Raw genomic sequence first — 51,260 nt, 5'->3', positions numbered from 1 at the left:
CTAAATAATTGGAGGCTGAGGTCGGAATCGAACCGGCGTTAACGGAGTTGCAGTCCGCTGCATGACCACTCTGCCACCCAGCCAATCAAGGATGCCTATATTAGCAAAAATAATTTAAATTACAAGTTCTTTTTTAGCTAAAAGACGCTTATTTACTAAGTTGCCATAATTTGACCATATATTAACGGTTATTTAGACTATTTATAAGCCAGATTGAATCATTGTTGAGATTTTTCAATAATGAGAAGTGTAGATAAACAGTTTAGTTGATCGAATGTCAGGGTGAAAGAGTATGTAAAGGAGAGTATAAAGTTTTATAAGTCTGTATGATCTGAATAATAAGTCACTCTATTATCGCGTAAAAATCCTGCTAACCCTAAACCGTAACGCTGAGCGACACGTACCGCTGTACTGGTCGGTGCGGACATACCAACTAGCCACGATATGTGGCTACGAATAGATTTCTGTACCAGTTCGATAGATAACCGTGAAGTCATCACCACACATACGACATCTGCATTATGACGCAGTTGCCATCCGATAAGCTTATCGAGCGCATTATGGCGTCCCACGTCTTCAAATAGATGCAAATGCTGCCCCTGCATAGTGGCAGCCGCATGGACGGCGCCTGTTAACTGATGGGTATGCTGTGCTGCATTGATTTTTGTGCGTATTGCAAGCAAGCTATCGAGACTAGGTTTCGTTTCTATAATGTGCTGTCTATGCCGTTGCTCATTTTTTATATAGCTACTTAAATCGGGCAGTGCTTGCGTCAGTCCTGTGATACCGCACATACCGCAGCCTGTACGGCCTGCAAGCTGACGTCTCTGTGCCTGAATACGCTGATGACAGCGCTGGTTCAATACCAATTCTACTACATAAACATCATAGTCTTGAAGCAGCTCAAACGTCATCGAGACGTTAGCATCATTAATCCGATCGTCAATTGAATCCTTAGTAAAATTTTGAAAACTGGTAATATCTGTAAGCTGGGTAACTTCCCAATCTAATAATTCATGGCTATGTTCAATCAAACCTTCACTGAATAAGAACCCAATGGCTAAGTAATCAAGCTGACTAGGGCTAGCCATCAGTACCGCATAGTGTATGCCATTGATAACAATCGCAATCGCAGCCTCAACAGCTAAGCTTGCTGGCTGAAGATCAGTATGAACTTTATTAGTAAACCCAATACTATCGCTACTAACATTATTGCCACTATGCTCATCTAAAGGATAATAGTGTTTTTGCGCCAAATGGTTACGTGCAAGTGGTGTCGCAGCTAAATCTACGTCTTCAAACAGATTGTCTGCTAAGATTTGAGTATTGTGTTGATCACTGTATTGAACAATGTCTTCAGCTATCATGACCGCTCATCATATGGTGTTATTGACATGGTTATGGCTGCTATCCTTTTAGGTGTTATATTCATTGCTTACTAGCTAGGCAGCGTTTATGCCAACGTCTGCTGTCACTCGTTCTAAAATAACGGTTAACGATTTATATGCCGGTATTTTGGAATCTGGGGCGTGGGTGTCTAAGTCGATTAAATCATTACATTCAGGATAATAGGTTGCAACCGCATTAGCCGCAATATCCATCTCAGTGAGTATCAATGGTCCTAATGTGCGTTGCTTATCATCACTGTCTTGGCGTGAAACCATCACTTTATCACCCTTTTGCCAACCCAATCTGCTCATCTCATCAGGATGCATAAACAACACATCACGGCGATCCGTCTGCCGGTAGCGATCTTGGAAGCCAAATATCATGGTATTAAATTGATCATGACTACGGACGCTGGTTAATTGCCAGACTGCTTGTTCACTAGCCTGAGTATTGTTTTGTGAGTCAGATTCAGAATTGCTTTGAGCATTTTTAACAGCACTATTAATATTAATTTTCTGTTTTGAGTCTGCCTCAAATTTTGCGTTTCTCTCAGCCATTTGGCTTGCAACATAGGTAATGGGATATTTTGGTACTTCAAACTGGGCTTTGCCACTTTCAGTATCCCATTCACGATGACGCGCAGGATGATACAAGTGAAAGCCACGATCAGCAGCACGAATACGCTGGTTGAAGTCCTCAAACCCTTCAATAGCCTGAGCAATATAGTCGCGAGTCACATCGAAATCCTCAGCCATGGCTTGCCAAGGTATCGACGACTCAGATCCGAACAACTCGGTGGCGATATCGGCCACAATCTGCGCCTCAGATTTTAAGGTGTCAATAATAGGACTAAGGTGACCTTGAGTGGCCACAATCTGACACATAGAGTCTTCAATCGTTGCAAATTGCTCACCTTTAGCTGTAATTAGGCGCTCGGTACGACCTACACACGGTAAAATCAGATTGTCTACACCTGGATATAACATTGTCTCGTTAAGCTTGGTGGCGACAAAAATATTCAGCTGATTCTTGGTTAAAGCTTTTTGGATAGCGCTGCTATCCGGCGCAGCAACTGAGTAGTTACCGCCCATACTTACAAAAGCTTTGATGTTACCAGCTATCATTGCTTTTGCGCCTGCGACCACATCAAGGCCGTCCTTTTGTGGCATTGGACGCTTAAATACCCGCTCAAGGCTGTCAAGCAAGCTTTGCTTGGGACGCTCATGGATACCCATGGTGCGGTCGCCTTGCACGTTGGAGTGCCCACGAACGGGTGACGCACCTGCACCATCGATACCAATCATGCCCATTAGTAGCAGCAAATTAGTAATCATAGCGACATTATCATCGCCTTGAACGTGCTGGGTGATGCCCATACCCCAAGTGCAAATGGTCGCTGGGCTATCAGCAACCAGTTTTGCAAGATTAATAATTTCTGCTTTACTAATGCCGCAGCCGCGTTCAACATCCGTCCAAGACTGCTGACGTAGCCAATTATCTAGTTCTGCAAACCCTGAGGTATGCTGTTCAATAAAATCTGTGTTGATTTTATTGTTTTTGGTGAGCCATTTTGCCATACCAGTCAATAGCGCAGCATCGCCACCGATTTGGATTTGAATCACGTCATCAACGATGTTATCACTTTGTCCTGCTACCATATGGGATGGTTTTTGTGGATTCCTAAACTTGCTTAGACCTTGCTCGCGCATTGGATTGATAGAAATAATGCGGCAGCCTTGCTTATGGGCATGAGCGAGCATCTCGAGCATACGAGGATGATTGGTCGCTGGGTTTTGTCCAAACATCAATATCAGCTTAGCTTGCTCAAAGTCCTCTAATATGACGGTTGCTTTACCGATACCTAACTGTTTACCGAGCATCACTGAGGTGGGCTCGTGACACATATTAGAGCAATCTGGCAAATTATTGGTACCAAAGCAACGCACGAACAACTGAAACATAAAGGCTGGCTCGTTGGTAACGCGCCCTGAGGTATAAAATAATGCTTCATCGGGTGAGTCAAGACTTTGTAATTGTTTAGCGATATGTGCGTAAGCAGCCTGCCAAGAGATAGGTACATAATGATCTTGCGCCGCATCATAATAGAGCGGCTCTGATAAGCGCCCGATGTGCTCAAGCTCATAACCCGACCATCCTTGCAGCTCTTTTACCGTATGCTTAGCAAAAAACTTTGCATCGGCACGGGTAGACATGGCTTCACTGGCGATGACCTTAATACCAGTCTCGCAGACATCAAGGGTTTTGTGGCTCTTATGATCTGGCCAAGCACAGCCCGGACAATCAAAACCGCCTTTGGGTTGATTGCTATGCAGTACACTCAAACTACCTCGCAAAAAAGCCTTGTAATCCATTAGCTTGCGAGTAGAAGCAATCAGCGCAGGCCAACCGGCTGCAGGGTGAGCATAAACAGGAATTTTGCGCATGACAGATCCTAGAGATAGATGAGTAGGTAACTAGATAAATAATTATAAGTAAATGGTACTAAATAATATTAAATGATATCTACAGAATAACCAGTAGAAAATTGCAACTTTATCGTATTTTTACTTCAGCGCAAAAAACCGATATATGGCAAAAAACCTCAAAGCGAGTTAAATCCACCTGAGGTTTTTTGATAGAGGACGTTACTAGAATGCTTTACTGAGCTATAAAACTGAGCTATAAGTAAAACGCTAATAGCGCGCATCTTTTGGTTTTGGTACGGTTGGCCAATCACCGTCTTTTTTAGCAAAGTCAGGGCGTGGTTGATGAGTAAAGAACTCTGCCACATCGATAGCGTCTTGATCGCTCAAGACGTTACCATGACCCCATAAGCCTTTGGTTTGGATACCCATTGGCATGTTGTATTTTACAAAAGCAGCGGCTTTGTAAGTACGAGCCATACCAGCACCGATATTAAAGGATTCATCACCCCACAGTGGTGGGAAGACGATGTCACCGCGGCTGTCTTTGATACCTTCGCCATTATCACCGTGACAAGTCGCACACTGAGCGTCGTAGATCTTCTCACCGTGTACTGGGTCACCAATTAATGATTCATCCACCTTACCGGCATTAATAATATCAACTTTTTGGGCTTTCGGTGTTTTTTGTGATAACCATTCCATGTAGGCTAACATCGCTAGCATCTCTTCTGATTCAGGCTTTAACGGCTTACCATTCATAGAGCGCTGGAAGCAACCGTTAATCCGTTTGGTCAAATCAATCTCTTTACCTGCACGTGGCATCACGCGTGGGTAAAAATTATGACTATTAATGTACGGGTCGCCAAGTGGGATTTTACCCTGCGCGATATGACAGCTATTACAGTTCATGCTCGCGCCGACATTATCAGGTAATAGACGCTTGGTTTCGTTCAATAAGCGTTTACCATAGATGATTTGTTCAGCATTGGGCTCATCGGCAATTGAAGTATCTTGAGGTAGTACATAAGAGCCGATATCTTCGTTGGCATCGTCAGCGGTGACCAGTTTATATTCGATTGGGTTGCGCTCAGTAGGTTCAGGTTGTGTACAGCCACTGATACCGACAGCGAATACAGCAGCAGTAAGCACTGCTATAGAGAATCTGCGAGGGGCAACGCCATTAAAATTTGAAAGGTTTATTGGTAGCTTATTCATTATTTTGCTCCTTTTGCGGCAGCATCTAGACTATTTACATTATCGAGACTCAGGTCTGGGGCAATGTCAGTACCGGTTTTTGGCTTTTTGGCAAGGAATGCACGCATTTTCACCACATCATTGACGGTAATTTCAGGCGCTTGGTTGGTCCAGCTATTACGCACATAGTTGACCACTTCTGCGATATCCGCATCCGCTAGATTGGTAAACTCAGGCATAGTAAAGGCCATACGGTCATGCGGTGTATCAGGCATACGGCCACCACCTAAGGTGATTTGTAGCACAGAGTCCGCATTTTTGGCATAGACAGCACTGTTGCCATCGAGTGCTGGGAAGATACGCGCGACACCTTTACCATCAGCACGGTGACAGACGGTACAGTACTCCACATATAACAGCGCACCACGCGAATCATAATTACCATCTAATAATTTCTGTGTGGTGACGTCTTTTTTCACGGGTAGGGTCACTTCTTTATTAGGCGCAGGAGTGAGCGTTTTTAGATACGACGACATGGCATTCAAGTCAGCGTCAGTCATATACTGCGTACTGTGCTCAACGACTTCAGCCATTGCGCCAAAGGCAGCAGTGGTATCAGTACGACCGGTTTTAAAGAAATCATTAAGCTCAGAGACAGACCATGTCCCTAAGCCACGATGCTCACCGCGGATACTTTTTGCGCGCCAGCCATCAATAACTGCGCCACTTAAGTATTCTTCGGAATCTGCGTTGGTTAAAGCGATTTCTTGGAAGCCAATGCCGCGTTCAGTATGACAAGAGCCGCAATGACCAGGGCCTTCGACGAGATACTGACCACGAGCGATAACCGCATCATCTGTTTCAGGAACAAAGTCGCGTTTACGGTCAAATAAAACTTGCCAATAAGCCAACGGCCAGCGCCAGTTCGCAATCGGTGGTAGCTCGCTTTTTAGATTGGGCTTATTGACGGCTTTGACATCCGACATAAAGAAGGCATACATCGCTGCCATATCATCGTCAGGCATGATTTGATAAGACGGGTATGGCATAGCAGGGTATAAAGCGCTATTGTCACTACGGACGCCGTGCTTGACGGCATTTTTAAATTCATTAAAAGTGTAATTACCGATACCTGATGTTTTGTCAGGGGTAATATTGGTAGAGTAAATCGCACCAAGAGGGGTCAGCATCGGCAAACCACCAGCATAATCTTCACCACCGAGCACAGTATGACAAGCGACACAGTCAGCAGTACGCGCAACGTAGGCACCTTGCTTGATTAAAGCAGGGTCAGTAATATTAACCTCAAGGTCACTGTTAGTAGTGCGCATATTAGGCAACAGCTGCCCAATAACAAAGGCCAATGCCAGTCCGATGATTGCGGTAATAAGTATAATCAATGGCCACTTTTTCACAAGCATGCCCTCCGTAATGAAATAGTTGCTGATCTTATTATTAGTGATGCATATGCCGCTTACTGAAGCTTAGCTAATTAAAAGATACAATCTTGCTATATAGTATAGGTTAGAGCGTAACATAGTGATATTGTGGAAAACCACATTGTTTTTAAGGTTTTTATTATTGATACAATTTTGGTGGTATAAACAGCAAGTACAGCAAGTACAGCAAGTAATGAGGCGCGTCTTATTAGAGGCGCTCATCTTTACCCTAATGATTGCTATGCTGGCATTATTAATGGTTAGTGAGGCAGCCGCGCAAACCTATTATTTAGGAGTGCTGGCACCGCAGGGAGAGCTTGCCGCGCAACAACGTTGGCAGCCTTGGTTGAGTGAGCTTAATAAAAACCTAAAAGACGATACGGTAGTGTTGGTGCCACTCGCGCTTGATAACTGGCAACAACAAATAGAGGCTCAGCAGTTTGCCTTGGTGTTAGGTCCGCAAGTACAGTTTATTAAAATGGAGACTAAGGGTTGGCGCTGGCTTGCCACTTTGCACGCGAATATACAGATCATAAAACCAGATGCATTTAAAATGTCTGATGTTAAACAGTCTGATTTTAAAACTGATGAACAGTACAAGTTATATAAACAGTTAGAAAATGAACTCGCGCTCAGTAAACAAGGTAAAGACGACAAGACGGTAAATCAGCCTAGTGCGATGGAACAGATAGCCAGTGCGTTGTGGGTAAAAAGCGATAGTGATATTAAACAATTGCGAGATTTACAACAGCGCAAAGTAGTGGCAGTTGATCCCGATGCCTTTGCCGGTTATTTACTGGTAGCACATTTATTACAACAGCATGGCGTGACGCCTAATGATTACCAAACCCAGTTTGTCGGTTATCCCATTGAGCTGACTTTGAGCACGCTGGCTAGTGGCGCAGTAGATGCGGCGATAGCGCCGTTATGCTTGATGGAGGAGATGGCAGCACAAGGTAAGATTGATCAAGCACAGTACCGACTTATCAGTCCAGTCGCAACGGATTCCAACTGCCAGTCGTCAACCAAGATTTATCCGAATTGGACGTTAGCGGCAACCAATCAAGCACCAATAGCATTAACCGAGCAGATTAATCAGTACTTATTTACCTTACAAGCTCAAAATGATGATAACAATAAAAACAGCAACAGCAATTTTAACGGTACAGAACTGCGTTGGATGCCGCCTGAATCAAACAGTGATGCTGAGCATATACTCTATGAGATGGGTCGCCATCCTGCCCAAAAGTCGCTGGGCGAACACGTACTTGATTGGGTGAAATCACATCGATGGTGGATGAGTATTATTGTCTTTATTATATTAATATCGACCATTAACTACGCTTGGATGAGTTGGCTGGCATGGCGTCGTCGGCAACAAATACTCACTCAAAACCGTCTCATTCGTGATTATGATCAGCAATTGCGCCAGTCTGAGCGTTTTGCAGTCATTGGTGAAATGAGTGGCGCGATTGCCCATGAAATCAACCAGCCACTTGCCACCATTCAAAACTACGCGCAAGGTTTACTCATTCGCAGTCAAAATAATAGAGTAATTACACAGGCAACAGAGAAAGAGGCAACAGAGAAAAAAACGGTAGAAGACGCTTTACAACACATTGTCAATGAGACAGAGCGTGCTGCTGCTGTCATAAAAAACATCAGGCATTGGGCAGGGCGCTCACAACCGGATAAGGTCAGCGTTGATATTGCAGCGATTTATGAGCAGTGTATATTGTTGTTGGGGGAGAAAGCAGTAGGGATTACTTTTTGGTATGCGAGCGATTATCAAGAATTAAAACTGCCAAGCTTGTTATTGGACCAATTGCTAATTAATAGTATGCTTAATGCTCAGCAGCAGGGGGCAACACATGTTATGCTACGCTGTGAGATGAAGGAATATGAAGGATCGCGCTGGCTGGCGTTGCATGTTACTGATGATGCGGGCGGTTTTGATGATGTGCAACTTATGAGAAAGGAAACAGAAAAGGATGAACCGTGTCCTTATTTGAGTAATGGCTATGCCCTTCGTTCAACAAAAGCAGACGGTTTAGGATTGGGCTTGATGATATGTCAGCGTTTATGTAAATCGCTTGATGGAATGATGGAGATTAGCAATGTCAAAGTGCAACATGAGCTTACTACTATACAAACGATAGATAGCTACTATCAGCACCGTCTAAAACAGTCGGTCTATAGTAAAGCCAATCTAGCTCAAACAGATAATAGCTATCAACTAACTCATGAAATGGGCGCGCAAGTGTCCTTTTATTTACCATTATCTCTAGTCATAAGGTAGCGTATGTCTTCTGTTGAGATGTTAAGTGAGCAGCTAATCATTCATATTATTGATGATAAAGAAAAAGTGCGGCATTCTTGTGAGTTTTTGATAAGTAGTTTTGGTCTCTCTACCCAAAGTTGGGATAGTGCTTTAACGTTCTTGCAGCAAGTCGATATTTATACTCCAGCGGTAGTAGTGAGTGATTTGATGCTACCCGACATGAATGGGCAGGCTTTACAGTCTCACCTTAATAAGCACGATAGCCCGATTGCATTGATTGCCTTAACCGGTAATGGTGAGATTAGTGATGCAGTAGCGATGTTGAAGAAAGGTGCCGTAGATTATTTAGAAAAGCCTATTAGTAGCCGACGTTTGCAAGAAGCTATCAATCGTGCTCAGACACTGACTATCCAACGTGCCAAGCTCTACTATATTCGCGCACTTTACGCACAGCTGACCGACAAAGAAAAGCAAGTCGCCAATGAGCTAATGCAAGGTAATTTGAATAAAATCATCGCTGATCATTTAGATGTATCCGTACGAACGGTTGAAGTTCATCGCTCACAAGTAATGAAAAAAATGGAAGCGCAGCATGTGAGTGAGCTGATCCAAAAGTTAGCGCTGCTTGATTCTTAATTTGTTTGGATAGTGACTAGACTGCTATAAAAAATGCCCACTTAATTTGAGCGGGCATTTTTTAATTTAAATCGATTAACTAAAAATCTTTAACTTAAAATCAAACTATCATCATCAACCTTTTCGCCGCGGGTTTGCTCAAACATATCGAGCAAATCATGAACGGTCATACCTTGACGCTTATCCCCTGCGACATCGAGCACCACTTCACCTTGGTGTAACATCACGGTTCTGGTGCCATGAGCCAAAGCCTGTTGCATAGAGTGCGTGACCATCATCGTTGTCAGCTTATTGTCAGTAACAATCTTATCAGTCAGCTCTAACACAAACGCTGCTGTCTTTGGATCAAGAGCAGCCGTATGCTCGTCTAATAATAAAATCTTAGACGGTTGCAGCGATGCCATCAGTAAGCTTACCGCTTGGCGCTGACCACCCGATAATAGCCCCATACGGTCCGTTAAGCGATTCTCTAATCCTAATTTCAATACAGCAAGCTTTTCACGGAACAGCTCACGATTATTAGAATTTAAAGCATAACTTAAACCACGTTTGCCGCCGCGTTTATAGGCAAGCGCCATATTTTCTTCAATCGTTAGCGCTTCACAAGTTCCTGCCATTGGATCTTGAAATACCCGTGCGACCCAATTGGCGCGCTGATGGGCAGTCTTTTTAGTGACATCAATCCCATTGAGTAATATCGAACCACTATCTACGCGTGTGGTGCCGCTGACCGCATTTAAGAATGTCGATTTTCCCGCACCATTGGTACCGATAACCGTCACAAACTCGCCATCGGCAATGTTTAAATTGATACCGCGTAGGGCAGGGTTTTCAATGGGCGTACCCGGATTAAAGGTCAACCGTAAATCTTTGGCTTGCATCATAACTGTTATTCCTTAATTATCATTCCTTACGTTTATTCAAACTTGGCAAGCCAAATAATTTTTATTGCTACTCTTATCACTGCTTTGCTGCTTCGCTGTTTTGTTGCTTGACCTTAAACTCTTAACTTGCGACTTAAAAACTTGGTTTTGGCTTTTGGTAATACTAAAGCAAATACCACTAACAAGGCCGTAATCAAGTTCAAATCTTGCGGACCAAAGCCAATACTACGCAAGGTATCGCTCGATAAAGCGACTTGGATAAATAGCTTATATAGTATTGCACCGAGGATAACAGCAATGGTGATCAGCCAAATACGTCTGGCTGGAATAATAGTCTCACCGATAATGACTGCGGCTAGACCAATGACAATGGTACCGATACCGATAGAGATATCGGCACCACCTTGGGTTTGGACAAATAACGCCCCTGCCAAGGCAATCAGACCGTTAGAGATTGCCATACCAATGATGGTCATCCATGAGGTATTGATACCTTGTGCTTGCGCCATGCGTAGATTTGAGCCAGTCGCGCGCATAGAGAGACCTGTTTCGGTATTATAAAACCAGTCTAAAAACAATTTGGCGAGTATGACCACCACACCAATAATCAAACAGCGCATCCAATAGCCATTACCATCAGTAACTAATGAGCTAAAGACGGTTTTCTCACCTAATAAGGGCAAGTTTGGTGCACCCATAATCCGTAAGTTAACAGAATACAGCGCTACCATGACCAAAATACTGGCAAGCAGCTGTAAGATACCCAGCTTAACGTGTAGCCAAGCGGTAACGATTCCGGCAATCGAACCTGCCAACATACCAAAGGCACAAGCAAGCCAAGGATTAACACCAGCGACGATAGAGATACCAGCGACTGCGCCACCTAACGGAAAACTACCGTCAGCTGTTAAATCTGGAAAATCAAGGGTGCGAAATGAGATAAGGACGCCAAGTGCTACGAGACCGTAAATCAGACCACTTTCAAGTGCACCAAAAAAAGCAATTAAGGACATAGGAGATCAATAAGTCATAACCAAGCATTTAGCGAGTAGTGTGCGGATATACAGACATACCAGCGCCGTCTACAGCTCAAAGGCTAAGCGGTGAATTTAACAGATTAAACAATCTGCGGTTAGGGTAAGCCAAAAATATTGCAATAAAACCTGATAATGAAGCATCATTATAAGTGGTTTTATTTAAAGCTTGAGTTTAAATTTTCTTAAATACATTTAAAACTGATAGTTCTTTAAGTCTAAATCTTCGATAGAAAAATCATAAGCTTTTAAATTATTCTTATTAACTTAAGTTACAATTACGTAAATTATAGCCAATTAAAATACAAATACTAAAAAAATAAGCCCAGCTAATTGAGTGGTAGCTGGGTTTTTTGTATTGAACAGATAGTAGCTAATAATACTTTAAAACGAACGACCAACATACATTAATTTTTTATTTAAAATAATTTATTAAGTGTTTTCTATGGTCGTTTGTCTTATTTTAACAATGGTTAAAAATACTATTCTACAACTTCTTTTGCTTTATCAAGAACAGCTTGCGGTAAAGTGATACCTTGCTCTTTCGCATGTTTTGGGCTGACATATAAGTCAAGAACCTTTGGCGTATATACTGGAATAGCGCCTGCTTTTTCACCATTTAAGATGCGTACCACAATTTTGCCAGTTTCACGGCCAAGATCATAATAGTTAACGCCTAGTGCTGCAATAGCACCGCGTTCAACTGAGCTGGTATCAGAAGCAATTAATGGAATCTTACTTTCTTTAGCGACTTGATACAGTGACTCGTAGGCTGAGACAACGTTGTTATCGGTTGAGGTATAAATCATATCAACCTTACCTTCAAGGCTACGTGCTGCCATCGCAATATCAGTACTACGCTGGGCAGGGGCTTCATGTACCTTGATACCCAGTGGCGCTAATTTTTCTTTTAGATTCTTTAGGATAATCGTTGAGTTGACTTCACCTGGGCTATAAACGTAACCGACATTTTTTAAGCTAGGGATAATTTGGCGCATCAATTCGATTTGCGGCTCATAAGGAAGCGCATCAGAGCCACCAGTGACGTTAGTGCCAGAGCCATCTAGTTTTGATACCAGTTTAGCTTCGACCGGATCGGTAACGGCTGAGAATACTAAAGGAATACTGCTGGTTGCAGCAGCGACTGACTGCGCTGATGGTGTACCAATAGCGATAATAACGTCTGAGTTGTCGGCGACGAATTGCTTGGCAATCTGACCAGCAGTAGCCGTATTACCTTGCGCACTTTGGAAGTTGACTTTTAAATTTTCGCCATCTTTAAAGCCAGCATCATTCAGCTCATCGATAACACCTTTACGCACCTGATCAAGCGCTGGATGCTCAACGATCGCAGTAATAGCAACCGTTTTCATAGCCGTTGTGGTATCGGCGCCAGCAGTGCCATCAGTCGTGGCATCTTCTTTTGCAGGTTGATTACAACCAGTCAAAATAGCGGTACAAACGCCGCCCAATAATAACGCTTTAGCAAAACGATTTTGATACAACATAGGTCTAACTCCTAAAAGTAATAGTGTGTCCATACAACAAATAAAGGATAGTTATAGCAAATAAAGAGCCGCTAAGATATACAAATGACAATATTAATTACTGCTATTTATTAGCCGTTTTAGTATCAGCCTCGGTATTCGCTTTAGTATCAGCTTTGTTATCAACATTAATGCCATTTTTGAGCATATCAGCAGATAAGGTAACGCCTTGTGCTTTGGCGTGTTTAGGGCTGACGTACAAGGTCAAATCATTCATTACTTCAGGCTTAATGGTACTGACCGCTTCACCATTTAAAATCCGGTAAACTATCTTGCCAGTGACACGTCCGAAGTCATAATCATTGACGCCAAGTGCGGCTGTTGCACCGCGTTGGACACTGAACTCATCAGAGGCAATGATTGGCATCTTTAACTCATTGGCAGCTTGTGCCATCGCTTCAAAAGCAGATGCCACATTATTGTCAAATGAGGTATAAATAATATCGGCACGTCCCTGTAAACTACGTGTCGCCATACCGATATCAGTCGGACGGTTGGCTGGAATGTCCAATAATGATAAGCCTCGTGCAGGTAGCGCTTTTTTAAGCTCATCACGTAGCGATACAGAGTTGGCTTCACCGGGACTATACACATAGCCAATAGTCTTGAGATCAGGTTTGATTTGTTGTAATAGATCTAATTGCGGCTCTAATGGCAGTTGGCTTGATAGCCCCGTCAAATTACTTTGGAATGGTTTGCCATCTGCTGTGATAAGTTTGGCACCCAGTGGATCTGAGACAGCGGTATAGACAATGGGTATTGTCGTAGTGGCGGCAACAATAGATTGGGCAGATGGCGTTGAGATTGCCACGATGGCATCTGGATTATCGCCGACAAATTGTTTAGCAATTTGCCCCGCTGTAGCCGTATTACCTTGAGCGCTTTGAAAGTTAACTTTTAGATTTTGACCTTCGATGTAACCATTATCCGCCAGCTCATCGATGATCCCGCGACGCATGTCGTCCAGTGATGGATGCTCAACGATCTGAGTGATTGCCAACGTTTTGGCTGGTTTTTCAGTCGTCACTGTGGTGTTAGTTGCGGTGTCAGTTGTGATGTCAGTATCTGCAGGTTTAGAGCAGCCTGATAATCCAAGCGCGGCGCTAAGAGCAGCACCAAATAGGCTGAAGCGTAGAGTGGTAAAGGTCATTTTATTCTGGCTCGTAGGTTAGAAAGTGCAGGTTACCCGAGTCAATGTTATGTGCATGCTGAGATAACGGGCTAACATCAAAGAGATCATTCCTTAGATCAATACGTCCATATTATGACAGTAATGTAACTTATGGCAACAAGAAATTAACACGCATTTGTCATTGATTTCATGAATGAGGTATTAATAGAATTATGTTGATAATGAGGTGTTTTTATAATCATTGGTTTTGATGACTACTCTTAATGAATGTAAGGCAATAAAAAAAGACGTCATTAATGGCGTCTTTTTTTATTGTTTGGTCTGTTTTTTATTAATCAAAGATGCGCCATAGATTACTAAATAACCACCAAAGCAAACGCAATGGAATCTCGACGATATCAATAAAGTACAACCAATCCCATATACTAGAAGGATCTGAACGACGGTTACGCCGTGACTGTTTAATATCTGTGGTAATGATAAATAACAGAGCACTTATGACACCGCTAGCAATGGCTATAAATAGGGCAGTTACGTCTTCGGTAAAATACCAATAAACCAGTAAGCCAAAGGTTAAATAGAGGAGAATATCTGCCAACAGTCTTAGCAATACCATTGTTATTCTCCAATATTTAATACATTAGTGATAGCAATGCTGTTTAGTTTAGGCGAGTATATCGCCGATAACACAGTTATCAGGTAGGGTAACTACTGTCAGCTGAGTTTTTGGATTACCTGTCGATAACACCATGCCTTCTGAGAGTCCAAACTTCATCTTACGCGGGGTAAGATTGGTCACGCAAATCACTTTTTTATCGAGCAATTGCTCTGGCTCATAAAACTTACGGATTCCACTAAAGACGTTACGCGGCTGTGCTTCGCCTACATCTAAAGTAAATTGCAGCAACTTATCGGCACCTTCAACATAGTTACAAGCGATGACATGAGCCACCTTCATCTCAACTTTGGCAAAGTCGTCAATACCAATGTAATCGGTTTGCTCTGCATTTATATCGATGTCTTCCGCTGCTAGCTGACTATTTTTAGCTGCTGGTTCTACGTCTGGAGTAGCGGTTGGTGTCGCCGTTACGGCTAATGATGCCTTTGAATCTTCGACCATCGCTGCGATGTCTTTTTCTTCGATACGCTGCATCAGTGGTTTGAACTTATTAATTTTATGTCCAAGTAACCACTCATTACGACTGGCAAAGCTTAAACTATCAATATTTAAGAACTCTTTGGCATTGGCAGTTAGCTCAGGCAAGACAGGAGCGAGATAAACCATCAATTGACGGAAGATGTTAATCGCCACTGAGCAGACCTCTTGAACTTCTTGCTCAGTGCCTTCTTGCTTAGCAAGTGACCATGGTTTTTTCTCGTCGATATATTCGTTAGCTTTGTCAGCACACTGCATGATCAAACGCATGGCGCGTGAAAACTCGCGGTTCTCATAAGCGGCAGCAATCTCTTCACCGGTTTTGGTCATATCTTCTAATAAACGCGGCTCTGCACAAACCTCTGTGAGCATACCGTCATATTTTTTCACTAAGAAACCGGCACTACGACTGGCAATATTAACGACTTTACCCACCAAATCAGAGTTGACCTTTTGCATAAAGTCCTCGAAGTCGAGGTTAATGTCTTCAACTTTATTGGACAGCTTACTGGCAAAGTAGTAACGCAAATATTCAGGGTGCAAATGTTTAGCGTAAGTTTGAGCCTTAATAAAAGTCCCACGTGACTTACTCATTTTTTCGCCATTAACCATTAGGAAGCCGTGAGCAAAGACACCCGTTGGCGTACGGAACTCACTACCGGCAAGCATCGCCGGCCAAAATAGCGCATGGAAATAAACAATATCTTTACCAATAAAGTGGTAAACCTCAGTTTTATGCTCGTTTTCTTGCGCCCAATAACGGTCAAAATCTAACGCATTATCGGTACCAGCACGCTTATCGCATAGGTTTTTGAAGCTGGCCATATAACCGACTGGTGCATCTAGCCAGACATAAAAATATTTATCAGGCTCATCACTTGGGGTGTCTGGAATTTGAAAGCCAAAATAAGGCCCATCACGGGAAATATCCCAGCTAGCAAGTCCAGCGTCAAACCATTCCTGTAGTTTATTGGCGACGGACACTTGCAAGCGATTATCACTACGCGTCCAATCTTTTAAAAATTGCTCAAACCCAGGCAAGTCAAAGAAATAATGCTTAGAAGTTTTAAGCACAGGCGTGGCTGCAGACAGCGTTGAATACGGATTTTTTAGGTCTGTTGCATCATAGGTGGTGCCACATACTTCGCAGTTATCGCCATATTGGTCTGGCGAGTCACATTCAGGGCAAGTGCCTTTGACAAAACGATCGGCTAAAAACAGTTGTTTTTCAGGGTCAAATAGTTGCTCGACGTCGCGGGTAGAGATGTGACCTGAGTCTCTAAGGCGACGATAAATGAGCTCAGAGAAATGCTTGTTTTCTTCTGAATGCGTTGTATAGTAATTATCAAAATCTATCAGAAATTTTGCAAAGTCGGCTTCATGTGAGGCTTTAACGGTCGCAATTTGTTCTTCTGGCGTGATGCCATTGTCTTTGGCTTTGAGCATGATAGCCGTACCATGAGCATCATCAGCGCAGACTAAGGTAACCTGATGACCTTGGGCTTTCATCGCCCGTGTCCAAATATCAGTCTGAATATGTTCTAAAAGATGGCCCAAATGGATGTCACCATTGGCGTAGGGCAGGGCACTGGTTACTAGAATCTCACGCACAAAATCACCTATATTTTTATATAAAAGGGTTGGTTATCAAACGTCTCAAGTGGTTTACAGCCATTGAACGCCATATTATCATTGCTAAAAACTTATAAGAAAGGGGGAAATTCAAAAAGTGTGCCTATGATACCGTAATTCAGTTAAATTTGTGATCTTCCTTACTAATTAATACGGTAATTGACTCTATAGGGCATATAGAGTGTCATTCGTTTATTAGCCGTTTATTAGCCGTTTACTAGCCGTTTATTAGCTGTTGACCATAGATTCTGTTTATAGTTGACCATTATCAAGCCGCCATAAAAAACCCACCAAGCAATGCTTAGTAGGTTTTTTGGCATTAATCAATAATCATGAAACCTAATTATCTGTATTTGCTAACTATTGATTCATTTAAGCAAATTAGAATGACCCAAATAGCGTGCCCAAGGTAATGACTACCGCTACGGCAATCAGTGGAATCACCATGGTGACCATTGCTAGATTCAAATATGATTGTTTATGCGTCAGACCACAAATCGCCAGTAAGGTAATGACCGCGCCACTGTGGGGTAAGGTATCCAAACCACCTGCTGCCATCACAGCAACTCGGTGCATCAGCTCAGGATCAATACCAGCGGCGACCGCCATTCTTAGATAGTCTTCACCCAATGTTGATAGGGCAATACTCAAACCACCAGACGATGAGCCGGTAATACCAGCCAGCGTGGTCATAGCGACGGCTTCTGAAATCAATGGATTGTCAGGGGTTAAGTTTAAGATGCTGTCACGAATGATTAGGAAGCCTGCTAATGAGGCGATAACAGCTCCATAACCTACTTCTGATGCGGTATTAAAAATCGGCAACATAGAGTCGTAAGTACCACGGTTAATGGTTTTTTGTAGGTTATTCCAATGACCAATGCGTAGCACAATTAAGGTGATACAAGCGACAACCAGTGAGATGATAATCGACCAAAGCCCAAGTGAGCCTGCGATATTCAAGTCTGGAAACTGAGTCTGTAAGCTACTAAAGTCCATCGATGGGAAAATAGCATAAGTCAGTAACGCGTTTAAACCGATGACCATGACCAGTGGAATCATAGCAACCGTAAATGAGGTGTGATGCGTACTCAGCGTATCCGCTTCTGTTTTAATCGCACCAACGCCGCCCACATCGCCTTCATCATGTTGACCATAACCTTCACCTGCCGCATTGGCTTTTCTGGCTCGTGACTGCAACCATAACCAACCACAGATAAACATGATAATACCGCCGATGATGCCCAAAATAGGTGCGGCAAAGACGTTGGTATTATAATAAGGAATTGGAATAGCATTCTGAATGGCAGGTGTGCCGGGCAATGCCGTCATGGTAAAGGTAAATGAGCCTAGTGCAATCGCAGCTGGAATCAAGCGCTTAGGAATGTCAGCGGCTTTAAACAAGTCTTTGGCGATTGGGTAAATGGCAAATGCTACAACGAATAACGACACACCGCCATAGGTCAAAATACCACAAACTAAGATAACCGCCAGAATAGCTTTGCTGGCACCAAGCTTTTCGACCACCGTATTGGCAATTGCGGTTGCCGCGCCAGAGTCTGCCATCAAACGCCCAAAGAGTGCGCCTAATAAGAAGATAGGAAAGAATTTGAGTAAAAATCCACTCAATGCGCCCATAAAGACATCGGTATAGGCAGGAATACTACTTAAGAAATCTCCTGATAGGAATACCGCTAATATCGCCATAATGGGTGCCAAAATCAGCACTGAATAGCCACGATAAGCAAAGAACATCAATAATAACAAAGTAATAACAATAGCAAGTGTGCTAAACATAATTGCCCTCCTTGGCAAAATTAAGGCTGCGAATATGCAGGGCACATCCATGTTGGTCAATAAAATTAATCAGAAAGAATAGATCGTTTACTGTGTTTTGTTAAACATAAATCTAGACTGATACATTATTTAGCTGCCGTCGACCTGCCATACCTTTCGCTAGCGCTTACGGTCGTGATGTTACCCTCTAGTCGCTAAGAGAATTGTATGTTAAGTTAGCACAGTTAGTTGAAATATCCTATATCGATATAAAATGTATTGCTAATTTAAATAATGACTGATATTTCCGTTAATATAGGTAGGCGACGCTGTAGATAGAAATGATATTGTAGATAGAAATACAGTATTAACAAACAAGCCATTCAAATGTATAAGAAAAAACATAAGACTGATAAGGAAATTAGTATGAGTCAATCAAAAGTATATAGCAGCGCCGAAGAAGCGCTAAAAGGTATCGTTAGTGATGGACAAACGCTCGCTATCGGCGGTTTTGGTCTTTGCGGTATTCCTGAGGCGTTAATCGAGGCACTGCGCGATAGCGGGGTAAAGGGTTTAACTTGCATCAGCAATAACGCCGGTGTCGATGAATTTGGCTTAGGATTGTTATTACAAACGCGCCAAATTAAAAAAATGATTTCATCGTATGTGGGTGAAAACAAAGAGTTTGAGCGTCAATACTTAGCAGGCGAGTTAGAAGTTGAGCTGACTCCACAAGGTACATTGGCTGAAAAGCTACGTTCAGGTGGCGCGGGTATTCCTGCGTTCTATACGGCAACTGGCGTCGGTACACAAGTCGCTGAAGGAAAAGAAACCCGCGAATTTGATGGTCGCACTTATGTGCTTGAGCACTCACTACGTGCTGATGTGTCACTTATCAAAGCGCAAAAAGCGGACAAAGCTGGGAACTTAATTTTCAATAAAACGGCACGTAACTTCAATCCAGACTGCGCAATGGCTGGTAAAATTACCATTGTTGAAGTAGAAGAAATCGTAGAGACTGGCACGCTCAATCCCGATGAAGTTCATCTGCCGGGTATCTTTGTGCAGCGTATCGTATTAAATAGTAATCCCGAAAAGCGTATCGAAAAAACCACGACGAAAGCGGTCGAAGGCGCTTAAAGATTCAATTGATGGCTTTATTAAAATACTCTTAATTAATTAAATTAATAACAATAGAATATCGTAATACTATTCCTAAAAATTTGAGTAGCAAGGAAAACGAGTGAAAGTGCTACATTTAGTAGACTAAGTGAGTTTGACACCGCTAATCATGTTTTTTGGGGTAGTTATAAAAATAAGGAAGTTACCATGGCATGGACAAGAGAGCAGATGGCACAGCGTGCCGCACAAGAGCTACAAGATGGCTATTATGTCAATCTAGGCATCGGTCTACCTACTTTAGTGGCCAATTATATTCCTGAAGATGTGGATGTGTGGCTACAGTCAGAAAATGGTCTGTTGGGTATTGGCGAGTTTCCAACGGCAGAAAACGTCGATGCCGACTTGATTAATGCTGGCAAGCAAACCGTCACCGCAGAGCCAGGCGCCAGTTATTTTAGTAGTTCAGAGTCGTTTGCGATGATTCGCGGCGGTCATGTAAACCTTGCGATATTGGGGGCGATGGAAGTCTCAGAGCATGGCGATCTGGCTAACTGGATGATTCCTAAAAAGATGGTTAAAGGCATGGGCGGTGCCATGGATTTAGTGGCAGGTGTACAGCGCGTCATTGTGTTGATGGAACAAGTCAACAAACATGGCGAACCGAAAATTCTAGCCAATTGCGAGCTGCCATTGACGGGTAAAGGGGTGGTCGATCGTATCATCACTGAGCTTGCGGTATTAGATATCACTGACAATGGATTGAAACTGGTTGAGCTGGCAGAGGGCGTTAGCTTTGAAGAGCTACAAGAGAAAACACCAGTCAGCATTGCGCAATAGTTTTTATATTATAAAAGCGGCTTAATTCTTTATTCAATAGCCACTATATTCTAGTGGCTTATTTATAGGCTTCATTAATCATTAATCATACCTAAGCATCACTACACATCATTACCCATTATTAAGGACAATATATGGCGACCCAATTACAACAGGATTTGACCGGCAAGGTGGCATTGGTTACTGGTGCTGCAAGTGGTATCGGACGTGATATTGCCGAAACTTATGCAAAAGCAGGCGCCGCGGTCGGTATTGCAGATATCAACCTTGAAGCGGCCCAGCAAACGGTCGATGCCATCGAAGCTATGGGCGGACGTGCACTCGCAATAGCTATGGATGTAACTTCGGAGATTGCCGTTAACGACGGCGTGCAACAGCTAGTCGATAGCTTTGGCGGTATTGATATTCTCGTCTCCAATGCGGGTATTCAGATTATCGATCCGATTAATAAAATGGCGTTTGAGGATTGGAAGAAAATGCTCGCTATCCATTTGGATGGGGCATTCTTAACCACCAAAGCCGCCGTGCAGCATATGTATAAAGACGATAAAGGTGGCACGGTTATCTACATGGGCTCAGTGCACTCGCATGAAGCGTCAATGTTTAAGGCGCCTTATGTCACTGCCAAACATGGTCTGCTAGGTTTATGCCGTGTATTGGCAAAAGAAGGCGCTGAACATAATGTACGCTCGCATGTGATATGTCCGGGTTTTGTCAAAACGCCTTTAGTCGAAAAGCAAATCCCGCAACAAGCAGCGGAAAAAGGCATCAGTGAAGAATCGGTAGTCAATGATATTATGCTGGTCAATACCGTCGATAAGGAATTTACTACCGTTGATGATATTGCCCAATTAGCATTATTCTTAGCGGCTTTTCCAAGTAATGTCTTCACTGGACAATCTATCGTTGCCAGCCATGGATGGTTTATGAATTAATATCTTTGATTGGTTTTTTAGCTTAATAGTCATGAGCTTGCTAAAAAAAGACCAATCCATTAGCATTTAGCTTTATATTAGCTTGAGCCAATTATATTGGCTCTTTTTTGTGAGCGCTTGTTGTATCGTTTTGGGCGCACGGAGTAAAAATAATGATTAATAAAGATTTTGCGTTGAGTTTTGCAGCGAAACTAAGCCGTGCTATCGAGCAACAGTATTTTGAGCAAGCGATTAATGAGGTTAAAGCACTACGTCCTATTGATATCGCTGATATAATAGCAATTATTGAGCCCAAACTTGCTTGGCAATTATTAGAGCAGTTGCCCAATCGCTCTACGATATACGCTTATTTAGACACGGATATTCAGGTTGCACTCGCCTATGTGTTTCCTCGGGCTGTTTTAGCGAAGATAGTAGGCGAGATGCCTTCTGATGAGCGGACGGATTTATATAAGCAACTGAGCCAAGATCAACGTGATGCCTTGTTACCGGCCTTAGCACAAGCAAAGCGCGAAGACATTCGTCGATTATCTGCCTATGAGGAGCGCACTGCTGGTGCTTTGATGAGCTCTGATTATGCGACTTTAGGTGCGGAGATGAATGTCTCTGAAGCATTAGATGCGCTACGATTAGAAGCGCCAGATGCAGAAACTATTTATCATGCTTATGTCATTGATGTTGATCGTAAGTTGCTAGGTGTGGTGTCATTAAGAGTGCTCATTTTAGCGTCACCAGAGCAATTAATTAATGACATTATGGTCAGCTCCGTCATATCTTGTGATGTCAATGACGATCAAGAAGATGTCGCTAAGACTGTCGCCCGTTATGACTTAATCTCCTTACCCATTACCGATGCAAGTGGTGCTTTGGTCGGTATTGTCACCCATGATGATGCGATGGACGTTGCCAGTGATGAGGCGACCGATGACTTTCATAAGTCAGGCGGTGTTTCTACCATGGTCGGTCGTTTAAAAGACGTTAGTATTCGAGTTTTATACCGTAAACGGGTTTTTTGGCTGGTGTTTTTAGTATTTGGTAACTTGCTATCAGGGCTGAGTATTGCAAATTTTGAAGATGTAATTGCGGCAAATTTAGTATTGGTGTTTTTCTTACCATTGCTAGTCGATAGTGGCGGTAACGCAGGCTCGCAGTCTGCGACCTTGATGGTACGTGCGTTGGCAACTGGCGATGTAGTGATGCGTGATTGGTTCTCATTACTGGGCCGTGAAGCCATCGTTGCCTTAATGCTTGGGGCGACGATGGCGGTTGCTATCTCAGTCATCGGTTATGTACGTGGCGATGCTGTTGTCTCTTTAGTGCTCGCAATGAGTATGATGTCTGTGGTTATGATTGGTTGTGTCATTGGTATGAGTCTGCCCTTTATATTGAGTAAGCTGGGCTTTGACCCTGCCACTGCCAGTGCGCCTTTGATTACCTCTGTTTGTGATGCGTCAGGCGTGCTTATTTATCTCTTTATTGCCTCAAAGTTTTTGATGATCGGTTAGGGTGTATCCTCAATCTGAACGAAAGCGATTAAATGGGCTAAAAATAGCTAAATCTTGCCAAGCTGCGTCAAATAGCTGGTCAATATCCTGATATTACCTGCACTATTTTCCTATAATCAGTTCAATGTAAAAACGATACAGCGGAACTAGGATGATTTTTTTGTAGCCTCTGTCGGCGTAGGCACAGCAAGCCAGAAAAACTCATCCTAGTCTCACGTGATAAAATAACGTATCTGTTTTATTGGGTATCGACTATAGTTTGGCTACAATTTATCTCATTTTTATCACCATTTTTAAAATGAGGACACGCCCTAGTTTTTTCAAAAGTTAATATATTGATTTCCAAACTATTTGATAAGATGCTTTAGAAATAAAAGACAAGCTGTTTTAGAAGTAAAAGATAAGTAGACATTTGAACCTCAAGCCTAATGACAGTGTGGTTTTTTTATACCTCTAATTCAGCTACACTGTTTATATAAAACAGTTTGGCTAGAGTATTTAGTGACTATTAACAATTATATTTTGAGACATACAATGGCTGTTTTTTGAGAGGTATTGTTTTAAGATGCATTTTTTGAAATATAGTGTTTTGAAATATAGTGTTTTGAAATATATTGTCTTTAGGTATTTTTTCGCTAAAACATCATTTTATTTTGTCAGGCTTAACCGTCGATAGAGGTAGCTATGTTTAACTTTATAAAAAAAAGAACACCTTCGCAATCTGAAAATCCGCAACAACAGGCCGCACGTGATAGCGCTGTTGATAAGGTCTTGCTAGGTTATCATGTTGGTAATACGAGTATTGCCCAAATGGTAACGGGGCTGAATCGTGATGGCGATCAGCTCACTTTAGACTTGCGCTTACCGCATGACAGTGATCCCGAAACGGTTCAACAAGAACTTGGGCAGCTACTCCAGCCGCATGGTATTCACACTATTCATATGAATGTGCGTCTGCCAGCGCCTGCTAAAGGGGATTCTAAAACTTTGCCTAAACAGATGCCGAAAACTACAGATGCGATGAGTAATAACGGCAAAGCAACATTAGAGCCCAGTCCAAACGCAGAACCACCTATTACTAAGGCGGCGCCAACACAAGCATCACTGCCGCCACATCCTCATATTCGTCACATTATCGTCGTAGCTTCGGGTAAAGGCGGTGTTGGTAAATCAACGACCACGGTTAATATTGCCTTGGCATTACAAAAACTCGGCAACCGTGTTGGGGTATTGGATGCGGATATTTACGGACCTAGTATGCCGACTATGCTGGGTGTGGACAATATAAAGCCTGAACTAGAAAACGAGCAGTTTATTCCTGTTAATGCACATGGCATGGCGATGCTGTCGATTGGTAGCCTGCTTGATGGTGATAACACGCCTGTTGCGTGGCGTGGTCCTAAAGCAACGGGCGCCTTGATGCAACTATACAATCAAACCAACTGGCCGCAGCTAGATTACTTAGTCATTGATATGCCACCAGGTACCGGTGATATTCAATTGACGTTGGCACAGCGTATTCCAGTGACTGGCGCGGTGATTGTCACGACGCCACAGCATATTGCGCTACTTGATGCGCAAAAAGGCATTGAGATGTTCAATAAAACCAATATTCCAGTATTAGGCGTGGTGGAGAACATGGCACTGCACACCTGTAGCAACTGTAATCATACCGAAGCGATATTTGGTGTTGGTGGCGGTGAACGTATCGCTGAACAATATCATGTACCGCTGTTAGGGCAACTGCCACTAGCCAGTGGTATTCGTGCGCAAGTAGATAAAGGTGAGCCAAGCGTCTTAGTTAATGATGAGTTTGCGCCGTATTATTTAAGTATCGCGAAGAATATCGAAGCCAATATTGATAAGTTTGCTAAGCCTGTTGATGATAAGCGTATTTTTTAGGATATATGATATTGATTCGGTGTATCCACTATTAATAAACAAGGACGTTGATTAATATGGCAATTCTACCTACTCAAAATATTTATCAATCTCGTCCTATCATTGATAAGTTAATTCAAAACGGTCAACCTGCTTTCGGTGTCTTTTCTCAAGTTAAAAATATCAACTATCTCGATTATCATAGCCATCTTATCTCCCAAAAGACGCTGCCAAACTGGCGTAAAGCATTGAAAGCCAATCAATTTTGCTTTATTCAAATTATTCAGCCACCTTATCGAGTTTGTTTGGCATTAGCGACGATTAAGTTTGCGACCAGCGCTTTTATTTATCTTTATAATGATGAGACAAATGAGATAGAAGTTTGTGAAGCACTACAACTTTTGACACGTCATACAAGTTTAGAAGGTGATTGTTATCAAGGGCAGATGGCGTTCGCGCATGCCAAACTTACATTGGCATTGGACTTTACTCCCTCGCGAGTTACAGTGGCGCTAGACAGTCAATACATCGATGTTAATGCAACATTAGAGCGGAAATCTCAGCCTCTAGCAGTATGTACACCAACTGGCAGACGTGGTTGGACGTTTACCCAAAAAGAACCTTTTAAGAGCGTATCTGGACATCTACTGATTAAACCTAGTTCAATATTTAATATAGAGTCTCAGGCTACACAAATGCATTTTACAGATAACACTATCGCCAATCTAGACTGGACGCTAGGCTATATGCGCCATGAGACTAATTGGTTTTGGACCTGTATCAACACTTACTTACCTGATGGTCGTCATTTTACTCTCAACCTAGCGATGGGCGTCAATGAGACAGGAGCAAGTGAAAATACTTGTTGGCTTGATGGAGAGATATTTTATTTGCCACCAGTATTGTTTTCTCGTAATGACACAGATTTACGACATCATCAGCAACAGCCTTGGCGTATCTATCATCAAAATTTAGGCTGGAGTAACGTTGATATTGATTTAACCTTTACGCCTATAACCGTTTATAAAAAAACCGATAACTTTGGCGTTATTGCCAGTATTTTTGAGCAATGGCTTGGTTTATATAGTGGTGAGATTCGCATCAAAGATGAGCTGATTAAGCTTGATAAAGTGTTGGGGTTAGCAGAAGATCATTTTGCGAAGTGGTAAAAAGTGGTGAGCAGTCAGTCATATTAGTGATAGATTTACTTTAAACGCAGCCAAGCCTATAAATTGAGCGCTCAATTCCGTATAATCGTCGCTATCGAAAATTACCCATATTATAAATCTGATTTTATATCTGCTAAGGAATAACAATGTCTATCAAATCTGACCGCTGGATTCGTAAAATGGCTCAAGAGCATGGCATGATTGAGCCATTTGAAGCGGGTCAAGTACGCTTTAATGATGCAGGCGAGCGTTTGGTCAGCTACGGCACCTCAAGCTATGGTTATGATGTGCGCTGTGCTCCTGAGTTTAAGGTTTTTACTAACGTGCATTCAGTAGTCGTTGATCCAAAAAACTTCGATGAAAAAAGCTTTATTGATATCGTCGGTGATGAATGCATTATTCCACCAAACTCGTTTGCATTGGCACGTACGATGGAATATTTTCGTATTCCACGTGACGTATTGACGATTTGCTTAGGTAAATCTACCTATGCGCGCTGCGGCATCATTGTCAACGTTACGCCGCTTGAGCCTGAGTGGGAAGGGCACGTCACTTTAGAATTTAGTAATACGACCAATCTACCAGCTCGTATTTATGCTGGCGAAGGGGTTGCACAAATGCTATTTTTCCAAAGTGATGCTGATGATGTCTGTGAGACTAGTTATAAAGATCGCGGCGGTAAATACCAAGGTCAGCGCGGTGTGACATTACCAAGAACTTAGCCAGAACGTTAAACAAGATTTTATCCAATAACTTAATGGTTATTTTAATCATTGAGTTAATTGAGAGAAGTAATAAAAAAAACTAGCCATATTTACTATGACTAGCTTTTTTATATGTCCGATTTAATTATTTTAAAACTTTTAAACCGGCTTTATTATCACGTTTAGGCTTAGGAGCAGCAGTAGTTATTTTAGGACTCATTACCGAATCATCTTCAGGCTGATAATCGTCGTATTCATTCGGATCAAAAAACATCCCTTGCGAGTTTTCTTTAGCATAAATGCCTAGTACCGCAATCAGTGGCACCCAAATCTCTTGTGACACCCCACCAAAGCGCGCACTGAAGTGAATATAATCATTTTCCATACTCATATTACCAGTAGCACGGCTGGCAATATTGAGTACGATACGCCCATCTTGCACATGTTCCCTTGGAATTTGTACGTTATCAACAGTGGCATCTACCATCAGATAGGGTGTGAACTCATTGTCTTCTATCCATTGATATAACGCGCGTACCATATAGGGACGTGTGGGGGTAATAGAGGTGGTCTCGCTCATCTTTTGGCTTCCTATATTGGTAATATTAAATAATGATTTATAAAGAGTTTACTGCCGATTCTTATTGATTTATAAAAAATTAGGCAAGCTTAATAATTTTTTATTCTAAAACAGCTATAAGTGATTGTCTAATTAACGCACACTTTTTTTAAAGCTTTCACGCTCAAAGAGTCGCGTTTGATATTCAAGCAATGGACGGCTAATAGCGCGAGGTAGCTCGATACCCATCTCATCCAATCGCCATAATAGAGGTGCTAGCAGTACATCACACCAGCCAAAATCATCCGCCATAAAATAAGCCTTGTGCGCAAATAGCGGTGATAAAGTAATCAAGGAATCGGTTAGCTGTTTTTTAGCGAGTGCTGCTTGTGCCTTGTTGAAGCTATCTGGATGCATTAATAAGCGCTTACCGAGTACCAGCCAATCACGCTGAATGCGCCAAGCTAATTGCCTGAACTGCGCACGCTCTTGCGGTGTGTCAGGCAGTAATTTATTCGCGTGGTAACGTTCCTCAAGATACTCAAAGATGACGTTAATCTCATAGAGTGCAATCTCACGCTGTTGCAGGACAGGCAATGTGTGATAAGGATTAAGTTCGGTTAAGTCTTCTGGACGCTCGGAGTGTAGACGTGACAAATAATAAGCGAGCTTTTTTTCTTCAAGCAATAGGCGCACCACATGACTGTCGTAGCCGTCATCAGCATATAAGATTAGCTGACTACTTGGAATGTCATTCGCATCAATCATGAAAGCCTAATGTTAATAGTAAAGCCTGTCATCGTAAACAAAGTCGCTCTATTTATCAAGGTAGCATGCGTAAACGTTGCGCATGAGCCTATGGTTTAGCTGATGATTTACTGACGGTCAAAACATAAAAAGGCACTACCGAAGTAATGCTTTTTAAATAATACATGGTTTAACTTGATAAAACGATAGACAATATAATTACCCTCAAACCCCTTTATTTTATTGATGTATAGCGTTTTTAGATATATGATGTACTATAACGTACGATATTATCTTACAACATAAAGCATTATAAATGGCTACCAAGGTGGCTACCAGACTAAGGGATAGGAAAATGGTTAGAAAGGAGGTTAGCACCGATACCCAAGTCAAACGGGCAATCAAAGAAGCCGTGCAAGCTGGCAAAGCAGTTAGTTATCCAATAGCAGGTTATAAAGGCTTAGAGGTGCGTATAAGACCGCATAAAGAAGGTGCAGACGCTACTAGCGATTTTAGACACCGCTATACTCACCCCATTACAGGCAAACGCCCTTATATGACCTTAGGACAATACCCAGCGTTAAGCCTTGCCGATGCCCGTCAATACCACAGCGATAATATGCAACTGCTAGCCAAAGACATAGATCCAATAGAGCATAGAGAAGGTAAAAAGCAAAAAGAACTTACTGAGCGCCAAAACACCTTAAACCACTTCATCAACGAATGGCGCGACATTCAAGCCAGCAAAGATTTAAATAAACGTACTATCAAAAATCTTGAAGAGTTAGTAAGACCGATTGAAAGCCAGTTAGGGCATATGAAGGTAACAGACATAACCCCCAGTCTAGTTATCAAGTTTATTAATAACATTCAAAAAACGAACACTTATAAAGGATTAAGAGTAAGAACGTTATTAAAGAGCATCTTGCAGATTGCTAAGGCTCATATGGTCATTGAATATAACCCAGCAAGTGATCTAGTTGGAACGCTCAAAGCGCATAAGGCTAAGCACCGCCCAGCATTGAGCAATGATGTAACCGCCTTCGCTAAGCTGCTAAACGACATTGACCAGTTAGATGATGCAAGCCAGCTATATAACAAGCGTATCTTACAGCTATTGGCTTTAACCTTTACTCGAGTAGGCGACCTATGCGCTATGCAATGGACTGATATTAATTGGCTCAAAAAACAATGGCAGTTCAAGCCACAAAAGGCAGGTAACAGGGGCGATATGGTAGCTAGTCTAGTAATACCACTAGCACCCCAAGCCATAGCGATATTAGAGCAGCTGCAACCCTTAACAGGTGATAGCGATTATGTATTTCATAACCCTAGACGCAAAAATGCGCCTTATCAACATACGCAAGCGATCAATAAAGTATTGAACAGTGACTTGATGAATGACGGACAAGGCTATAAAGACATTCACAGCCCTCACGGTTTTAGAAGTACAGCAAAAACTATGCTAATGGAGCGACTAGGTTATGACGAACTGATAACCGAACTGGCACTAGGTCACCGCATGCTTAACGCTTATGGTACTGCATACAATCGAATGACAGGATTAGATCAACGCGCTGCAATGATGAATGACTGGGCAAACTACCTAGACAATATCAAGGCTGGCAAGTTTGATAATGTTATTCATGCAGACTTTAAGAAAGCCGATAAACAGAAACACGGCTAAAACAGCACTGCCATAACCCTATATTAGATAATGTTTAACCAGTTTTGATAGCTTACGGGTTATCATTCCACTTGTGAGGCTAGGTAGTCATGAACCGAACGACAGCGATTTACACCCTTAAGCTGTCAGCGCCTCACTCCTATTTTGATTTAAGGGTGTAGGGGTGTGTATTGTGGGGTTAGCTGAAGCGATTAAATTAAAATGCAATGCAGAAAAAGAGAAGTATTTATCAGTTTATGATGTTATAGACATTATAAATAGCGATGATACAGAGTTGATCATCCATATAATGGATAGTTTAGACCTGCTTTCTTTAACAGTATATGAACTAAATAACTTAGACCCTTTTAATCCTCTTTACAAACCGATATGTAATAGTTATGAGTTAAAGCAGAAAATTATAGATTATAGAAAGGCTAGACGACAATTTATTCATGAAGATAATAATTTTGATGAATATATTACGTTACAACGTTGTTTGAAGAAAAATTTATGGTCAAGATTTGACTTGTTAAAAATAGAGAAAATAGTTAAAAATACCAGTCTAATAGTTTGGGGTGATAGTAACGCTCTATATTCCATGTACAGTGACATGATAAATAGAAGTGATAGCGAATACTACGAATTGCCGAAAATCAGTCAGCAAGCCATAAAGGATTATATAAATTTAGGCAGCTATCAAAGAGAACTAATGAACCTTCCAAGCTATAGTCCTGAGCAAATAATATCCTTAATGACCAATGATGACCCAGCTTGTATCAATCGCGATGAAAAGTATCGGGTATATTGGGACATGATAAGCACTGCAATAGAGGCAAAAGCTTTAAACCCCATTAACGATAACGAACAGATACTAGCGGAGCAAGTTAAATTATGGCTTTCACATTACAACTTTATTCTAAGAGGTTTTAATGACAATCTGTTAAGTAGTACTGACAAGATACTAGCGCCCTCAGTAACGCAAACTGAACCTAAAGCGGATGAAAGACGCATAGCAGAACTTGAAACCGAACTTGCACAACTCAACGCGCGAACAGATGACCAGCAACAAGACCCACAGCGAACCAGAGCGCAAACAGATGAAACCAATACCGATAAGAAGTTAATCGCAATGCTGGCAATTCTACTGGCTAAACAGTCTGGTACTTTACGCATAAGTGACCGTCCTAATGCAACCCAGATAAATGAGCAAGTTTATAACTTAACTATGCAGATAGTTAAAGAACTGGGTATGAATGAAGCTGACATGCTAGGACTAAAAGCTAATATTGATAAAATAAGTAAAGCAGTACAAGCGCATGCTGATATGTTCAAGCTATCAAAAGATTAAAAGCCCACGTTTTAATTTTAATTAATTCAAATTAATTTCTTAAAATACCCCACGCCCCACAATAAGCCTTAACAACTTTCATCAACTGAATAGGAGTTAAGGCAATGCCTAACACTACCCATGCAACACCCACCAATAAGCTAAACCTAGCTTATCTATTGGCGAACCCTAAAGAGCTTTATCAAGTTAAACAGATAGCCGATGTATTCCATAAGCACCCTGAGACAATCAGGCGGTGGATTAAAACGGACAAGATCACAAAGCCGTTATCTATCAATGGCGTTTACTACTTCAAAGGTAGCGACATTGTGGATTATCTAAACGCTACTAATGAGGGGGCTTAATTATGAATAAGCAACCACACATCCACCCCAGCGTATCAATCGACACCCCAGCCCACCGCCTAGTGACCGTGGATAGTCTGTACTTGCGCGTTATGAATGACCGCGTTCAGGATATTTACCGCGATACGGAACACTTAGCCACCGCGCTTGATGCTATCAAAACTAAAGACGATGTTAGCCAAGGCGTTTTGGTTGCAGTCAAAGCCGCACTTTATACCAATAGTGAGCTGGCAGGAATCATAAGCGATATGTTTTGTGAACACGCATTGTCGTACCAAACGGAGGTAACAGACTATGAGTAACAACAACCGCAAAACTAACCTTGAACCCCACAACGAGGCAGATAATGGCAATGAGCCACCTAAGTATGGCTTACTGCCTAGTTTTATCATATTCATGGCATGGGTGGCAGGTATAGGCTTGCTACTGTCACTCATTGCTTGCCAGCCAGTGAGTGCAAAACCGATTGCAAGTGATGGCGACAGCCGTAATCATAGCCTCACAACAACACGTTCATGGGCAAAGCCAAGTCATCAATCTTTGGCTATTTTTGCGTCTAAAACTGACCTGATTAACACCCAGCAAGTTACCACGGACATGAATAACAGTGTGACAAGCAGTAATCGTTATACCTATGACACTGGACACAGTGCCGTACGTTATGACGGGTTAAGTGAACCTAATACAATACCCTTTTTGGGGAATAAGTTCCGTCGTCTGAACGCGATTGTTAATGACCTGTCACCCTATTTTTTTACGGGCGACAAAATACTAACTAATTGTTCAGGAGGCTATCATGCCTAATTCCATCCGTACGACTTCAAACACCCAAACCACGACCAACACACACCAGCCACATTTAAGGCAGGTGACAGCGTTTTGTGCCCTTCATTCAGCCCCACCCTTACCCCCGATAGTTTCAGCAAACACGCCAAGCGCAAAAGCTACTATAAAAAATATAGAGCTATGCGCCAGCCGAACCAGTCGCAAGCAAGGAGGACTAGATGACCACCACACCAACAAACACGCATGAAAAAGCCCATGCGGACAACATGGGCGACTTCATTGATGAACGGGAATTACTTAAAGACTATAAACCAGTCACACGGCAAGGACTGGCAGACGACAAGCTATTGCTTAAACTATATGACCTACTACCGCCTAATAGCTTGCTCAACGTCACCGACAATCTTACTACAGATGACGCGGTATTAGTACCGACCGCTGGCACGATAGCCCTAAGATTGACCGATAAACAAGGCGATATTGTAGGCGCAGTATTCTACACACCAAACAGCAAAGCAAAGCCCATTGTCATTGACCCTACAGGGTATGGCGCTATCGTCATTGGTGACTTCAACAAAGCTAATGAGGTGCTAGCGTTCGATGACTTAGAGAACGGCATAGATGCTTATGCGTGCCTGATGGCTAGTGATAAGACTATTATTGTCAGCCCTCAAAAGACTAATCAGCACCTTAAAAAAATGGTTCAACATTGGAGCAGCGCCGCGCCCGTTACCGTACCTATGACACTTGATAATAAGGTCTTAATAAACCTATTGGCAGGTGTGAAAGCTCAGGCATTGGTTACTATGGCTGATATTGTCACGATGCTACAAGATGACAGTTATGAGGCAATACTGGCAGCTGATGACACCCAGCTAATTAGCTTACAAGATACCGCCTACTATCCTGAATGGCGTAAAGACAAAGCCCCACAGCTTAACGCGCCTATGGTTCATGATGATGGACGTTTTGAGCTATACCATGACGGGTTATTTTTTGTGAGATATAACCTTGATGATCCAGCAAATATAACCTTTAAGTTTAAGGCGTTTGTTTGTTCACCGATTGAAGTTATCGCAAAGACACGGGACACAAGCAGCGGTACATGGGGGCGGCTATTGCAATGGCGTGATGATGATGGTGTGCTACATACGTGGTCAATGCCGTTATCACTGCTACAAGGTGATGCCCGTGAGTATCGTAGAGAGTTAGCCAGTCAAGGATTAAACATTACTACCAACAGTAAACAGCGCAATTACTTAGACACTTATATTCAAGACTATCCTATTCATAAACGGGCGTTATGCGTGGATAAGCTAGGCTGGCATGATGAGCAATATATATTGCCTGATGGCGCAATAGGCGGCGATGGTAAGCAGTTAATCGTCTATCAGGCAGCCCATGCAATCAACAGCACCATAGCCCAGCAAGGCACACTAGAACAATGGCGTGATGAGCTATGCAAACCACTAGCAGATCAAAGCCGTTTTGTTTTCTCTATTGCTTGCGCGTTTGCTGGGCAGTTACTAGAACCTTTAGGCAGTGATAGCGGCGGTTTTCATCTTTTGGGTTCAAGTAGTATGGGTAAGTCTTTATCGCTTAAAGTGGCAGCTGGTGTATGGGGTAAGCCTGACAGCTATACTAAGACATGGCGCAGCACTGATAATGCCTTAGAGGGCACAGCAAGCGAGCATAACGACAGCTTTTTACCACTTGATGAAATCAGTGAGGGCAACCCCACTATATTGGGTAATATTATTTATATGCTAGGTAATGGTACAGGCAAAGGTAGGAGCACCACCACGGGGCACAATCGCATAGCCAAAACGTGGCGCATTATCTTTTTATCTAATGGTGAAAAGACAGTAGAGCAAGAAATGGCACAAGCAGGGAAAAAGACCAATGCAGGGGTTGAGGTTCGAGTAGCGCATATAGATGCTGATGCTGGCAAAGGCTTAAAGACTTTTGATAGTTTGGTACTGGCAAAGACAAGCGAAGCCCAAGCCGATAAAATCAAAGAGCTGTCACACGCTTATTATGGCGTTGCTGGCATGGCATGGCTTGAACATATCACTATCGACAAAGCAGCGACCACAGCCACCGCCAAGCAGTTGATAGAGGACTTTATGAGTAATTATAGCGACCTTGCAGCACAAGCGCATAGAGTAGCTAAACGGTTCGCTATTGTTGCCGCCGCTGGTGAAATGGCAACGCTGGCAGGTATTACAGGCTGGCAAGCAGGACAAGCAACCACAGCCGTTAGGGCATGTTTAGATAATTGGCTTGATAACTATGGGCGTGATGGTGAGCATGAGCAGCGCCAAATCATTAGCCATATTCAAGCGTTCATTGAACAGCATGGCAGTAGCCGCTTTCAGCCCTTGCGTGACTCTACCTTTACAGATGATGAGCGGAGAGTGATTAACCGTGTTGGGTATCGTAACTATGATACTGATGACTTTTATTTTCTATCTAGTGCATTTAGTAAAGAGGTATGCCCACCGTATGATATGAAAAAAGTAGTTCAAGTGTTAGATGATGCAGGATTGCTAAGTAAGAATGAGCCAAATAAAAAGACGTTACGGATTACTTTGCCAAAATCAAAAACCCGTTCCCGTGTCTATGCGGTCAAAGGTGACATATTAAGTTATGAAACCGATAAAACCACATGGACAGCGCGGACACAAGGGACAGACCATACACAGCAAGGGCTAAGAGGTGTCCCCAGCCAAAATGACCAAAGCGGACAGCGCGGACACAGTGAGCAGCAAGGGGGTGAAGTGTCCGCCTTGTCCGCCACCCCAAAATCAAGGGGGACAGCTGTAAGCCCAGTAACCACGGGCGATGTCCCTCTGTCCGCCTTGTCCGCCGTTAAAAAACAAAGTACAGAAAATGGCTTTATCGGCAAACCTGATGATGAGATTCCACCATTTGGTTGTAGTGCTGAGTGTTTTTAGTTGATCAATAAATAATAATGTTAAAAGGCAGATGTTTACCATCTGCCTTTTTTTGTGGCTTGCACTTATAAGTGAGAAATCACAGCCAACGACTAAAACCCGACAAAATATAACTGTATTGTTGTATTATGAGAAGATATAAAAATAGAGATCTGATCCATGACTGACTTTACACCACTAGGTAGTTATATGGCATCCTTGCCAGCCGATAGACAGCAAGTTATTAATGACAAATCTAAACTACTAAGCCAATCCATCAAGCTTGCCAAACTACGCAAGATCAAGCGGCTGAAACAGACTGAGCTTGCAGCCATGATGAATGTATCACAAGCTAATATCTCAAAGGTTGAGAGCGGTAAGGATATTCAGCTATCGACCTTACAAAACTATGTCAGAGCGTTAGGCGGTGAGGTGAGTATTATCGCTAAGATGCCTGATCGTATTGTCACTTTAATATAACCTGTGACTGACAGCTAATAAAAACTGATAAATATCAATTCATAACTTACGGCTTAGAAGGCTGAACGTATGCTAAACAAAAAAAGACAAACCGAATCAGACGCAAGACTGCGACATATTGACCCCGCAATATTTAACGCAGGCTGGCAGGTTGAGCAGATCTTTACTGAATATTACTTTATTGATGGTGAAGTAATGGTGCGCGGCAATACTACTAAACGCAAAGATAGAAAGTTTTGTGACTATCTACTGACCACCACCAATCTTGAGACACCGCTTGCGATTGTTGAAGCAAAAGCTGGCTATATATCGGTAGGTGATGGTATGCAGCAAGCCATTGAATACGCGACTATCTTAGATGTGCCTTTTGCTTACTCAACGAATGGCAAAGGGTTTTTAGAACACGATATGCTTACAGGCAGTGAACGTGAGCTTAAAATGAGTGAGTTTCCAACGCATGATGACTTGTTTGAGCGCTACAGCATGGTCAAAGACCTAACACCAACCCAGCAAGAAGTCATCCGCCAGCCGTATTATTTTGATAGCTTTAAACGTATGAAGCCGCGCTACTATCAGCGCATTGCCATTGATCGCACCTTAGAAGCGGTCACGGGTGGTCAAAACCGGATATTACTGGTGATGGCAACAGGAACGGGTAAGACGTACACCGCCTTTCAGATCATCTGGCGTCTTAAGCAGTTGGGGCTAAAAAAGAAGGTGCTTTATTTGGCTGATCGCAATATCTTAATTGATCAAACCATCCAAAACGATTTTAAGCCCTTTGAAAAAGTTATCACTAAGGTGCAAGGACGCGAGCTTGACAGCGCTTATGAGATTTATATGAGCTTGTATCAGCAGATGGCAGGAGAAACCGAAGAAGAACCGTTCAGACAGTTTCAGCCAGATTTTTTTGACTTAATTATTGTTGATGAGTGTCATCGCGGTAGCGCAAGGGAAGAATCCTTATGGCGGCGCGTACTGGATTATTTTAGTAGCGCCACACAAATTGGTTTAACCGCCACACCAAAAGAGAGTAAGGAAGTTAGTAATATTCACTATTTTGGGGAGCCAGTTTATACCTATAGCTTAAAACAAGGTATTCAAGATGGTTTTTTAGCACCGTTTAAAGTAATCCGCGTCCATCTTGATAAAGATGATAAAGGCTGGCGACCTGAAAAAGGCAAGACAGATATAGAAGAAAATATTGTTGAAGATCGAGAATACAATCTAAAAGACTATGACCGTAAGCTAATCATAGATGAGCGTACTCAGACCGTAGCTAAGCGTATTACCGAATGGCTAAAGAGTAATGACCGATTTGCCAAAACCATTGTATTTTGTGTCGATATTGACCACGCTGAGCGTATGCGACAAGCGCTAGTTAATGAAAATACGGACATGGTCAGAGATAATCCCAAGTATGTGATGCGTATCACAGGTGACAATCCGGTAGGTAAAAAGCAGCTTGATAACTTCATTGACGTAAAAGAGACCTATCCCACCATTGTCACCACTTCAAAGCTTATGACCACAGGCGTTGATTGTAAGACCTGTAAGCTTATCGTGTTAGATAGTAATATAGGCTCAATGACAGAGTTCAAACAGATCATTGGGCGCGGTACACGGCTCAAAGAAGATGCTGGCAAGCTGTATTTTACAATTATGGATTTTCGCGGTGTGACTAAGCTGTTTGCTGATAAAGACTTCGATGGCGCACCCGTTCAGATTATGGAAGTGCCAGAAGGCGGCGATATAGAGGACGCCGAAGAAGTCAGCGAGGACACCAAAGACGATCAAGAAGACTGGGAAAACGGCGAGGACACCACACCTACGGACGATAGCGCTACAGGCGGCGGTAAACCCTTTGTACCGCCTACTGGTGGCGGTGAGAAAGTCAAAAAAATACGGGTTAATGGCGTGGATGTGCAGATCGCATCCGAACACGTTAAGTTCTATGACGAAAATGGCAAGCTGGTTACAGAAAGCCTCATCGACTACAGTAAAAAGAATATCCTATCTGAATATGCCACGCTTGATAACTTCTTAAGCGCGTGGCGGTCAGCGGATAAAAAACAAGCCATTATCGACCAGTTAGCAGAACACGGCGTATTGCTCGAAGTGCTAGAAGAAGTAGCAGGGAATAAAGACTTAGACCCGTTTGACCTGATATTACACATCGCCTATGATAAGCCGCCATTAACTCGCGCTGAACGTGTCAAAAATGTCAAAAAGCGCGGCTATTTATATCAATACGATGACACTTGCCAGCAAGTCTTAGACGCGCTATTGCACAAATACATGGATGAGGGCGTATTGTCGCTACAGGACACGACCTTGCTTTCCATTGACCCATTCAAGCAGATTGATAGCCCTATGAACATCGCCAAACTATTTGGCGGTAAGCAAGCCTATCTTGAGGCGGTTAGAGCGCTTCAAGAAGAGATTTACATGTTAGACGCGGCGTAGTGCTGTTTGATAATAATATGAAAGACTAAAAATCATAGATTAGGAATACCCATGAGTTTAGGCAGTTTTGTAAAAAATATTCAAAATATTATGCGCGGTGACAGCGGTATTAATGGTGACGCCCAGCGTATTGAGCAGATGACATGGCTTTTATTTTTAAAAGTTTATGACGTAAAAGAAGGGGAATGGGAGTTTAACGACACCAGCGGTAACTATCAGTCAGTCATTCCAAACGAATACCGCTGGCAAAATTGGGCAACCGATCATAAAGACGGCAATGTTAAAACGGGCGATGAGCTACTAAACTTTGTCAATAATGAGCTGTTCCCAGCGCTACAAGGTATTGTCATTACTCCTGACACGCCTATGAGTAAGGTTGTGGTCAAAAAAGTGTTTGAAGATGCCAATAACTTCATGAAAGATGGCGTACTGCTGCGCCAAGTCATCAATGAGCTTAACGGTATAGAGTTTGATACTTACAAAGACCGTCATGCCTTTGGTGAGATTTACGAGACCATCTTAAAGAGCTTACAAAGCGCGGGTAATGCTGGCGAGTTCTATACCCCTAGAGCGGTGACAGACTTTACCGTTCAGATGCTAGATCCAAAACTGGGGGAGACCGCCGCCGACTTTGCTTGCGGTACGGGCGGATTTTTGACCTCAGTGCTAAAGCATTTAGAGCCTAAGATAAACACACCTGAAGACAATCAAAATTATAAAGACAGTATTTATGGTATTGAAAAAAAGCCCCTGCCATATCTGTTAGCTGTCACCAATATGCTATTGCATGACATTGACCGCCCACAGATTCATCATGACAATGCTTTGCAGCTTAATGTCCGCGAATATAGTAATGAAGACTTGTTCGATATTGTCATTATGAACCCGCCGTATGGGGGAACAGAAGGCAATATGATTAAAAACAACTTTCCATCGGATCTGCAAAGCTCAGAAACTGCCGACTTGTTTATGTCAGTGGCGATGTATCGCCTAAAGCCCATTGCGTTAGGTGGCGGGCGTGCGGCGATGATTATCCCTGATGGTTTTTTATTTGGCACTGACGGCGCAAAAACGGCTATCAAAGCCAAGCTGATCGAAGAGTTTAACTTACATACTATCGTACGCTTACCAAATAGCGTGTTTGCCCCTTATACCAGCATCACCACCAATATCTTATTTTTTGATAACAGCAAAAAGACCGAAAAGGTCTGGTTCTACCGCCTAGATATGCCAGAGAATCAAAAGAACTTTAGCAAAACTCGTCCTATGAAGCTTGAGCATTTCGATGACGCTGTAGCGTGGTGGCATGACCGCAAAGAGATCAAAGACACTGATACCGATACCTACAAAGCCCAAGCCTTTACGCCTGATGAAATAAAATCTGAAGTCATTGACCTAAAGACAGTCACTGATAAAAAAGGGAACGAGACCATCGTCAAAGAAACCAAGGTCAGCTATAACCTTGATTTGTGCGGCTATCCCAGTGTAGAGGAAGAGGTATTAAGCCCAGAAGATACCATCCGCCAGTTTCATGAAAAGCGTGAAGAGCTAAACCGCCGCATTGACAAGCAACTGCTTAATATCGCAAGCCTCATTGGGTTAGATTTACAAAAGGCGGATCTCACATCGTCCTCACAAGCCGATACGGTTACAGAGGGTATTACAGACGCTCAGCAATCAACACAGCAGGACGGCTAATCATGGCACGACCCAAAAAGAACACCAACACCCACGCCTTAGCAGACAAGATGCGTAAAGCGGTGCTACAAGCCGCGATACAAGGCAAATTGACCCAGCAAGACGCTACCAAAGATGGTAATGCCCGTGAGCTACTGGCGCAAATAGAGACCGAAAAGCAGCGTCTGGTCAAAGCTGGCGAGATCAAGCGCCAAAAGTCACTACCTGATATTACTGAAGAAGAAAAGCCGTTTGATATTCCTGATAATTGGGTATGGGTCAGGCTGGGTGAAATAGTCTTAGTGAATCCAAGAAACAAAGCTGAGGATAGTTTAGAAGCGGCTTTTATTCCCATGACTTTTATTCAAGATGGATATAATAATGCTGTAACGTTTGAAGTTAGAGAGTGGGGAAAAATAAAGAAAGGCTACACCCATTTTTCAAAAAATGATGTTGTGCTTGCAAAGATAACACCTTGTTTTCAGAACCTTAAGTCAGCAATCATTCCTGATATACCTAATGAAATAGGAGCAGGAACAACAGAGATTCACGTCTTAAGAAATTTTGGATCTCATGTTGATTTAGATTATCTATTATATTTTGTTAAGAGCCCTGACTTTATCAATAATGGCGTGGCAACGTTTACAGGCACGGCAGGGCAACAGCGTATAGGCACTGATTTTGTTAAAGAATATTTGTTTCCTCTACCACCGTTAGCTGAACAACAACGTATTGCTGATAAAATCAAAGAAGTTTTTCTACAAATAGACGACCTTCAAACAGACGAGAACGCCTTATACGCGTTGCAAACCGCCTTTCCTAGGCAGATGCAAGCCTCACTACTGCAAGCGGCGATAGAAGGTAAACTGACCCAGCAAGACGCTACCAAAGATGGCAATGCCATTGACTTGTTAGCAGAGATAGAAAGCGAGAAGCAGCGGCTGATTCAGGCTGGCGAGCTTAAGCGCCAAAAGACCTTACCGCCCATCATTGAAGAAGAAAAACCCTTTGATATTCCTGATAATTGGGAGTGGGTAAGATTAGACCAGTTATCAATATACATTCAGAGAGGGCGATCACCTAAATATTCTTCTATAGAAGAGATCCCTGTCATATCGCAAAAGTGCGTACAGTGGACTGGTTTTTCACTTGAACTTGCTAAATTCATAGATCCTGAGACTAAAGAAAAGTATCAGCCAGAGAGGTTTTTGCAAGATGGGGATTTACTGTGGAACTCAACTGGTTTAGGAACCGTTGGCAGAGTTGCAAAGTATAGAGAAGAAAGAAATAAGTATGATATAGCAGTTGCTGATAGTCATGTAACGGTGATTCGTTTATTAAAGCAGTATGTACTACCTGAATATGTAGAGCTCTTCATATCAAGTCCGATCATTCAGCAGAACATTGAAGATATTTGTAGTGGTTCTACTAAACAAAAAGAGTTAGCAACCAGTACAGCAAAGAATACGGTTTTGCCTTTACCACCACTAGCTGAGCAACAGCGTATTGTTGATCTACTGGAACAAGCCTTACCTGAGATCCAAACCTTGAAAAATATTTAAAGATCATAGCCTAAGTATTTTTATAGTTTCAATTAAGGCAGGCGTTAAGCGTCTGCCTTTTTTGTGCCTGATAGTTTTAGCACTGCCAAACTGACCGCCCCGATGAAATCCAGCACGTGCAGCTGACGTAATTATGACTTGGCTATATTTTAATAATCACAATGCGCGTTATTTGCGCAGTAAACGCTTAACCAAAATCGGCACTATCTGAGTAAATGCACGATATTTGAACGGTTTTGCGCGACTGGAAACGGCATGTCAATCGCGCAAAACAACAGTAATATTGACACCTTTACACACACCAGCTGCGACCGATGCACGATAACGCATTAAATACGCAATCAATCACAGTCAGAATTGCGCGAAATGTGCGCTTTTGTGCGCGCGAAAACGGGTGTTTTTACGCGCAAAAGCGCACATATTGTGCAGGTTAGAGTTGTATGGGTGTTCATATTCCGCTCGTTCTCGCGCGCCCTTTGAGCCTTATTGAGCGAAAAAAAATAGACCATAACGTAGGTATTACGGGGCTTTACAGGAAACACGCGCAAAAAAACGCGCGATAAACGCTTAATTTTAGCGATATGGTGAGCGAAGTTGAGCGAACCATACGCTGCTAAGTTGAGTACGTGAGTATCAGATAATTTACGACATACTCACTATGATGATGATTATAAAAACAGCCCGCAATCAGCCAAGATAAATAGCGATTGTTTGTTATAGAAATAAACCATGTAATAAAGTAATTAACGGCTACCAATAGCCAAAAACTAAAGCTGATGGCTACCAAAACGGCTACCAAAAGTTAATGAGAAATTACTATTGATAATAAAATCAAATACTTAAGACAATAAAAAAGCACTACCGAAGTAGTGCCTATTATTATGCTGGTCTTGTAGTCTACTTATTTTACGTCTTTCCAAAATTCTTTATTGAGCAAGTAAACTGGAACCAGTAAAACAAGTAAGAATAAAATCACGAAGAAACCGATTACTTGGCGGTCATGACGAACAGGCTCGGCCATCCACGCCATAAAGTTAACCAAATCACCGACTTCAGATTCAAATTCTTCTGCACTCAGCTCTTCTTGCATGTTATGCAAAACGTGAGGCATCGCAGCGTTTGCAAGCACTAAATTATTAGCGCCCCAAGGACGACTTGGATCTTCATAGAACGATAATAGATAAGTATAAACCCAGTCATCACCGCGCAGTCTGGTCTCAAGCGATAGATCTGGCGGTGCTGCACCAAACCATGATGCTTGCACTTCAGGGTCAATCTCAGCATTAATATGGTCACCGATTTGATCAGTAGTGACCATCAGATACTTTTCGACCAGCTCAGGTGGTATCTCTAAATCTTTAGCAATGCGCGAATGACGAACGTACTGTGCTGAGTGACAACCCGCACAGTAGTTCATAAAAGTCTTTGCACCGTTTTGTAGCGAACCCTTATTGGTAAAATCAATAGGCGCTGTGCTACAAGCTAAGTGTTCTTCAACACCATCAGCATTGGTAAACGTACCGCATCCACTACCTGCTGCTAGTGCCGTACCAGCAGTCAAGGTTAATGCCGCGCCTAAGCCTAAACCTGCTAGGAATTTTTTTAGCGTGTTCATTAGTGACCTCCGGTAACGCGTTCTGGTGGCTGTTTACACTTCTCAATAGAGGTGTAAATTGGCATCAGTAAGAAAAACAAGAAATACAAAACAGTAAATACACGAGCCATGATTACTGCTGTTGGCGAGGTTGGCGTCGCACCTAAGTAACCTAATACTAAGAAGCTAATCGCAAATATGGTTAAAGCGATCTTAGATAAAATACCTTTATAACGCATTGAGCGTACAGGCGATCTATCAAGCCATGGTATCAAGAACAGTACGGCAATCGCAGCACCCATTGCAATCACACCACCCAGTTTATCTGGAACCGCACGTAAGATGGCATAGAAAGGTGTGTAATACCATACTGGTGCAATATGCGCTGGTGTTTTCAATGAGTTTGCTGTCTCAAAGTTTGGTGGCTCAAGGAAGAAGCCGCCGCCTTCTGGGAAGAAGAATACCACTGAGAAGAATAGGATAAAGAAGACAACAATACCAACCATGTCATGCACGGTATAGTAAGGATGGAATTCGATACCATCTAATGGTACGCCATTTTTATCTTTTAGCTTCTTAATATCAATACCATCAGGGTTATTCGAACCAACATGATGTAGTGCTACTAAGTGCATAAAGACTAAACCAACAAGCACTAGTGGAATAGCAACCACATGTAGCGCAAAGAAGCGGTTTAAGGTGATACCTGAAATAATGTAATCACCACGTACCCATTCAGCAAGACCGTCACCAATGACAGGTAGAGCAGCAGGTAGATTCAAGATAACCTGTGCACCCCAAAATGACATGTTGCCCCAAGGGAGTAGATAACCGAAGAAGCCTTCTGCCATCAATGCCAAGTAAATACCCATACCGATGAGCCAAATCAGCTCACGTGGTTTTTGGTATGAACCATATAGCAAGGCTCTAAACATATGCAAATAGACAACGACGAAAAATGCTGATGCGCCGGTAGAGTGCATATAACGGATGAGCCAGCCACCTTTGACATCACGCATGATGTATTCAACAGACGCAAATGCCCCTTCAGCACTTGGGTTGTACATCATCGTTAGCCAAATACCAGTGACTAATTGGTTGACCAGTACCACCATTGATAACACGCCAAAGAAGTACCAAAAGTTAAAGTTCTTTGGTGCATAGTACTTTGACATATGATATTCATAGGTTTCGGTCGCTGGAAAGCGCGCGTCCACCCAATGCATTAACTTTTTACCCATGCTCATATTAAGCCTCCCCAATCGTCAAGATGGTACCATCCATGTTGTAATCTGGGACAGGTAAGTTAAGCGGTGCAGGTACACCACTATAAACGCGACCCGCTAAATCATATTTAGAACCATGACAAGGGCAGAAAAATCCACCGTACCAATCATTACCACCCAAGTCAGCTGCGCCAACATCAGGACGGTAGTTCGGTGCACAGCCTAAATGGGTACAAACGCCTTCTACCACTAATATATCTGGTGAAATAGAGCGTCCTGGGTTTTTACAGTATTCAGGTTGCAAAGATGCATCAGAATCAGGATCAGATAATAATGGTTTTACTGACTCCAATGTGGTCAGCATTTCTTCAGTGCGTTTGACCACAAAGATAGGTTTGCCACGATATTTGATGACAACCATTTGTCCTGCTTCGATAGAACCAATATCTTGGGTCACTGCAGCACCGGCAGCCTCAGCTTTAGCGCTTGGGGTCCAAGAGCGGACAAAAGGTGTTGCCACAGCAGCTACCCCAGCTGCACCAATTACGGCAGTCGAGGCAATAAGAACTCTACGACGTTGTACGTTAACGCCTTCGGCATGGCTCATTAATACTTCCTCCAGGTGAATGAAATGGGATTATCCCACACTGGGTTTGTGGCTTAGAATAGAAACAATTATCAAGCCACGTTAGCTGTGCCTAATTTTGCTAATTGTTGCTATTCTAAGCTATTTTGGTCATAAAATAAATTATTGTGTTAAAAATAAAGCAACCTTGATAGGGCACACTAGAGCGTTAAACAGAATAATCACTATAAAATGCCTTGATTATCAATGTTTAACATAAGCTTTGTACCAACAAGGTATCAATAAGAATGTTACGAATAATGACCTTATGATTATTAAGGATATTCAGCAATAGGGAATGATACTTGAAATTAAGACAATGTTCACTAACTTTCAGCACATCACGACTCTGTAAGTAGTCGTAAGCTATTTATTACCGCTCTAAATAGTCGATTAGTAATAAATAGCGCTACCTTTAATAGTTTTTTTAAAATAAGTACTGTTTAAGTTTAATACTACATTCTAAAATTGAATCTCTATTAAAGGTAGTGTTTCAACTATTTATACTAATTTAATAATATTAACCTTCAAGTGTATTCCAGCGCTCAAGCTTATTCATCATTTCATCTTCGATAGCAAGTAAACGCTCACTGGCAGCCGTTGCTGCGTCAAAGTCTTGATTAAACCAAGTGCCATCAGCCAGCTTCTCTTCTAGCTGAGTTTGTTCAGATTCTAAAGTAGCAATCTCTTGTGGCAATGCATCAAGCTCACGCTGGTCATTAAAGTTAAGCTTTTTAGCTGCATTGTTAGGCTTTGTTACTGCCGCTGATTTATTAGCAGATTTGCTGTTAGCAGTAGTATTACTAGCCGATTTAGCTGCCTTAGAAGCTTCTTCACGGTTTTTTTGTACTAGATATTCTTGATAGCCGCCGACATACTCACTGACCGTGCCTTTGCCATCTTCATCCGTATCAAACACCCAGGTTGAAGTGACGACGTTGTCCATAAATGAGCGGTCGTGGCTAATGAGCAAAATCGTACCGCCAAAGCTTGCGACTGATTCTTCTAGTAGCTCAAGTGTTGCCATATCCAAGTCATTGGTTGGCTCATCGAGTACGAGAATATTGGCAGGCTTTAGTAGTTGCTTGGCCAGTAATACACGGTTACGCTCACCACCTGATAATGCCTTGACTGGCGTACGTGCGCGTTCCGGTGCAAATAAGAAGTCTTGCAGATAGCTCATAATATGCGTCTTACGACCACCGACTTCGACGAAGTCTGAGCCTTCTGAAACGTTATGCGCCACACTGGCTTCAAGATCTAGCTGATCACGTAACTGATCAAAGAAAGCGATTTTTAGGTTAGTACCCAATTCAACGCTGCCGGTTTTGATCACATCATCATCTGACATATCGAGTAGGGCTTTAATAAGTGTGGTTTTACCTGCACCATTAGGACCGACGATACCGATTTTATCACCGCGCATGATAGTCGTACTAAAGTTATCGACTAATACATGGTCATCATACTGTAGATGTAGATTCTTAACTTTACAGACCAGCTTGCCACTTTTTTCGCCTTGCCCCATCGTAATATTGACATTACCGACTTGTTCACGGCGGTCGCCACGCTCTTCACGTAACGCTTTTAGGTCACGAACGCGACCTTCGTTACGGGTGCGACGGGCTTTAATACCTTGGCGAATCCACACTTCTTCTTGTGCCAGTTTTTTATCAAAGTTGGCATTGTTCTTTTCTTCGGCTAATAGTTGTAGCTCTTTTAGCTCTTGATAGCGTGCATAGCCACCTTCGCCTTGCGTGACGTCATAGCTGGTCAATTGACCACGATCAAGCTCAATAATACGGGTTGATAGCTTATTAACGAACGCTCTATCATGGGTGACGAATAGCAATGTCAGACCTTGCCAATCGAGTAAGAAACGCTCGAGCCACTCAATACTATCAACGTCTAAATGGTTGGTTGGTTCATCAAGGAGCAGTACATCAGGTTTGGTCACTAAAGAGCGTGCCAATAAAACACGGCGCTTCCGACCACCAGACAGCGATGATAAGTCATCTTCTGGATCGAGACCCATCGTCGTAATCAGGCGCGTTGCTTCTCGCTCTAAATCCCAACCATGCACCGCATCGATATCATGCTGCAAGTCTGCCATACGTTCGCACGCATCCATATCACCATTGGCACATAAATCAGTTTGCGCATTATAGTTGATAAGCAGCTCGGCAGTGTGTTTGCTACCACCCATAACGATATCTAAAATTTTACCGCTAGTCTCGGGTACATCCTGCTCAAGCATGGCGACGCGCACGCTATTATTAATGATCACTTCGCCGCTATCAGGCAACAAGGTGCCATTAATCAGTTTAAATAAGGTGGATTTGCCTTCGCCATTGCGACCAATCAAACAAACGCGCTCGCCTGCATCGATAGCAAAGTCAATGCCATCAAGGATAGGAGCGACGCCAAAAGCAAGGTGGATATCTTTTAAATGTATCAGTGCCATAGAGTATCTTAAGCTTATATAATAGTGAGGTAGGGGTTGTTGCAAAATTTGCAGCAGTATAACATGCTGCCACCTAACTGTAGTGTGCGTAAATGGATTTATCAGCACGATTTTATGTCGGTTATTATATCAAACAACGTATGGCACATGAGCATCACCTCAGCCATCGCATCTAGTATTGAGAAAAATATGAATGAAGCAAATCCACATAATATGAAACCATCTAATCTTCAAACCGGCAACTTAGCCATACAAGCTGATCTACAATCGCAAGTGGTTGAACTACAGATGAATATGTCTCATCTTGAGTTAACCGTAGAAAGGCTTGACGAGGTCATTACCCGTCAAGATAAGCATATCCAAACGCTACAGCGGCAACTACAGTTCATTTATAAGCAAGTTGAAAGCCAAGATGGGGAAGGCGGCGTGGCACCATTTGACGTCATGGCAGACAGACCACCGCATTATTAACCATATTATTTGCTATCTATAAGCAGCAAATAAGCTGCACTACTTTTATTGAATTTATATGTGTATTTTCGAATAAATATACTCTGCAGTGACTATCCAGTCATATTAGAGAAATAATGTTGTTTTAGTGTACTAAAAACATTAGTATCCTTCACCTTAAGTATCGCCTACCTAACAAAGTTCGGTATAGCGGTAAACAACGTGGATGTTTGGAGATACACAATGGGCGCAAATTTTAATCTTAAAACCCTCACGGTAGCTATTGCTGCTCTTTCTATCGCTAGCGTCGCAAGTGCTGCTGGTCTTGACCGTTCAGGTCAGGATATCAGCGCATTTTTGCAAGATGGTGTATATGCTGAAGCGGTTTATACTTATCTAGATGCAGATGTCGCTGGGTATGATAATGCATATGTTGGAGACGATAAAAATGCCTATGTTCAGGGCAATAAAATTGACGATATCGCTGAGTCTTATGACTTCTTTCGTTATGGCGTAAAAGCAGATATCAACGATACTTTTAGTGTTGGTGTTTTATATGATGAGCCTTTTGGTGCTGCTGCTGACTATAGTGGCGACAACAACTTTGTTGCTCAAGGGGATCGAGATGCTACTATCAATGCTATATCGGGTGGTAAGATTAAAGATTTTGCATCTGCGGCTAAAACAGTAGGGGAAATTCAGTATAAAATTAAAAATAATATTGACTTAAGCGCTACAGAGCAAGCACAGTTAAAAGGACTTGGTCCAGCTGTAGCTAGTGCACAAGCAGAGTTTAATACTAAAGGTGAAGGTACCAACGTTGAGGTTCGTACTGAGAATATTACTGCAATTCTTGGGATGAAATTTGGTGAAAATAAAAACTTCCAAGTTTACGGTGGTCCAGTTGCTCAACAAGTGCAGGCGGATGTGAAACTGCGTGGACTAGCTTATAGCGCTGCTACTGGCTATACAGCACACATCAGTTCAGATCAAGACTATGGCTGGTTGGCGGGTGTATCTTATAGTAAGCCTGAAATTGCTCTACAGGCTGCACTGACATATCGTTCAGAAATTGAACATACTTTACCAATATTTGAACGCTATCCTGCCGCCAGTATCGAAAAAAGTGGTGAAATAGATATCACTACTCCAAAATCTGTAAACTTTGATTTTCAAACGGGTATTAACCCAACTATGTTAGCTACAGCAAAAGTACGCTGGGTACCTTGGAGTGATTTTGCAATCGTACCTCCTGTTTATACAGGCGTCAGCAAATCGCAGTATCCTGAAGGTTTGTCTTTAGTTAGCTACGATGAAGATCAATGGTTAGTAGAATTAGGCCTAGCAAAACGTCTAACGCCATTATTAGCGGTAACAGGAACAGTTGGTTGGGATAGTGGTGCTGGCAATCCGGTGACTTCTTTAGGTCCTATCGAAGGTTATTATAGTGCTGGTCTTGGCGCAAAGTATAATTTGACTGACAACTGGGCTATTTCCGCTGGTGGTAAATATCTATGGTTTGGTGATGCGAAAGGTCAAATACCAACGAAGAATATTGTTAGTAACTTTGAAGACAATGATGGCTTTGCGCTTGGTGTAAAGCTATCTTACCAAGCGAAGCAAAATTTCAATTAAGAAATTATGGCTTCAATTTAGATTAGACGATCTTAATAATTTCAAAAACGATCCTTAATGGGTCGTTTTTTTTATGTGTTAAACATACAGGACTATCGATTATTAGATTTAAGTTTGTCAAGGTTTAATTTAATAAGGTATTTAAATCATATTTGATAGACCGTTGTTTGTTAGTTTTATGCTTTAATAACTGTACTGAAGAGTCACTCTTGAGAAATAAAGTGTTTTAAGTGTTGTTTTAGTTTCAAAAAATGATTACTATTCATTTAGGACGTCGTTTACATAATCTTATATTTTAAGTAACAATACTGAATGTTAGTTATGTGGGCGGTTAAACAACGAGGATGTTTGGAGATACTCAATGCGCGCTACTTTTCATTTAAAAACTCTTGCTGTAGCGATAGCTACTCTTTCTGTAGCTAGTATGACTAATGCTGCAGGTCTTGATCGCTCAGGTCAAGATATCACGGCATTCTTACAAGATGGCACATACGCCGAAGCTGTATATACCTACATTGATGCTGATGTTAGCGGTTATGATAGCGCTAACAACGTTCCTAATAGTAATAGTTATGTTAAAGGTAATGCAACTGGAGATATCGCTGAGTCTTATGATTTCTTCCGTTATGGTGTAAAAGCAGATATCAATGATACGTTTAGTGTTGGTGTTTTATATGATGAGCCGTTCGGTGCTGCGGCTGCCTATAGTGGTGATAACAACTTTGTATCAAAAGGAGACCTTAATGCTTCTATCACAGAGCTAAGTGGTGGACAAGTAAATGGAGCAACCATTGGGCCTGCGATCGCTGCAGCAACTGCTATTGCACAGGACACAACTAAGACTGCACAACAAAGAGCTGCAGCTTTGGCACAAGTTAGAGCCCTTAGCACTATAGGTGCAATAGCACAAGCTGAAGCAGGTAATGCGGGTGAAGGTACCAACGTTGAAGTTCGTAGCGAAAGTATCACTGCTATTTTAGGCGCCAAGTTTGGTGCTAATAAAGAATTTCAGGTCTATGGTGGTCCAGTCGCACAGCGTGTTCAAGCGGATGTAAAATTACGCGGTTTAGCTTATGGTCCAGCGACTGGTTATACCTCGCATATTAGCCCAGACCAAGACTACGGATATATAGCAGGTGCATCATATAGCAAACCTGAAATTGCTTTAAAAGCAGCTTTGACTTATCGTTCTGAAATTGATCATAAAATGAAAATTTCTGAAACTTATCCAATAGCTGGAGCATTAGGTATTAATCCGGTTCAAGTTAACAATATGGAATTAACTACCCCACAATCAGTTAACTTTGATTTCCAAACTGGCGTAAATCCTACTACGCTAGCAACGGCTAAAGTACGTTGGGTGCCTTGGAGCGATTTCGTAATTACTCCACCATTATATAATGAAGTGAGTAAAGGTAATTATGGTCCTAAAGGCTTAGATTTAGTAGAGTACGAAGATGACCAATGGCAAGTAGAGCTTGGTCTTGCTAAACGCTTAGCGCCAGCTTTAGCCGTCAGTGGTACGGTTGGTTGGGATAGCGGTGCTGGTGATCCAACGACGTCATTAGGTCCTATCGATGGCTATTATAGCGTTGGTCTAGGTGCTAAATACAACGTTACTCCTGAATGGGCAGTATCAGCCGGTGGCAAATACTTGTGGTTCGGTGATGCTAAAGGTCAATTACCAACTAAGAAACTGGTTGGTGATTTCCAAGACAATGATGGTTTTATCCTTGGGATGAAATTATCTTATCAAGGAAAATAAAAACTTAATTAAGTTTTTTGCAAGTTGGTTTAATATTATACATAGATAAAATATAAATAAAAAAGCGGCCCATAATGGGTCGCTTTTTTATTGTTTGTTTATTCATTCATTACTTATATTCATGTATAGTCAGTCTTTTATAAATAAGATACAATCGTTTTAAAACAAGTGAAATGGTATAAGAATATATGACCTATTCAGCAGACTTTCGAGCGCAAGTGATCAAAAGTGTTAAAAATAAAGACATG

General features: G+C 42.3%; 40 protein-coding genes and 1 tRNA gene. 23 read left to right on the top strand and 18 right to left on the bottom strand.

The annotated features are described in order from the left end of the window. Nucleotides 1-9 precede the first annotated feature (9 nt). The 5 genes from WAZ74_RS09490 to WAZ74_RS09470 form a co-directional block, all read right to left on the bottom strand. Nucleotides 10-83, bottom strand: a tRNA-Cys gene (locus WAZ74_RS09490). Nucleotides 84-314: 231 nt separating this feature from the next. Beyond that, nucleotides 315-1,367, bottom strand: a complete 1,053-nt coding sequence (locus WAZ74_RS09485) for a formate dehydrogenase accessory sulfurtransferase FdhD (RefSeq protein ID WP_422308057.1) — start codon at nucleotides 1,365-1,367, stop codon at nucleotides 315-317. A gap of 75 nt (nucleotides 1,368-1,442) precedes the next feature. Next, nucleotides 1,443-3,833: an FdhF/YdeP family oxidoreductase gene (locus WAZ74_RS09480; protein WP_422308056.1), complete on the bottom strand. Its 2,391-nt coding sequence runs from the start codon at nucleotides 3,831-3,833 to the stop codon at nucleotides 1,443-1,445. Nucleotides 3,834-4,082: 249 nt separating this feature from the next. Continuing rightward, nucleotides 4,083-5,030, bottom strand: a complete 948-nt coding sequence (locus tag WAZ74_RS09475) for a c-type cytochrome (RefSeq protein WP_422308055.1) — start codon at nucleotides 5,028-5,030, stop codon at nucleotides 4,083-4,085. After that, nucleotides 5,030-6,430 carry a cytochrome c gene (locus WAZ74_RS09470; protein WP_422308054.1) on the bottom strand — a complete coding sequence of 467 codons (1,401 nt, stop codon included), beginning with the start codon at nucleotides 6,428-6,430 and terminating at the stop codon, nucleotides 5,030-5,032. Before WAZ74_RS09470 ends, WAZ74_RS09475 begins: the two co-directional genes overlap by 1 nt. A 160-nt stretch (nucleotides 6,431-6,590) precedes the next feature. Here WAZ74_RS09470 and WAZ74_RS09465 point away from each other — a divergent pair, with 160 nt between their 5' ends. After that, nucleotides 6,591-8,747 (top strand): sensor histidine kinase, encoded by a 2,157-nt coding sequence (locus tag WAZ74_RS09465; protein ID WP_422308053.1) that lies wholly within the window; start codon nucleotides 6,591-6,593, stop codon nucleotides 8,745-8,747. 3 nt (nucleotides 8,748-8,750) lie between these two features. Continuing rightward, the gene (locus WAZ74_RS09460) at nucleotides 8,751-9,365 is read left to right on the top strand and encodes a response regulator transcription factor (RefSeq protein ID WP_422308052.1); all 615 of its coding nucleotides are present in this window, start codon (nucleotides 8,751-8,753) and stop codon (nucleotides 9,363-9,365) included. An 89-nt stretch (nucleotides 9,366-9,454) separates the two neighbouring features. Here WAZ74_RS09460 and WAZ74_RS09455 read toward each other — a convergent pair whose 3' ends face one another. The 7 genes from WAZ74_RS09455 to WAZ74_RS09425 form a co-directional block, all read right to left on the bottom strand. Continuing rightward, nucleotides 9,455-10,249: an ABC transporter ATP-binding protein gene (locus tag WAZ74_RS09455; protein ID WP_422308051.1), complete on the bottom strand. Its 795-nt coding sequence runs from the start codon at nucleotides 10,247-10,249 to the stop codon at nucleotides 9,455-9,457. A 113-nt stretch (nucleotides 10,250-10,362) separates the two neighbouring features. Next, on the bottom strand, nucleotides 10,363-11,262 hold the full coding sequence (locus tag WAZ74_RS09450; RefSeq protein ID WP_422308050.1) for an ABC transporter permease: 900 nt from the start codon (nucleotides 11,260-11,262) through the stop codon (nucleotides 10,363-10,365). A gap of 503 nt (nucleotides 11,263-11,765) precedes the next feature. Then, a complete protein-coding gene (locus WAZ74_RS09445; RefSeq protein ID WP_422308049.1) occupies nucleotides 11,766-12,791 on the bottom strand; it encodes an ABC transporter substrate-binding protein in 1,026 nt (341 codons plus the stop codon). A gap of 103 nt (nucleotides 12,792-12,894) precedes the next feature. After that, nucleotides 12,895-13,980, bottom strand: coding sequence for an ABC transporter substrate-binding protein (locus WAZ74_RS09440; protein WP_422308048.1), 1,086 nt, complete (start codon nucleotides 13,978-13,980; stop codon nucleotides 12,895-12,897). A 313-nt stretch (nucleotides 13,981-14,293) separates the two neighbouring features. Then, nucleotides 14,294-14,578, bottom strand: a complete 285-nt coding sequence (locus WAZ74_RS09435) for a hypothetical protein (protein WP_422308047.1) — start codon at nucleotides 14,576-14,578, stop codon at nucleotides 14,294-14,296. Nucleotides 14,579-14,626: 48 nt separating this feature from the next. Continuing rightward, entirely contained in the window at nucleotides 14,627-16,729 is a 2,103-nt protein-coding gene (gene metG, locus WAZ74_RS09430; protein ID WP_422308046.1) for a methionine--tRNA ligase, read from the bottom strand. Between the two features lie 402 nt (nucleotides 16,730-17,131). Further along, nucleotides 17,132-18,547 (bottom strand): GntP family permease, encoded by a 1,416-nt coding sequence (locus WAZ74_RS09425; RefSeq protein WP_422308045.1) that lies wholly within the window; start codon nucleotides 18,545-18,547, stop codon nucleotides 17,132-17,134. A gap of 405 nt (nucleotides 18,548-18,952) precedes the next feature. On the opposite strand from WAZ74_RS09425, the gene WAZ74_RS09420 reads away from it, so the two are divergent. From WAZ74_RS09420 to dcd, 7 genes are all read left to right on the top strand, one after another. Next, nucleotides 18,953-19,666: a CoA transferase subunit A gene (locus tag WAZ74_RS09420; protein ID WP_422308044.1), complete on the top strand. Its 714-nt coding sequence runs from the start codon at nucleotides 18,953-18,955 to the stop codon at nucleotides 19,664-19,666. Nucleotides 19,667-19,855: 189 nt separating this feature from the next. Next, on the top strand, nucleotides 19,856-20,485 hold the full coding sequence (locus WAZ74_RS09415; protein ID WP_422308043.1) for a CoA transferase subunit B: 630 nt from the start codon (nucleotides 19,856-19,858) through the stop codon (nucleotides 20,483-20,485). 134 nt (nucleotides 20,486-20,619) lie between these two features. Beyond that, entirely contained in the window at nucleotides 20,620-21,420 is an 801-nt protein-coding gene (locus WAZ74_RS09410; protein ID WP_422308042.1) for a 3-hydroxybutyrate dehydrogenase, read from the top strand. A 152-nt stretch (nucleotides 21,421-21,572) separates the two neighbouring features. Further along, nucleotides 21,573-22,925 carry a magnesium transporter gene (mgtE, locus tag WAZ74_RS09405; protein ID WP_422308041.1) on the top strand — a complete coding sequence of 451 codons (1,353 nt, stop codon included), beginning with the start codon at nucleotides 21,573-21,575 and terminating at the stop codon, nucleotides 22,923-22,925. Between the two features lie 684 nt (nucleotides 22,926-23,609). Next, a complete protein-coding gene (gene apbC / locus WAZ74_RS09400) occupies nucleotides 23,610-24,827 on the top strand; it encodes an iron-sulfur cluster carrier protein ApbC (RefSeq protein ID WP_422308040.1) in 1,218 nt (405 codons plus the stop codon). Between the two features lie 56 nt (nucleotides 24,828-24,883). Further along, a complete protein-coding gene (locus tag WAZ74_RS09395; RefSeq protein ID WP_422308039.1) occupies nucleotides 24,884-25,975 on the top strand; it encodes a DUF2804 domain-containing protein in 1,092 nt (363 codons plus the stop codon). 146 nt (nucleotides 25,976-26,121) lie between these two features. After that, the gene (gene dcd, locus WAZ74_RS09390) at nucleotides 26,122-26,697 is read left to right on the top strand and encodes a dCTP deaminase (protein ID WP_325243883.1); all 576 of its coding nucleotides are present in this window, start codon (nucleotides 26,122-26,124) and stop codon (nucleotides 26,695-26,697) included. A 127-nt stretch (nucleotides 26,698-26,824) separates the two neighbouring features. Here the strand turns inward: dcd and WAZ74_RS09385 are convergent, their stop codons facing one another. Next, nucleotides 26,825-27,259, bottom strand: a complete 435-nt coding sequence (locus tag WAZ74_RS09385; RefSeq protein WP_422308038.1) for a ClpXP protease specificity-enhancing factor — start codon at nucleotides 27,257-27,259, stop codon at nucleotides 26,825-26,827. A gap of 132 nt (nucleotides 27,260-27,391) precedes the next feature. Next, nucleotides 27,392-28,006, bottom strand: a complete 615-nt coding sequence (locus WAZ74_RS09380) for a glutathione S-transferase N-terminal domain-containing protein (RefSeq protein ID WP_422308037.1) — start codon at nucleotides 28,004-28,006, stop codon at nucleotides 27,392-27,394. 334 nt (nucleotides 28,007-28,340) lie between these two features. Here WAZ74_RS09380 and WAZ74_RS09375 point away from each other — a divergent pair, with 334 nt between their 5' ends. The 11 genes from WAZ74_RS09375 to WAZ74_RS09325 all read left to right on the top strand — a co-directional run bounded on the left by WAZ74_RS09375 (nucleotide 28,341) and on the right by WAZ74_RS09325 (nucleotide 41,253). Continuing rightward, on the top strand, nucleotides 28,341-29,672 hold the full coding sequence (locus tag WAZ74_RS09375; RefSeq protein WP_422308036.1) for a tyrosine-type recombinase/integrase: 1,332 nt from the start codon (nucleotides 28,341-28,343) through the stop codon (nucleotides 29,670-29,672). Nucleotides 29,673-29,844: 172 nt separating this feature from the next. After that, on the top strand, nucleotides 29,845-31,002 hold the full coding sequence (locus WAZ74_RS09370) for a hypothetical protein (protein ID WP_422308035.1): 1,158 nt from the start codon (nucleotides 29,845-29,847) through the stop codon (nucleotides 31,000-31,002). 104 nt (nucleotides 31,003-31,106) lie between these two features. Beyond that, on the top strand, nucleotides 31,107-31,346 hold the full coding sequence (locus WAZ74_RS09365; protein ID WP_422308034.1) for a helix-turn-helix domain-containing protein: 240 nt from the start codon (nucleotides 31,107-31,109) through the stop codon (nucleotides 31,344-31,346). 2 nt (nucleotides 31,347-31,348) lie between these two features. Continuing rightward, nucleotides 31,349-31,648: a hypothetical protein gene (locus tag WAZ74_RS09360; RefSeq protein ID WP_422308033.1), complete on the top strand. Its 300-nt coding sequence runs from the start codon at nucleotides 31,349-31,351 to the stop codon at nucleotides 31,646-31,648. Then, complete coding sequence (locus WAZ74_RS09355; RefSeq protein ID WP_422308032.1) at nucleotides 31,641-32,150, top strand: hypothetical protein; 510 nt, start codon at nucleotides 31,641-31,643, stop codon at nucleotides 32,148-32,150. The genes WAZ74_RS09360 and WAZ74_RS09355 overlap by 8 nt, the downstream gene beginning before the upstream one ends. Then, on the top strand, nucleotides 32,143-32,379 hold the full coding sequence (locus WAZ74_RS09350) for a hypothetical protein (protein ID WP_422308031.1): 237 nt from the start codon (nucleotides 32,143-32,145) through the stop codon (nucleotides 32,377-32,379). Before WAZ74_RS09355 ends, WAZ74_RS09350 begins: the two co-directional genes overlap by 8 nt. Then, nucleotides 32,351-35,089 (top strand): DUF927 domain-containing protein, encoded by a 2,739-nt coding sequence (locus WAZ74_RS09345; RefSeq protein ID WP_422308030.1) that lies wholly within the window; start codon nucleotides 32,351-32,353, stop codon nucleotides 35,087-35,089. The genes WAZ74_RS09350 and WAZ74_RS09345 overlap by 29 nt, the downstream gene beginning before the upstream one ends. Before the next feature lie 159 nt (nucleotides 35,090-35,248). Further along, complete coding sequence (locus WAZ74_RS09340) at nucleotides 35,249-35,548, top strand: helix-turn-helix domain-containing protein (RefSeq protein WP_422308029.1); 300 nt, start codon at nucleotides 35,249-35,251, stop codon at nucleotides 35,546-35,548. 69 nt (nucleotides 35,549-35,617) lie between these two features. Then, on the top strand, nucleotides 35,618-38,014 hold the full coding sequence (gene hsdR, locus WAZ74_RS09335) for an EcoAI/FtnUII family type I restriction enzme subunit R (RefSeq protein ID WP_422308028.1): 2,397 nt from the start codon (nucleotides 35,618-35,620) through the stop codon (nucleotides 38,012-38,014). A 51-nt stretch (nucleotides 38,015-38,065) separates the two neighbouring features. After that, entirely contained in the window at nucleotides 38,066-39,712 is a 1,647-nt protein-coding gene (locus WAZ74_RS09330) for a type I restriction-modification system subunit M (protein ID WP_422308027.1), read from the top strand. Between the two features lie 2 nt (nucleotides 39,713-39,714). Next, a complete protein-coding gene (locus tag WAZ74_RS09325; RefSeq protein WP_422308026.1) occupies nucleotides 39,715-41,253 on the top strand; it encodes a restriction endonuclease subunit S in 1,539 nt (512 codons plus the stop codon). A 901-nt stretch (nucleotides 41,254-42,154) separates the two neighbouring features. Here WAZ74_RS09325 and WAZ74_RS09320 read toward each other — a convergent pair. The 4 genes from WAZ74_RS09320 to WAZ74_RS09305 all read right to left on the bottom strand — a co-directional run bounded on the left by WAZ74_RS09320 (nucleotide 42,155) and on the right by WAZ74_RS09305 (nucleotide 47,162). Further along, nucleotides 42,155-42,868, bottom strand: coding sequence for a cytochrome c1 (locus WAZ74_RS09320; RefSeq protein ID WP_422308025.1), 714 nt, complete (start codon nucleotides 42,866-42,868; stop codon nucleotides 42,155-42,157). Then, nucleotides 42,868-44,088: a cytochrome b gene (locus WAZ74_RS09315; RefSeq protein WP_422308058.1), complete on the bottom strand. Its 1,221-nt coding sequence runs from the start codon at nucleotides 44,086-44,088 to the stop codon at nucleotides 42,868-42,870. Before WAZ74_RS09315 ends, WAZ74_RS09320 begins: the two co-directional genes overlap by 1 nt. 7 nt (nucleotides 44,089-44,095) lie before the next feature. Next, nucleotides 44,096-44,680: a ubiquinol-cytochrome c reductase iron-sulfur subunit gene (gene petA / locus WAZ74_RS09310; protein ID WP_422308024.1), complete on the bottom strand. Its 585-nt coding sequence runs from the start codon at nucleotides 44,678-44,680 to the stop codon at nucleotides 44,096-44,098. A 538-nt stretch (nucleotides 44,681-45,218) separates the two neighbouring features. Then, nucleotides 45,219-47,162 carry an ATP-binding cassette domain-containing protein gene (locus WAZ74_RS09305; RefSeq protein WP_422308023.1) on the bottom strand — a complete coding sequence of 648 codons (1,944 nt, stop codon included), beginning with the start codon at nucleotides 47,160-47,162 and terminating at the stop codon, nucleotides 45,219-45,221. Nucleotides 47,163-47,309: 147 nt separating this feature from the next. Between WAZ74_RS09305 and WAZ74_RS09300 the strand changes: the two genes are divergently transcribed. The 3 genes from WAZ74_RS09300 (at nucleotide 47,310) to WAZ74_RS09290 (ending at nucleotide 51,012) form a co-directional block, all read left to right on the top strand. Beyond that, a complete protein-coding gene (locus tag WAZ74_RS09300; RefSeq protein WP_422308022.1) occupies nucleotides 47,310-47,633 on the top strand; it encodes a SlyX family protein in 324 nt (107 codons plus the stop codon). A gap of 222 nt (nucleotides 47,634-47,855) precedes the next feature. After that, nucleotides 47,856-49,247 carry an outer membrane protein transport protein gene (locus WAZ74_RS09295; RefSeq protein ID WP_422308021.1) on the top strand — a complete coding sequence of 464 codons (1,392 nt, stop codon included), beginning with the start codon at nucleotides 47,856-47,858 and terminating at the stop codon, nucleotides 49,245-49,247. Between the two features lie 361 nt (nucleotides 49,248-49,608). Further along, nucleotides 49,609-51,012, top strand: coding sequence for an OmpP1/FadL family transporter (locus WAZ74_RS09290; RefSeq protein ID WP_422308020.1), 1,404 nt, complete (start codon nucleotides 49,609-49,611; stop codon nucleotides 51,010-51,012). Nucleotides 51,013-51,260: the final 248 nt, after the last annotated feature.

This window comes from Psychrobacter sp. (genome assembly GCF_049295055.1).
Taxonomy (GTDB): domain Bacteria; phylum Pseudomonadota; class Gammaproteobacteria; order Pseudomonadales; family Moraxellaceae; genus Psychrobacter.
This window is presented reverse-complemented; position numbering and strand designations above follow the sequence as displayed.

Bases quoted from the DNA above. Each gene is read 5' to 3' on its own strand.
- WAZ74_RS09460 (WP_422308052.1), top strand. From the start codon at position 8,751: ATGTCTTCTGTTGAGATGTTAAGTGAGCAGCTAATCATTCATATTATT.
- WAZ74_RS09440 (WP_422308048.1), bottom strand. From the start codon at position 13,980: ATGACCTTTACCACTCTACGCTTCAGCCTATTTGGTGCTGCTCTTAGC.
- WAZ74_RS09455 (WP_422308051.1), bottom strand. From the start codon at position 10,249: ATGATGCAAGCCAAAGATTTACGGTTGACCTTTAATCCGGGTACGCCC.
- WAZ74_RS09450 (WP_422308050.1), bottom strand. From the start codon at position 11,262: ATGTCCTTAATTGCTTTTTTTGGTGCACTTGAAAGTGGTCTGATTTAC.
- WAZ74_RS09410 (WP_422308042.1), top strand. From the start codon at position 20,620: ATGGCGACCCAATTACAACAGGATTTGACCGGCAAGGTGGCATTGGTT.
- dcd (WP_325243883.1), top strand. From the start codon at position 26,122: ATGTCTATCAAATCTGACCGCTGGATTCGTAAAATGGCTCAAGAGCAT.
- WAZ74_RS09395 (WP_422308039.1), top strand. From the start codon at position 24,884: ATGGCAATTCTACCTACTCAAAATATTTATCAATCTCGTCCTATCATT.
- hsdR (WP_422308028.1), top strand. From the start codon at position 35,618: ATGCTAAACAAAAAAAGACAAACCGAATCAGACGCAAGACTGCGACAT.
- WAZ74_RS09415 (WP_422308043.1), top strand. From the start codon at position 19,856: ATGGCATGGACAAGAGAGCAGATGGCACAGCGTGCCGCACAAGAGCTA.
- WAZ74_RS09385 (WP_422308038.1), bottom strand. From the start codon at position 27,259: ATGAGCGAGACCACCTCTATTACCCCCACACGTCCCTATATGGTACGC.
- WAZ74_RS09485 (WP_422308057.1), bottom strand. From the start codon at position 1,367: ATGATAGCTGAAGACATTGTTCAATACAGTGATCAACACAATACTCAA.
- WAZ74_RS09470 (WP_422308054.1), bottom strand. From the start codon at position 6,430: ATGCTTGTGAAAAAGTGGCCATTGATTATACTTATTACCGCAATCATC.
- WAZ74_RS09375 (WP_422308036.1), top strand. From the start codon at position 28,341: ATGGTTAGAAAGGAGGTTAGCACCGATACCCAAGTCAAACGGGCAATC.
- WAZ74_RS09330 (WP_422308027.1), top strand. From the start codon at position 38,066: ATGAGTTTAGGCAGTTTTGTAAAAAATATTCAAAATATTATGCGCGGT.
- WAZ74_RS09290 (WP_422308020.1), top strand. From the start codon at position 49,609: ATGCGCGCTACTTTTCATTTAAAAACTCTTGCTGTAGCGATAGCTACT.
- petA (WP_422308024.1), bottom strand. From the start codon at position 44,680: ATGAGCCATGCCGAAGGCGTTAACGTACAACGTCGTAGAGTTCTTATT.
- WAZ74_RS09435 (WP_422308047.1), bottom strand. From the start codon at position 14,578: ATGGTATTGCTAAGACTGTTGGCAGATATTCTCCTCTATTTAACCTTT.
- WAZ74_RS09315 (WP_422308058.1), bottom strand. From the start codon at position 44,088: ATGGGTAAAAAGTTAATGCATTGGGTGGACGCGCGCTTTCCAGCGACC.
- WAZ74_RS09345 (WP_422308030.1), top strand. From the start codon at position 32,351: ATGACCACCACACCAACAAACACGCATGAAAAAGCCCATGCGGACAAC.
- WAZ74_RS09305 (WP_422308023.1), bottom strand. From the start codon at position 47,162: ATGGCACTGATACATTTAAAAGATATCCACCTTGCTTTTGGCGTCGCT.
- apbC (WP_422308040.1), top strand. From the start codon at position 23,610: ATGTTTAACTTTATAAAAAAAAGAACACCTTCGCAATCTGAAAATCCG.
- WAZ74_RS09350 (WP_422308031.1), top strand. From the start codon at position 32,143: ATGCCTAATTCCATCCGTACGACTTCAAACACCCAAACCACGACCAAC.
- WAZ74_RS09355 (WP_422308032.1), top strand. From the start codon at position 31,641: ATGAGTAACAACAACCGCAAAACTAACCTTGAACCCCACAACGAGGCA.
- WAZ74_RS09425 (WP_422308045.1), bottom strand. From the start codon at position 18,547: ATGTTTAGCACACTTGCTATTGTTATTACTTTGTTATTATTGATGTTC.
- mgtE (WP_422308041.1), top strand. From the start codon at position 21,573: ATGATTAATAAAGATTTTGCGTTGAGTTTTGCAGCGAAACTAAGCCGT.
- WAZ74_RS09295 (WP_422308021.1), top strand. From the start codon at position 47,856: ATGGGCGCAAATTTTAATCTTAAAACCCTCACGGTAGCTATTGCTGCT.
- WAZ74_RS09340 (WP_422308029.1), top strand. From the start codon at position 35,249: ATGACTGACTTTACACCACTAGGTAGTTATATGGCATCCTTGCCAGCC.
- WAZ74_RS09380 (WP_422308037.1), bottom strand. From the start codon at position 28,006: ATGATTGATGCGAATGACATTCCAAGTAGTCAGCTAATCTTATATGCT.
- WAZ74_RS09445 (WP_422308049.1), bottom strand. From the start codon at position 12,791: ATGTTGTATCAAAATCGTTTTGCTAAAGCGTTATTATTGGGCGGCGTT.
- WAZ74_RS09320 (WP_422308025.1), bottom strand. From the start codon at position 42,868: ATGAACACGCTAAAAAAATTCCTAGCAGGTTTAGGCTTAGGCGCGGCA.
- WAZ74_RS09475 (WP_422308055.1), bottom strand. From the start codon at position 5,030: ATGAATAAGCTACCAATAAACCTTTCAAATTTTAATGGCGTTGCCCCT.
- WAZ74_RS09420 (WP_422308044.1), top strand. From the start codon at position 18,953: ATGAGTCAATCAAAAGTATATAGCAGCGCCGAAGAAGCGCTAAAAGGT.
- WAZ74_RS09365 (WP_422308034.1), top strand. From the start codon at position 31,107: ATGCCTAACACTACCCATGCAACACCCACCAATAAGCTAAACCTAGCT.
- WAZ74_RS09325 (WP_422308026.1), top strand. From the start codon at position 39,715: ATGGCACGACCCAAAAAGAACACCAACACCCACGCCTTAGCAGACAAG.
- WAZ74_RS09360 (WP_422308033.1), top strand. From the start codon at position 31,349: ATGAATAAGCAACCACACATCCACCCCAGCGTATCAATCGACACCCCA.
- WAZ74_RS09480 (WP_422308056.1), bottom strand. From the start codon at position 3,833: ATGCGCAAAATTCCTGTTTATGCTCACCCTGCAGCCGGTTGGCCTGCG.
- WAZ74_RS09300 (WP_422308022.1), top strand. From the start codon at position 47,310: ATGAGCATCACCTCAGCCATCGCATCTAGTATTGAGAAAAATATGAAT.